General features: G+C 74.3%; 33 protein-coding genes and 3 pseudogenes (1 of these 36 running past the window's edge). 21 read left to right on the top strand and 15 right to left on the bottom strand.

Going from position 1 to position 57,671, the window contains the following annotated elements; translation table 11 throughout:
- The 6 genes from AC5WRT_RS28485 to AC5WRT_RS28460 all read left to right on the top strand — a co-directional run.
- Positions 1-2,990, top strand: partial view of a non-ribosomal peptide synthetase gene (locus tag AC5WRT_RS28485; RefSeq protein WP_496097081.1) — the 3' portion only. 15,682 nt of this gene lie to the left of the window's left edge; only the last 2,990 of its 18,672 coding nucleotides appear in the window; the start codon falls outside the window, past its left edge; the stop codon is at positions 2,988-2,990.
- Between the two features lie 13 nt (positions 2,991-3,003).
- Complete coding sequence (locus AC5WRT_RS28480; RefSeq protein WP_496100738.1) at positions 3,004-23,124, top strand: non-ribosomal peptide synthase/polyketide synthase; 20,121 nt, start codon at positions 3,004-3,006, stop codon at positions 23,122-23,124.
- Positions 23,125-23,257: 133 nt separating this feature from the next.
- Positions 23,258-23,461 (top strand): MbtH family protein, encoded by a 204-nt coding sequence (locus tag AC5WRT_RS28475; RefSeq protein ID WP_496097079.1) that lies wholly within the window; start codon positions 23,258-23,260, stop codon positions 23,459-23,461.
- A gap of 141 nt (positions 23,462-23,602) precedes the next feature.
- Complete coding sequence (locus tag AC5WRT_RS28470) at positions 23,603-24,169, top strand: GNAT family N-acetyltransferase (protein WP_496097078.1); 567 nt, start codon at positions 23,603-23,605, stop codon at positions 24,167-24,169.
- 449 nt (positions 24,170-24,618) lie between these two features.
- Complete coding sequence (locus AC5WRT_RS28465) at positions 24,619-27,078, top strand: SpoIIE family protein phosphatase (protein WP_496097077.1); 2,460 nt, start codon at positions 24,619-24,621, stop codon at positions 27,076-27,078.
- A 174-nt stretch (positions 27,079-27,252) separates the two neighbouring features.
- A complete protein-coding gene (locus AC5WRT_RS28460; protein ID WP_496097076.1) occupies positions 27,253-27,528 on the top strand; it encodes a hypothetical protein in 276 nt (91 codons plus the stop codon).
- A gap of 229 nt (positions 27,529-27,757) precedes the next feature.
- On the opposite strand, the pseudogene AC5WRT_RS28455 reads toward AC5WRT_RS28460, so the two are convergent.
- Positions 27,758-27,967: pseudogene (locus AC5WRT_RS28455) on the bottom strand (cbb3-type cytochrome c oxidase subunit I); the annotation flags it as partial.
- Between the two features lie 114 nt (positions 27,968-28,081).
- Here AC5WRT_RS28455 and AC5WRT_RS28450 point away from each other — a divergent pair.
- The 7 genes and pseudogenes from AC5WRT_RS28450 to AC5WRT_RS28420 all read left to right on the top strand — a co-directional run bounded on the left by AC5WRT_RS28450 (position 28,082) and on the right by AC5WRT_RS28420 (position 32,039).
- Positions 28,082-28,450: a DUF6479 family protein gene (locus AC5WRT_RS28450; protein ID WP_496097075.1), complete on the top strand. Its 369-nt coding sequence runs from the start codon at positions 28,082-28,084 to the stop codon at positions 28,448-28,450.
- 116 nt (positions 28,451-28,566) lie between these two features.
- Positions 28,567-28,752, top strand: a complete 186-nt coding sequence (locus tag AC5WRT_RS28445) for a hypothetical protein (protein ID WP_496097074.1) — start codon at positions 28,567-28,569, stop codon at positions 28,750-28,752.
- Between the two features lie 122 nt (positions 28,753-28,874).
- Positions 28,875-29,108, top strand: a pseudogene (locus tag AC5WRT_RS28440) (sugar phosphate nucleotidyltransferase); the annotation flags it as partial.
- 15 nt (positions 29,109-29,123) lie between these two features.
- Positions 29,124-29,393, top strand: a pseudogene (locus tag AC5WRT_RS28435) (glucose-1-phosphate thymidylyltransferase); the annotation flags it as partial.
- Positions 29,390-30,361, top strand: coding sequence for a dTDP-glucose 4,6-dehydratase (gene rfbB / locus AC5WRT_RS28430; protein ID WP_496097073.1), 972 nt, complete (start codon positions 29,390-29,392; stop codon positions 30,359-30,361). The pseudogene AC5WRT_RS28435 and the gene rfbB, both read left to right, overlap by 4 nt.
- Positions 30,358-31,239: a dTDP-4-dehydrorhamnose reductase gene (rfbD, locus tag AC5WRT_RS28425; protein WP_496097072.1), complete on the top strand. Its 882-nt coding sequence runs from the start codon at positions 30,358-30,360 to the stop codon at positions 31,237-31,239. Before rfbB ends, rfbD begins: the two co-directional genes overlap by 4 nt.
- The gene (locus tag AC5WRT_RS28420; protein ID WP_496097071.1) at positions 31,236-32,039 is read left to right on the top strand and encodes a class I SAM-dependent methyltransferase; all 804 of its coding nucleotides are present in this window, start codon (positions 31,236-31,238) and stop codon (positions 32,037-32,039) included. The genes rfbD and AC5WRT_RS28420 overlap by 4 nt, the downstream gene beginning before the upstream one ends.
- A gap of 16 nt (positions 32,040-32,055) precedes the next feature.
- Here the strand turns inward: AC5WRT_RS28420 and rfbC are convergent, their stop codons facing one another.
- The 5 genes from rfbC to AC5WRT_RS28395 all read right to left on the bottom strand — a co-directional run bounded on the left by rfbC (position 32,056) and on the right by AC5WRT_RS28395 (position 37,172).
- The gene (rfbC, locus tag AC5WRT_RS28415) at positions 32,056-32,664 is read right to left on the bottom strand and encodes a dTDP-4-dehydrorhamnose 3,5-epimerase (RefSeq protein ID WP_496097070.1); all 609 of its coding nucleotides are present in this window, start codon (positions 32,662-32,664) and stop codon (positions 32,056-32,058) included.
- Positions 32,665-32,668: 4 nt separating this feature from the next.
- Positions 32,669-34,618, bottom strand: a complete 1,950-nt coding sequence (locus AC5WRT_RS28410; protein ID WP_496097069.1) for a glycosyltransferase family 2 protein — start codon at positions 34,616-34,618, stop codon at positions 32,669-32,671.
- A 129-nt stretch (positions 34,619-34,747) separates the two neighbouring features.
- Positions 34,748-35,332 carry a hydrolase gene (locus tag AC5WRT_RS28405; RefSeq protein ID WP_496097068.1) on the bottom strand — a complete coding sequence of 195 codons (585 nt, stop codon included), beginning with the start codon at positions 35,330-35,332 and terminating at the stop codon, positions 34,748-34,750.
- 8 nt (positions 35,333-35,340) lie between these two features.
- Entirely contained in the window at positions 35,341-36,738 is a 1,398-nt protein-coding gene (locus AC5WRT_RS28400) for an MFS transporter (RefSeq protein ID WP_496097067.1), read from the bottom strand.
- Positions 36,735-37,172 (bottom strand): MarR family winged helix-turn-helix transcriptional regulator, encoded by a 438-nt coding sequence (locus AC5WRT_RS28395; RefSeq protein ID WP_496097066.1) that lies wholly within the window; start codon positions 37,170-37,172, stop codon positions 36,735-36,737. The genes AC5WRT_RS28400 and AC5WRT_RS28395 overlap by 4 nt, the downstream gene beginning before the upstream one ends.
- A 142-nt stretch (positions 37,173-37,314) precedes the next feature.
- On the opposite strand from AC5WRT_RS28395, the gene AC5WRT_RS28390 reads away from it, so the two are divergent.
- From AC5WRT_RS28390 to AC5WRT_RS28375, 4 genes are all read left to right on the top strand, one after another.
- The gene (locus AC5WRT_RS28390; RefSeq protein ID WP_496097065.1) at positions 37,315-40,356 is read left to right on the top strand and encodes an FAD-binding and (Fe-S)-binding domain-containing protein; all 3,042 of its coding nucleotides are present in this window, start codon (positions 37,315-37,317) and stop codon (positions 40,354-40,356) included.
- A complete protein-coding gene (locus tag AC5WRT_RS28385; protein WP_496097064.1) occupies positions 40,353-40,478 on the top strand; it encodes a hypothetical protein in 126 nt (41 codons plus the stop codon). Before AC5WRT_RS28390 ends, AC5WRT_RS28385 begins: the two co-directional genes overlap by 4 nt.
- 21 nt (positions 40,479-40,499) lie before the next feature.
- Entirely contained in the window at positions 40,500-41,510 is a 1,011-nt protein-coding gene (locus tag AC5WRT_RS28380; RefSeq protein WP_496097063.1) for an SDR family oxidoreductase, read from the top strand.
- Positions 41,511-41,956: 446 nt separating this feature from the next.
- Positions 41,957-42,514, top strand: a complete 558-nt coding sequence (locus AC5WRT_RS28375; RefSeq protein ID WP_496097062.1) for a metallophosphoesterase family protein — start codon at positions 41,957-41,959, stop codon at positions 42,512-42,514.
- 54 nt (positions 42,515-42,568) lie between these two features.
- Here the strand turns inward: AC5WRT_RS28375 and AC5WRT_RS28370 are convergent, their stop codons facing one another.
- The 7 genes from AC5WRT_RS28370 to AC5WRT_RS28340 all read right to left on the bottom strand — a co-directional run bounded on the left by AC5WRT_RS28370 (position 42,569) and on the right by AC5WRT_RS28340 (position 50,244).
- Positions 42,569-43,210: an SRPBCC family protein gene (locus AC5WRT_RS28370; RefSeq protein WP_496097061.1), complete on the bottom strand. Its 642-nt coding sequence runs from the start codon at positions 43,208-43,210 to the stop codon at positions 42,569-42,571.
- A gap of 22 nt (positions 43,211-43,232) precedes the next feature.
- Positions 43,233-44,336 carry an XdhC family protein gene (locus AC5WRT_RS28365; protein ID WP_496100741.1) on the bottom strand — a complete coding sequence of 368 codons (1,104 nt, stop codon included), beginning with the start codon at positions 44,334-44,336 and terminating at the stop codon, positions 43,233-43,235.
- Entirely contained in the window at positions 44,329-45,456 is a 1,128-nt protein-coding gene (locus tag AC5WRT_RS28360) for a vWA domain-containing protein (protein ID WP_496100737.1), read from the bottom strand. Before AC5WRT_RS28360 ends, AC5WRT_RS28365 begins: the two co-directional genes overlap by 8 nt.
- Positions 45,457-45,650: 194 nt before the next feature.
- Positions 45,651-46,526 carry an AAA family ATPase gene (locus AC5WRT_RS28355; RefSeq protein ID WP_496097059.1) on the bottom strand — a complete coding sequence of 292 codons (876 nt, stop codon included), beginning with the start codon at positions 46,524-46,526 and terminating at the stop codon, positions 45,651-45,653.
- 15 nt (positions 46,527-46,541) lie between these two features.
- Positions 46,542-47,396: an FAD binding domain-containing protein gene (locus AC5WRT_RS28350; RefSeq protein ID WP_496097058.1), complete on the bottom strand. Its 855-nt coding sequence runs from the start codon at positions 47,394-47,396 to the stop codon at positions 46,542-46,544.
- Positions 47,393-49,756, bottom strand: a complete 2,364-nt coding sequence (locus AC5WRT_RS28345; RefSeq protein ID WP_496100736.1) for a xanthine dehydrogenase family protein molybdopterin-binding subunit — start codon at positions 49,754-49,756, stop codon at positions 47,393-47,395. Before AC5WRT_RS28345 ends, AC5WRT_RS28350 begins: the two co-directional genes overlap by 4 nt.
- Entirely contained in the window at positions 49,753-50,244 is a 492-nt protein-coding gene (locus AC5WRT_RS28340) for a (2Fe-2S)-binding protein (protein ID WP_496100735.1), read from the bottom strand. The genes AC5WRT_RS28345 and AC5WRT_RS28340 overlap by 4 nt, the downstream gene beginning before the upstream one ends.
- 250 nt (positions 50,245-50,494) lie before the next feature.
- Here AC5WRT_RS28340 and AC5WRT_RS28335 point away from each other — a divergent pair, with 250 nt between their 5' ends.
- Positions 50,495-52,693 (top strand): GTP-binding protein, encoded by a 2,199-nt coding sequence (locus AC5WRT_RS28335; protein ID WP_496100734.1) that lies wholly within the window; start codon positions 50,495-50,497, stop codon positions 52,691-52,693.
- A gap of 285 nt (positions 52,694-52,978) precedes the next feature.
- On the opposite strand, the gene AC5WRT_RS28330 is transcribed toward AC5WRT_RS28335, so the two are convergent.
- Positions 52,979-54,232 (bottom strand): YncE family protein, encoded by a 1,254-nt coding sequence (locus AC5WRT_RS28330; protein WP_496097054.1) that lies wholly within the window; start codon positions 54,230-54,232, stop codon positions 52,979-52,981.
- Between the two features lie 150 nt (positions 54,233-54,382).
- Between AC5WRT_RS28330 and AC5WRT_RS28325 the strand changes: the two genes are divergently transcribed.
- Both AC5WRT_RS28325 and AC5WRT_RS28320 read left to right on the top strand, forming a co-directional pair.
- Entirely contained in the window at positions 54,383-55,045 is a 663-nt protein-coding gene (locus tag AC5WRT_RS28325) for a TetR/AcrR family transcriptional regulator (RefSeq protein WP_496097053.1), read from the top strand.
- 185 nt (positions 55,046-55,230) lie between these two features.
- Positions 55,231-56,256, top strand: a complete 1,026-nt coding sequence (locus tag AC5WRT_RS28320; RefSeq protein ID WP_496097052.1) for an alcohol dehydrogenase — start codon at positions 55,231-55,233, stop codon at positions 56,254-56,256.
- A 192-nt stretch (positions 56,257-56,448) separates the two neighbouring features.
- Here the strand turns inward: AC5WRT_RS28320 and AC5WRT_RS28315 are convergent, their stop codons facing one another.
- Positions 56,449-56,814, bottom strand: a complete 366-nt coding sequence (locus AC5WRT_RS28315; RefSeq protein WP_496097051.1) for a nuclear transport factor 2 family protein — start codon at positions 56,812-56,814, stop codon at positions 56,449-56,451.
- 198 nt (positions 56,815-57,012) lie between these two features.
- On the opposite strand from AC5WRT_RS28315, the gene AC5WRT_RS28310 reads away from it, so the two are divergent.
- Positions 57,013-57,300 (top strand): hypothetical protein, encoded by a 288-nt coding sequence (locus AC5WRT_RS28310; protein ID WP_496097050.1) that lies wholly within the window; start codon positions 57,013-57,015, stop codon positions 57,298-57,300.
- Positions 57,301-57,671 lie beyond the last annotated feature (371 nt).

The following is a 57,671-nucleotide window of genomic DNA, read 5'->3' as shown; positions in this document are numbered from 1 at the left end:
ACGCCACCCCCGTCCTGCGCACCTCCCTCGCCCTGACCGGCGTGCCCGTCCCGCTGCAGGTCGTCCACCGGCACGCGGATCTCCCGGTCGGCGAACACGACTGGACCGGCCTGCCGCCCGAGCGGCGTGAGGCCGAACTGGAGCGGCTCCTGGCCGAGGAACGGGCCCGGGGCATCGCCCTGGACCGCGCCCCGCTGCTGCGGCTCGCCCTGGTCCGGCTCGGTCCGGACGCGGTGCGCATGGTGTGGACGTTCCACCACGTCCTGCTCGACGGCTGGAGCGTCTTCCACGTCCTGTCCGACGTCATGGCCGCGCACGCCGCGCTCACCCGGGGCGGGCGACCCCGGCTGCCCGAGCGCAGGCCGTTCGCGGACTACGCCGCCTGGCTCGCCGCCCGCGACACCGGCCGGGCCGAGGAGCACTGGCGGGAGGTCCTGGCCGGCCTGTCCGCCCCCACTCCGCTGCCGTACGACCGCAGGCCCGCCCCGACCCGCACGGCCCGCTCCGGCACGTGGCTCTCGCAGCGGCTCGGCGCCGGGGACACGCGCCGGCTCCAGGAGTTCGCCCGCCGGCACCGCCTCACCCTCAACACGCTGGTGCAGGGCGCCTGGTCACTGCTGTTGGCGCGCTGGAGCGGAGAGCGCGAGGTGTGCTTCGGCACCACGGTGTCCGGGCGCCCCGCCGACCTGCCCGGCGCGGACACCGTCACCGGTGTGTTCATCACCACCCTGCCCGCCCGCGTCACCGTCGACGGCACCGCCAGCTGCGCCGACTGGCTGCGGGCGCTGCAGGACGCCCGCGCCGAGGACCGCCGCTTCGACCACGTGCCGCTGAACACGCTGCACGGTCTGACCAGCCTTCCGGCCGGGACGCCCCTCTTCGACAGCCTCGTGGTCTTCGAGAACTACCCGGTGGGCGACGCCACCGCCGGAGCGCACGGACTCGCGCTGCGCGACCTGGACGCCCGCGAGGCCACCAACTACCCGCTCACCGTCGTCGTCTCCCCGGGCGAGGACCTCGCGGTCGAACTCGGCCACGACCCGCGGTACTTCGACGAGGCCACAGCCGCCTCGCTCGCCGGGCAGCTGCTGCACACCCTGCGCGCCCTGGCCACCACGGACGGCACGCCCCGCCTGGACGACATCGACGTCCTGCCACCCGGACAGCGGGCCGGGCTGCTGCGCCCGCCCGCCCGCCCGGACCTCGGCCCGGTACCCGCCTCCACCCTCCCCGCGCTCGTCGAGGCCGCCGTCGACCGGTGGCCGACGGCGCCGGCACTGGAGGAGTCCGGACGGCTGCTGACCTTCGCCGAGGCGGAGGCCGCCGCCAACCGCCTCGCCCACCGGCTCATCGCCCGCGGCACGGGCCCCGGGGACCTCGTCGCGCTCCTCCTGCCGCGCTCGGCCGACATGGTGCTGGCGCAGCTGGCCGTGGCCAAGTCGGGCGCCGCGTTCCTGCCCGTCGACCCCGCCTACCCGCAGGAGCGGATCGCGCTGATGCTGCGCGACGCGGCACCGGCGGCCATCCTCGACGCCAGGGAGATCGCCGGCCTCCTCGCCGCACCGCCGGACGAGGTGGCCGGCCACCGGCCCACCGACGCCGACCGGGTCCGCCCGCTCGACGTGGACGATCCGGCGTACGTCATCTACACCTCGGGCTCCACCGGCACTCCCAAGGGCGTCGTCGTCACCCACCGAGGGCTCGCCGCGTTCTCCGCCGCCGAAGCCGTCCACTACCGAGTGGCTCCGCAGGACCGGGTCCTGGCCTTCGCGACTCCCAGCTTCGACGCCTCCGTGCTGGAGCTGTGCATGTCCTTGCCGCACGGTGCCCGGCTGGTCGTGCCGCCGCCGGGTCCGCTGCTCGGCGCCCAGCTCGCCGAAGTGCTGAGGACCGGCCGCGTCACCCACACGCTGCTGCCGCCGGCCGCGCTCGCGACCGTACCCCGCGAGACTCCCGGCACCCTGCCGGACCTGAAGACACTGATCGTCGGTGCCGACGCGTGCGGTGCCGACCTGGTGGCCCGCTGGGCACCGCACCACCGTATGGTCAACTCCTACGGACCCACCGAGGCCACCGTCGTCGCCACCTGGTCCGCACCCCTGGAACCGGACGGCGCGGCGCCGCCCATCGGCCGCCCGCTGCCCGCCACCGGCGCCTACGTCCTCGACGCCCGCCTGCGCCCGGTTCCCAAGGGCGTCATCGGTGAACTGTGGCTCAGCGGACCGGCACTGGCGCGCGGCTACCTCGGTCGGCCCGGCCTGACCGCGGCACGCTTCACCGCCGACCCGTTCGGGCCGCCCGGCACCCGCATGTACCGCACCGGTGACCTGGTGCGCCGCGACTCCCGCGGCGAACTGCACTACCTGGGGCGCGTCGACCACCAGCTCAAGCTGCGCGGCCACCGCATCGAGGCGGGCGAGGTGGAGGCGACCCTGGTGCGCCATCCCGCCGTGCTGGACGCGGTGGTGACCGTACGGGAGGACGAGCCGGGCCCGCCGCGCCTGGTCGCCCACCTGCTCGCGGCTCCCGGCACCGAACCGCCCCCGGACGCCGAGCTGCGGGCCCTGACCGCCCGTTCGCTGCCCGGCCACATGGTCCCCTCGGCGTTCATGGTCCTGGACCGCTTCCCGCTCACCGAGAACGGCAAGACCGACCGCACCGCCCTGCCCGCCCCGGCCGTCGCCGAGGACGCGGAACAGCCCGAGCGGAGGGCCCCCCGCACGCCCACCGAGGAGGCGCTGGCGGCCATCTGGGAGGAGATCCTGCGGACCGCCGTGGGCGCCGAGGACGACTACTTCCTGCTGGGCGGCGACTCCATGCGGGCCCTGCTCATCGCCTCCCGCGCGGGCGACGCGTTCGGCGTCACGCTCACCCCGCGCGACGTCCTGGTCTCCCGCACCGTCGCCGCCCTCGCGGAGCTGGTGGAGGAGCAGGTGCTGAGCGAACTCGAAGACGCCGCGTACGGCGGCCACGACCACGACGAACGGTGAGGATCCGACGACCATGACGTCTTCGCACCCCGCGAACCCCTCCGGTTCCCCGCAGCCCTCCAGGCGGGACCGGGCCCAGGCGCTGCCCGAGGAGATGCGGGAGGCTCTGCGCCGACGCCTGGCCGGACGGGCCGGTGCCCTCCCAGGGGCGGCGCGCGGGATCCCGCGCGCCGACCGCGACCGTCCGTTGCCGCTCTCCTTCGCCCAGCAGCGCCTGTGGTTCCTGGACCGGCTGCACCCCGGCGACGCCCGCTACAACAGCGCCGTCGCACTGCGGCTCACCGGCGAGCTGGACCGGGCGGCGCTGGAGGCCGCCCTTACCACCGTCGTGGGCCGCCACGAGGCGCTGCGCACCACCTTCGACGAGGCCGACGGACGGCCCGTGCAGTCCGTGCGCCCGGCCGGACCGGTGCCGCTGACCGTGCTGGAACCGGACGACGTCGACGCCGCCCTGCTCAGCGAGTACTCCCGCCCCTTCGACCTGCGCCAGGGCCCCCTGGTGCGCGCGGTGCTGCTGCGGGAGCCGGCGACCTCCCACGTGCTGCTGCTGACGGCACATCACATCGTCACGGACGGCTGGTCGATGAGCATCGTCCTGGACGAACTGTGCACCGCCTACGACGCCCTCGCCCGGGGCGCCGCACCCGATCTGCCGCCGGTGCCCGCGCAGTACCCGGACTTCGCGGTGTGGCAGCGCGAGCAGCTGTCCGGCACCCGACTGGAGCGCCATCTCGCCCACTGGGGGGAACAGTTGGCGAACGCCGTGGCACCCGAACTGCCGCTGGACGGGCCGCGGCGCGGCGAGGAGGCCGGGGCCGGCGCCGTCCACACCTTCACGGTCCCCGCCTCGCTCACCGCCCGGCTGCGCGACCTCGCGAGAGAACAGCACACCACCCTCTTCACGGCCCTCGTCGCCGGCACCCAGGCCCTGCTGGCCCGCTGGTCCGGCCAGGACGACATCAGCGTCGGCTCCCTGACCCCCGGCCGGTCCCGCACCGAGCTGGAGCGGGCCGTCGGCTTCTTCGTCAACACGGTCGTGCTGCGCACCCCGGTGCCGGCCTCCGGCTCCTTCCGCGACCTGCTGACGCGGGCGGCCGCAACCGTCAACGACGCCTTCGCACACGGCGACACGCCCTTCGAGCGGATCGTGGAGGTGGCCGGCGCACCCCGCGAGGCGGGCCGCAACCCGCTGTTCGACGTGATGGTCCTGCTCCATCCCGACCCGCCCGCCGCCACCGCCCCGCACGGGCTCGCCACCGCGCCGGTCGCCGTGCCCCGGCAGACGGCCACCTTCGATCTGAGCGTCGAGTTCGTCCCCGACGGCGACGGCCTGACCGGCCTGCTGGAGTACCGCACCGACCTGTTCGGCCCGGCGACGGCCGCGCGCATGGCCGGGCAGCTGCTGCGACTGCTGGAGAGCGCCGCCGGAGAACCGGACCGGCCGCTCGGCACCCTGCCCCTGCTCTGCGAACGGGAGGCCCGGCAGGTCACGCGCGACTGGAACGCCACCGCGCGGCCGGTCGGGGACACCACCTGGCCCGATCTCTTCGAGCGCCGGGCGGCCCTGACACCCGACGCGCTCGCCCTGGTCGCCGGCCGTGAACGCCTCGACTACGCCACGCTCAACGCCCGCGCCAACCGGCTCGCCCACCACCTCATCGCCCGCGGCGCCGGTCCCGAACGGCTCGTCGCACTGCGGCTGCCACGCACCGCCGACATGATCGTCGCGATGCTCGCCGTCTGGAAGTCCGGCGCCGGCCATCTGCCCCTGGACCCGGCCCTGCCCGAGGAACGCGTCCGCCATCTCCTGCAGGACGCCCGTCCGGCCCTCGTCCTGGACGAGGCCGCACTGCGGGACATACCCGCCGAGGGCCCGGACGGCGACCCCACGGACGCCGACCGCCGCGCCCCGCTGCACCCGCGGAACACCGCGTACGTCATCTTCACCTCTGGCTCCAGCGGCCGTCCCAAGGGCGTCGCCGTCGAGCACCGCTCGGCCGTCAACCTGCTGGCCGCCCACCGCACCGGGTTCGTCGCCGACGCGGGCGGCGGCCCGCTGCGGGTCGCGCTCACCGCGTCCTTCTCCTTCGACACCTCCCTCGAGGGCGTGCTGCTGATGGCCGACGGCCACCCGCTGCACCTCGTGGACGAGACGACCCGGACGGACCCGGCCGCCCTGGTCGAGTACGTCGTGGAGCACCGCGTCGACTTCCTCGACGTGACCCCCTCCTATCTGCGGCAGCTGCTGCCCGCCGGGCTCCTCGCCGACCCCCGCCACCACCCGCGGGTGCTGATGCTCGGCGGAGAGGCGGCCGGCCCGGCGCTCTGGCGCGAACTGGCCGCACACCCCGGCGTGGCCGCGTACAACTTCTACGGTCCCACCGAGTGCACGGTGGACGCGCTGTCCTGCCGCATCGAGGGCGAGAGCCGTCCGCTGGTGGGCCGCCCCCTGCCCAACGTACGGGCCTACGTCCTCGACGACCGGCTCCGGCCGGTGCCGCCCGGTGTCGGCGGCGAGCTGTACCTGGCCGGCGAGCAGCTGGCCCGGGGCTACACCCACCGGCCGGCCCTGACCGCGGCCCGCTTCCTGCCGGACCCCTACGGGCCGCCCGGCACCCGCATGTACCGCACCGGCGACCTGGCCCGCTGGACGGCGGACGGCCGCATCGACTACCTCGGACGCGCGGACGACCAGGTCAAGGTGCGCGGCCACCGCATCGAGCCCGGGGAGATCGAGGCGGCCCTGCTCGACCTGCCCGGGGTCGGGGCGGCCGCGGTCGCCGCCGTACCGGACCGGCACGGTCACACGCGCCTGGCCGCCTACGTGGTCCCGGCGCCCGGCGCGTCCCGGCCCGCCCCGGCCGACCTGCGGGCGGGCCTGCGGTCCGTCCTGCCCGACCACATGGTGCCCTCCTCCTTCACCGCGCTCGACACGCTGCCGCTGACCACCAGTGGCAAACTGGACCGCCGCGCCCTGCCCGCCCCGGACTTCGAAGGCGCCGAGCGTGAAAACGAGTTCGTCGCCCCGCGCACCCCCGCCGAGAAGACCCTGGCCGGCATCTGGGCCGAGGTGCTGGGCGTGACCAGGGTGGGTGTCACCGACAACTTCTTCGAGCTCGGCGGCGACTCGATCCTGAGCATCCAGGCTGTCTCGCGCGCCCGCGCCGCCGGGCTGCACCTCGCCTCCCAGGACGTCTTCCGCCATCAGACGATCGCCGACCTGGCCGCGGCGTCGGCCCGCCGCACCACCCCCGTACCCGCGCCCCGGCGACCGTACGACGACGGGCCCGCACCCCTGACGCCCGTCCAGGAGTGGTTCCTCGCCACACACGGCCCGCTGAGGCACTTCAGCATGTCGATGCTGCTCGACCTGCCCCGCGACCTCGACGAACGAGCGCTGGAACGGGCGCTGCAGGCCGTCGTCGCCGGGCACCCGGCGCTGCGCACCCGGTTCACCCGCACCGAGGACTCCTGGCGACAGCAGCCGGCCGCGGCGACCGCCACCGGACTGCTGACCCGGACCGTCCCGGACGCCACGCCCGCCGAGGCCGCCGACGCCGCGCGCGCGGCCCTGGACCCGGCCACGGGGGCTTTGCTGCGCGCCGTCCTGCTGCCCCGGGCCGACCGGCCCCGACTGTTCCTGACGGCCCATCACCTCGCCGTCGACAGTGTGTCCTGGCGTGTGCTGCTCACCGACCTGAAACGCGCCTACCGGCAGATCGCGGCCGGCGAGGACCCGCGACTGGAGCCCGAGCAGACCCCGTTCACGGACTGGTCGCGCGGGCTGGCCGAGCGGGTACGGGCCGGCGAGCTGGACGACGACCTGCCGTACTGGACGGCCGAGGCCGCACGGCCACGCACCCCGCTGCCCGTGGACCTGCCCGGCACCCCGCTCGCCGGAACGGTGCGCACCGTGCGCACCCGCGTCGACCGCGCCGTCACCGAGGCCCTGCTGCGCCGGGTGCCGGGCGTGTACCGCACCCAGGTGAACGACGTGCTGCTGAGCGCGCTGAGCCGGGTGCTGGCCGACTGGACGGGCACCGAGCGGGTGACCGTCGCCCTGGAGGGCCACGGCCGCGAGGAGGACCTGGTCGCGGGCGCCGATCTGTCCCGGACGGTCGGCTGGTTCACCACCCAGTACCCGGTCACCCTCACCCCGGCGGAACCGGCCGACTGGGGCGCCACCCTCAAGGCCGTCAAGGAGCAGCTGCGGGCCGTGCCCCGCCGCGGCCTCGGCCACCAGGCCCTGGCCCACCTCGGCTCACCCCGGCCCGAGGTCCGCGCCCTGCGCGACCTGCCGCTGCCCGGCGTCTGCTTCACCTACCACGGGCAGTGGGAGACCTCCGCCGACCGGGACTTCGCACCCACCGCCGACGTACCCGGCCGGGACACGGACCCCGGTGAACCGCTGGACCACCTGCTGGACGTCTCCGCCGCGGTGACCGACGGCGAACTGGAGATCACCTGGCACTACAGCGACCAGGTGCACCGGCCGGAGACGGTGCGCTCGCTCGCCGACGCCATGGTCCGGGCGCTCACCGCCGTCACCGAGCACTGCGCCCGCCCGGACGCCGGCGGCCGTACGCCCTCCGACTTCCCGCTGGCCAGGCTGGACCAGGCGGCGCTGGACCGTCTCGTCGGCGACGGACGGGACGTGGAGGACCTGCTGCCGCTCACCCCGCTCCAGGAGGGCATGCTCTTCCACCGCCTGGTCGGGGGACCGGACGACGTGTACGTCGACCAGGCCGCGCTCCTGCTCGAGGGCGTCACCGACCCGGACGCACTGGCCGTGGCCTGGCAGCGGGTCGCCGACCGCACCCCCGCCCTGCGCACCTCGGTGGTGTGGGAGGACGTGCCCGCGCCCCTCCAGATCGTCCGCCGGAAAGTGCGGCTCCCCGTCGAGCAGGTGGACTGGCGCGCAGTGCCACCCGAGGAACGGGCGGAGCGGCTCGGGCGGCTGCGCGCCGACGACCTCGCGCGCGGCCTGGACCTCGGCACCGCGCCGCTGATGCGGCTCACCCTCGTCCGCCTGCCCGACGCCCGCGTGCACCTGCTGTGGACCTCGCACCACCTGGTCCTCGACGGCTGGAGCCTGGCCCAGGTGCTCACCGAGGTCTTCGAGGAGTACGCCGCGCTCACCTCCGGCACCGTGTCGCGGCCCGTGGTGCGACGGCCCTTCGGCGACTACGTCCGCTGGCTGGCCGGCCAGGACACCGCCGGCGCCCGCGCGTACTGGCGCCGCGTCCTCGACGGCTTCGCCACGCCCACCCCGCTGCCCGCCGACCGGGTCCGCCGGCTCGGACACGAGAGCCGCTCGGCCGGTGTGCACGCGGCGGCACTGCCGGAGCAGGTGTCCGCGCGGCTCGCCCGCACCGCCCGGACCGCCGGGCTGACGCTCGGCACCGTGGTGCAGGGCGCCTGGGCACTGCTGCTGTCGCGGTACAGCGCCGAGCCGGACGTGCTGTTCGGGACCACGGTCTCCGGCCGTCCCGACGACCTGCCCGGCGTGGAATCGATGGTCGGCATGTTCATCAACACCCTGCCGACGCGCGTCCGGGTGGACGGCCGCCGCAACGCCACAGCCTGGCTGCGCGAGTTGCAGGAGGCACAGGCGCAGGCGCGCCGGTTCGCCGCCGTGTCGCTCGCCGAGCTGACCGGGCTGAGCGACGTGCCCGCCGGAACAGCGCTGTTCGACAGCATGGTCGCCTTCGAGAACTACCCCTTCGACGAGGCGGGCGCCGCCGGCTCGGGCATCCGCCTGGCCGAGGTCTCCTCGACGGATGCCACCAACTACCCGCTCGTGCTGCGGGCCCACCAGGGTGAACGCCTCGGCTTCGACCTCGCCTTCGACCCCGGGCTGTTCGACCCCGCCACCGTACGCACCCTGGCGCACCGGCTGTGCCTGCTGCTGACCGGCCTGGCCGACGACCCGGACCGCCCGCTCGCCCACCTGCCCTGGACCACCGCCGACGAGGACCGGCACATGCTGCGGGACTGGAACGGCACCGAGCGGGGCCGCCCGGCCGGCACCCTGGTCGACCTCTTCGAGGCACAAGCCGCCCGCACCCCGCACGCCGAGGCCGTCACCTGCGGCGACGACCGTCTCGACTACGCCGGCCTGGACGCCCGGGCCGGCCGGCTGGCCCACCGGCTCACCGAACTGGGCGCCGGACGCGAGCGGTTCGTGGCCCTCGCGCTGCCCCGCTCCACCGACCTGGTCGTGGCCGTCCTCGCCGTCCTGAAGACCGGCGCCGCCTACCTGCCGATCGACCCGAGGCTGCCCGCCGAACGCGTCGCCCGTCTGATCGCCGACGCGGCGCCGGTCGCGCTGGTGACCACCTCCGACGCCGTGCCCGCCACGACCGTGCCGCTGTTGCGTCTGGACGACCCCGACGTGCGCGCCGACCTCGCCCGGCGCCCGGGCGGCCCCCCGGCGGACCCCGCCCGCCGCCCGCTGCCCGAGAACGCCGCCTACGCCATCTACACCTCCGGCTCCACCGGCCGTCCCAAGGGCGTCGTCGTTCCGCACGCCAACGTGGTCCGGCTGTTCACACGCACCGCGCACTGGTTCGGCTTCGGCGCCGACGACGTGTGGCCGCTGTTCCACTCCTATGCCTTCGACTTCTCGGTGTGGGAGCTGTGGGGACCGCTGCTGCACGGCGGCCGGCTCGTCGTCGTCCCCGGCGACACCGCCCGCTCCCCGGAGGACTTCCTGCGCCTGCTCGCCGACGAGCGGGTCACCGTCCTCAACCAGACGCCGTCCGCGTTCTACCCGCTGATCCGTGCCGACGCCGAACACCCGGACACCGGTGACCGGTTGGCCCTGCGCACCGTGATCTTCGGTGGCGAGGCCCTGGACGTGTCCCGGCTCGCCCCCTGGTACGACCGCCACCCGGACACCGCACCCCGTCTGGTGAACATGTACGGCATCACCGAGACCACCGTGCACGTCACCCACGCCCCGCTGGACCGCGCCACCACCCGCACCGGCGGCTCCGGTCCCCTCGGCGCAGGCATTCCCGACCTGCGCGTCTACGTCCTCGACGACGCTCTCAGGCCCGTACCGCCCGGCGCCGTGGGCGAGATGTACGTGGCGGGGGAGGGTCTGGCGCGCGGATACCTGGGCCGGCCCGGCCTGACCGCCGGCCGCTTCCTCGCCGACCCGTACGGGCCGCCCGGCACCCGCATGTACCGCAGCGGCGACCGGGCCCGCCGGCGGGCCGACGGCACCCTGGAGTACCTGGGCCGGGCCGACCAGCAGCTGAAGGTCCGCGGCTACCGCATCGAGCCCGGCGAGATCGAGGCCGCCCTGCACACCCACCCGGGCGTGGGTGCCGCCACCGTCGGTGTGCACGAGGACTCCTCGGGCACCCGGCGCCTGGTGGCCCACGTCGTCGGCACCGGCACCGGCGAGCGCGCCACGCCGCCCCCGACCGCGGCCGAACTCCGTTCGCACCTGGAGCGGTTGCTGCCCGCGCACATGGTGCCCGCCGCCTACGTGCCGATGCCGGCGCTGCCGCTCACCGCCAACGGCAAGCTGGACCGGCGGGCCCTGCCGGCGCCGGGCCCCGACGGGTTCGCCACCGGTGGCCGGCGCACCGCGCCGCGCACCCGCGCCGAACGCCTCGTCGCCGCCGCGTGGGCGGACGTCCTGGACACCCACGAGATGGGTGCCGGGGACAGCTTCTTCGCCCTCGGCGGGGACTCCCTGCTCGCCGTGCGGGTGGCCTCCCGGCTGCGCGCCGCCTTCGGCCGGCACGTCTCGCCGCGGCTGCTGTTCGCCCACCCCGTCCTGGCGGACCTCGCGGCGGCCCTCGGCGACCCGCCCGCCGAACCCGCCGCCCGGGAGGACGTCGTCCCGGCCACCGGCACGGACACGCCGGCCCCGCTGTCGTACGCCCAGCAACGCCTGTGGTTCCTCGACCGGTTCGAGCCGGGCACCACCGAGTACACGACCCTGTCCGTGCTGCGCCTGCGAGGCCCGCTCGACGTGCCCGCCCTGCGGACGGCACTGGACGGTCTGGTCGCCCGGCACGAGTCCCTGCGCACGACGTTCGCCGAACGCGACGGACAGGCGCGGCAGATCGTCCACCCCCCGACCCCGGTGGACCTCCCCGTGACGGAGACGGCCGGCCGCGCCGGCCTGGACGCCCTCCTGGACCGCGAGGCCGCCACGCCCTTCGACCTGGCCGCCGGCCCCCTGCTGCGTGCCCGCCTGGCCCGCCTCGCCCCCGAGGAGCACGTCCTCGTCCTGGCCCTGCACCACATCGTCACCGACGGCTGGTCCCTGGGCGTGCTGGGCCGCGACCTGGGCGAACTGTACACGGCGGCCCGCGAGCACCGTGCACCGGAGCTGCCCGCCCTGCCCGTCCGCTACGCCGACCACGCCGCCTGGCAGCGCACGCGCACCGAGCGCGCCGAGGCCGACCTCGCGCACTGGCGACGGGTGCTGGAAGGAGTCACCCCGCTTCAGCTGCCCACCGACCGGCCCCGACCGGCCGTCCGCACCCGCGAGGGCGCCCTGGTCACCTTCACCCTGGCCCCGGCGCTCACCGCCCGGCTGGCCGAGCGGGGCCGGGAGGCCGGCGCAACCCTCTACATGACCCTGGTGGCCGCCTGCCAGCTGCTGCTCGCCCGCTGGGCCGGCCAGGAGGACCTGACCGTCGGTACGGTCACCGCCGGCCGGGAGCGACCCGAACTGCACGACATCGTCGGCATGTTCGTCAACACGTTGGTGCTGCGCTCCCGGGTGCGTCCCGACCTGTCGTTCCGTGAGCTGCTGGCGCAGGTGCGCGAAACCGTCCTGGACGCCTTCGCGCACCAGGAGGTGCCCTTCGAGCGGGTGGTGGACGCCCTCCAGCCGGCGCGGGACACCAGCCGGACCCCGCTGTTCCAGGTGATGGTGGCGCTGCACAACCTGGGCGCCGAGGTACCCCGCCTGCCCGGCCTGGAGGTGGAGCCGGTGACCCCGCCGGTCCGCAACGCCACCTTCGACCTCGCCTTCGACTTCGTCGAACGGGACGGCGGCCTCACCGCCCACCTGGAGTACAGCACCGGCCTGTTCGACGCGGAGACCGCCGGGCGCCTGGCGGCCCGGCTGCGGATCCTGCCGGAGGGCGTGGCCGAGGATCCGGAACGCGCCGTAGGCGACCTGCCGCTGATGACCGACGCCGAACGCCGGCAGGTGCTCCGGCGGGGCGAGGGCCCGAGACTGCCCCGTCCGGACCTCACCTTCCCCGCCCTGTTCGAGACGCAGGCCGCGCGCACCCCGCACGACACCGCCCTCGTCGCCCGCGACGCCACCCTCGACTTCACCGCGCTGAACGAACGGGCCAACCGGCTCGCCCACCACCTCGTGGAGCTCGGTGCCGGACCGGAACGCGTGGTCGCGGTGCGGCTGCCACGCACCTGCGACCTCGTGACAGCGCTGCTCGCGGTCCTCAAGTCGGGCGCGACCCTGCTCTGCCTCGACCCGGAACTCCCGGCCGCGCGGGTCGAGTTCCTGTTCGAGGACGCCCGGCCGCACACCGTGCTGACCGACCTGGGCGCGGTCCCCTGGGACCGGCTGCCGGCCCACGACCCCACCGACGCCGACCGCGTCCGCCCGCTGCTGCCGGCGCACACGGCCTACATCGTCTACACCTCCGGCTCCACCGGCCGCCCCAAGGGCGTCGCCGTCGAGCACCGCCAACTGGTCAACCTCTGCCTCGACCACCGCGACCACCTGCTCGCACCGCACACCGGCGACGGACGCCGGCTGCGGGCCGCGCTGAGCGCGTCCTTCTCCTTCGACACATCCTGGGAGGGGCCGCTGCTGCTCGCCCTCGGCCACGAGGTGCATCTCGTCGGCGAGGACGTACGCCTGGACCCGGAGGCGTTCTGCGCCCAGGTCGCCGAACACCGCCTGGACCTGGTGAACGTCACGCCGTCCTTCCTGCGGGAACTCACCTCCGCCGGCCTGCTCGCGCCCGGTCGGCACCACCCGGGCCTGCTGCTCGTCGGCGGCGAGGCCGTCCCGCCCGCGACCTGGCGTGAACTGGCGGCGGTCCACCGGGTCCTGGGGATCACCGCCTACAACATGTACGGCCCGACCGAGTGCACGGTCGACGCCGTCTACGGCCGGCCGGCCGACCACCCCGACGCCCCCGTCATCGGCCGCCCCGGCGGCAACCTGCGGGCCTACGTCCTCGACGGCGCCCTGCGCCCGGTGCCGCCCGGCGTGCCCGGCGAGCTGTACCTGGCCGGCGACCAGGTGGCCCGCGGCTATCCGAACCGCCCGGGCCTGACCGCCGCCCGCTTCCCGGCCGACCCGTTCGGCGCGCCGGGGGAGCGGATGTACCGCACCGGCGACCGGGGCCGCTGGGACCGGGACGGGCTGCTCGAGTTCCTCGGCCGCGCCGACGACCAGGTCAAGATCCGGGGCTTTCGCATCGAGCCCGGCGAGGTGGAGGCCGCGCTCCTCGCGCACCCGGACGTGGCGGACGCCGCCGTGGCCGCGCGCGAGCACGCGGGCCGTACGATGCTCGTCGGGTACGTGGTGCCGGCGGGCGAGCGCGTCCCGGCCGGGGACGAGCTGCGCGTCGCGCTGCGCCGCACCCTGCCCGACCACATGGTTCCCGCCGCCTTCGTCCCGCTCGCCCGCATCCCGCGCACCACCAGCGGCAAGACCGACCGGCGCGCGCTGCCCGCCCCGCCCGACGGGCCCGACACCGCCACCCCGTACGTCGCCCCCCGGCCCGGCACCGAGGAACGCCTCGCCGCGATCTGGGCCGAGGTGCTCGGTGTCGAACGGGTGGGTGCACGGGACAACTTCTTCTCGCTCGGCGGCGACTCCATCCTCAGCATCCAGATCGTCGCCCGCGCCCGTCAGGCCGGCCTCGGCCTCACCACCAAGGACGTCTTCCGGCACCAGACCGTGGCCGAACTCGCGTCGGCCGCGGGCCGGCCGGAGCCGGCCCTCACAGCCGAGGACGACCTCCCGCCCGCCGAGGCCCCGCTCACCCCCATCCAGCACTGGTTCCTGGACGGCCGCGACCCCGCCGGGCCCCTCCGCTTCACCATGACCCAGCGGCTGGAACTGGCCCCGGGCACCGACCCGTCCGCACTGGGCCGGGCGGTGGACGCCGTCGTACGCCGTCACGCGGCCCTGCGCACGAGGTTCCGCCACACGGGCGCCGGGTGGCTCCAGGAGGTGCTGGACGAGGCGCCGGATCCCGTCCTCACCCGGTACGACGCGACCGGGCTCGACGGCACCGCACGGGAGGCGGAGGCACAGCGACTGACCCTGGAGGCGCAGGCCGCGCTCGATCCCACCGCCGGCCGGGTCGTCCGCGTCCTGCTCCTGGACCCCGGCCCGGACGCGCCCGCCCAACTCGTCGTCACCGCCCACCACCTGGTGATCGACGGCGTGTCCTGGCGCATCCTGCTGGCGGACCTGCGGGCCGGGTACCGGGCGGCAGCGGCCGGACAGCCGGTCGAACTGCCGCCCGCCGGCACCTCCCACGGCCGCTGGGCCGAGCGGCTCGCCGCGCACACGCGGGCCGGCGCCCTGGACGGCGACCTGCCGTACTGGACACGGATCTGCGCGGCCGAGGCCGCGGCGCCACCCGCCGGACGGCCCGGGCGCAACACCCACGGCGCCGCCGCCACCGTCACCGTGGCGCTGGACGCGGAGACGACCGGCGCCCTGCTCCGGCAGGTACCCGAGGCCTACCGCACCCGGGTCAACGACGTCCTTCTCAGCGCCCTGGGCCGCACCCTGGCCCGCTGGTGCGGCGGTGACACCGTGCTGCTCGGCGTGGAGGGCCACGGCCGTGAGGACCTCTTCGCGGACCTGGACCTGTCGCGGACGGTGGGCTGGTTCACCGCCGAGTTCCCCCTCGCCCTGCGCGTGGACCCGGCGGCCGGCTGGCACGACACGCTGCGCTCGGTCAAGGAACAACTGCGCGAGATCCCGCTGCACGGCCTGAGCTACGGCGCCCTGCGCCACCTCGTGCCCGGCAGCCCGCTGATCGGCACCCCGGTCCCGCAGGTGGGCTTCAACTACCACGGACAGTGGGACGCCGACGGCGGTGACGGCCTCTACCGGGCGGCCCTGCCCCCGTCCGGCCGTGACACCGGCCCCGACGAGCCCCGCGCCCATCTGCTGGACGTCACCGGCGTGGTCCAGCACGGGCGGCTCGAACTGGGCTGGACCTACCCGTCCGAGATCTACGACCAGGACACCGTCCGCGGCCTGGCCGAGGAGACCCTCGCGGCCCTGCGTGACATCGTGGCGCACTGCGTCCGCCCCGGCGCCGGCGGCCGGACGCCGTCCGACTTCCCCCTGGCCGGCCTCGCCCAGGACGTGCTGGACGCGCTCGTCGGAGACGGCCGGGACGTCGAGGACGTCCTGCCGCTCACCCCGCTCCAGTCCGGCATGCTCTTCCACGGGCTCGTCGACACCGAGGGCGCCTACTTCGACCGGACCGCCGTACGGCTGTCCGGGGTGGCCGACCCGCGCGCCTTCGCCGAGGCCTGGCAGCAGGTCGCCGACCGCACCCCCGCGCTGCGCACCAGCGTGCACTGGGCAGGCCTGCCGCATCCGGTCCAGGTGGTCCACCGGCGGGCCGAGCTGCCCGTCACCCACCTCGACTGGCGCCACCTGGACGCCGCGCAACAGGAGCGCGAGACCGAACGGCTGCTCGACGCCGACCGCGCCGCCGGCCTCGGCCTCACCACCGCACCGCTCACCCGCCTCACCCTGGCCGCCCTGCCCGGCGACGAGGTGCTGCTGCTGTGGTCCACCCACCACATCGCGCTCGACGGCTGGAGCACCGGCCGGCTGCTCACCGAGGTGTGCGAGCGGTACGCGGCGCTCACCGGCGGCCCGGGCACCGCACCTGCGGCGCGGCGCCCGTTCGCCGACTTCCTGCGCTGGCTGCGCGAGCAGGACGAGACGGCCGCCGAACGGCACTGGGCGAACTCCCTCGCCGGCTTCACCGCCCGCACCCCGCTGCCGTACGACCGCACGCCCACCGAGGCGCATCGCGCCCGCTCCGCCGCGGCCGTCCATCACGCACTCGACGTGGAGGTGTCGCGACGGCTGAGGGAGAGCGCCGCCCGCGCCCGGCTCACCGTCAACACCGTGGTCGAGGGCGCCTGGGCACTGCTGCTGGCCCGCTCCTCGGGTCGTGAGGACGTGGTCTTCGGCACCACGGTCTCCGGCCGCCCGGCCGAACTGCCCGGTGTGGAGGACATGATCGGCATGTTCATCAACACCGTGCCGACCCGGGTCGGCGTCCCCGAGGGCGCTGTCCTGCCGTGGCTGCGCGACCTGCAGGAGCGGCAGACCGACGCGCGGCGCTTCCACTTCCTCGCGCTGTCCCGGATCCACGCCGTGTCCGAAGTGCCTCCCGGTGAGGCCCTGTTCGACAGCATGGTGGTGTTCGAGAACTACCCGGTCGACGAGGCGGCCACGGCCCGCACCGGCGTTCAGGTGACTCACGTACGCGCCGACGACGCCACCACCTTCCCGTGGTGCCTGCGCGCCCACCTCACCGAACGCCTCGGTTTCGACCTGGCCTACGATCCCGCGCTGTTCGACCGCGACACGGCGGAGCGCGCCGCGGGCCGCCTGGCCGTCCTGCTCACCGCCCTCGCCGACGGCCTCGACGGCACCGTGAGCGGCCTCGACCCGCTCACCCCGGCCGACCGAGGGCTGCTGGCGTCCTGGAACACCACCGCCCGTCCGGCGGACCCGCGCAGCCCGGTGGACCTGTTCGCCGAACAGGCCCGCCGCACCCCGGATGCGGACGCGGTGCGCGACGGCGGCCGCGGGCTCACCTTCCGCGAGCTGGCCGGCTGGGCCGGGCGGCTCGCAGCCCGGCTGCGGGCCGACGGCCTTGCCCCTGAGGACCGCGTGGCCCTGCTGATGGACCGCTCGGCCGAACTCGTCGTCGCCCAGCTCGCCGTGCTCATGGCAGGCGGCGCGTACGTGCCCGTCGACATGCGGGCCCCCGAGGAACGCCGGACGGCGCTGCTCGCTCAGGCGGGCGTGACCGTGCGGCTCACCCCGGCAGAGGTCAGCGCCGCGCGCGCCGACGGAACGAACGGCGTCACGCCGCCGACCGGCCCGGCCGGCGCCTTCGCGGAGGAACCGCGCCCACGGGCCGCCCGCGAGGCCGGCGCCTCGGACCGGCCGCATCCGCCCACCGCCCCGGCACCGGACGCGTCGGGCGACCCGTCCCCCTCCGAGGCCACCGACCCCGCCACGGGGAGCCGTGCGTCCGCCCAGGGCCCCAAAGCCGGCGCCGCGGGCGAGCCGCTGCCGGCCGACCCCGACCGGCTGGCGTACGTGATGTTCACCTCCGGCTCCACCGGCCGGCCCAAGGCGGTGGCGGTACGGCATCGCGACGTGGCGGCGCTGGCCACCGACAGCCGCTTCGCCGGCGGGACGTGCGCACGGGTGCTGCTCCACTCGCCGTCGGCGTTCGACGCCGCCACCTTCGAGGTGTGGGCGCCGCTCCTCACCGGCGGCTGCGTGGTCGTGGCGCCCGCCGGGAGCGTGGACGCGGCCCTGGTGCGGCGGCTGACCGACGAGGAGGGGCTGACGGCGCTGTGGCTGACGGCGGGGCTCTTCCGGCTGCTCGCGCAGGACGCGCCGGACTGCTTCCGGCGGCTGAGGCAGGTGTGGACCGGCGGCGACGTCGTCCCCGCCCCGGCCGTACGCCGGGTACTGGCCGCCTGCCCGGGACTGACCGTGGTGGACGGCTACGGACCGACGGAGACCACCACCTTCGCCACCTCCTTCCCGCTCGCGGACGCGACGGCGGTGCCGGACACCGTGCCCATCGGCCACCCGCTGGACGACCTGCGGATCCACGTCCTCGACGCCCGGCTGCGGCCCGTACCCCCGGGCTGCGCGGGTGAACTGTTCGTCGCAGGCGAGGGCGTGGCCCGCGGCTACCTGGGCCGTCCCGGCGACACCGCCGGCCGCTTCCTCGCCGACCCCGTCGGCCCGCCCGGCAGCCGCATGTACCGCACCGGCGACCTGGTCCGGCGACGCCCCGACGGCACCGTCGAGTTCCTCGGCCGCGCCGACGACCAGGTGAAGATCCGCGGGTTCCGGGTGGAGCCCGGCGAGGCCGAGGCCGTGCTCGCCGCCCACCCGGACGTCCAGGACGTCGCCGTGCTGGCCCGCGAGGACCGGCCGGGCGCCAAGCGGCTGGTCGCCTACGTCGTCGGCCCGGCGGGCCAGGAGCCCGAGGAACTGCGCGCCTTCGCCGGCCGCACCCTGCCTGACTACCTCGTGCCGTCCGCATTCGTGCGGCTCGACGCCCTTCCGCTCAGCGGCAACGGCAAACTGGACCGGGCCGCCCTGCCCGCTCCGGAGGTCCTCGCGGGACACGAGCACGTCGAACCGCGCACCGAGGCCGAGCGCCGCACGGCAGAGATCTTCGCGGAGGTGCTCGGCGTCGAACCCCCCGGCGTGGAGGACGACTTCTTCCAGCTGGGCGGCGACTCGATCCTCAGCATCCGGCTGGCCTCCCGGCTGGCCGAGGCCTTCACCGCCGAGCTCACCCCCCGGGAGGTGTTCACCCACACCACGCCCGCCGCCCTGGCGAGGCTGCTCGCCGACCACGCGGGCACCGGCCGCCCGGCCATCGTCCCGGTCGCCCGCGACACGGCCGCCCCGATGTCCTACGCCCAGCAACGCCTGTGGTTCCTGGAGGAGTTCGCGCCCGGCGGCGCCGAGTACATCACCGCGCTCGCCCTGCGGCTGCACGGCACCCTGAACCCCGGTGCCCTCGGCGCCGCGCTCACCGCCCTGGTGGCCCGGCACGAGTCCCTGCGCACCACCTTCGACGGCGTCGACGGCCACGGCGTCCAGATCGTCCACCCGCCGCACGACGTGCCGCTGTCCTCACGGGACCTGTCCGGGCTGCCGGTCGCCGCACGCGAGCCGGCCCTGCGGCGGCTGCTCGCCGAAGAGCGCACCCGCCCCTTCGACCTGCGCGAGGGCCCCCTGCTGCGCGCCGGTCTGGTCCGGCTCGCCGACGACCAGCACGTCCTGACCCTCACCCTGCACCACATCGTCACCGACGGCTGGTCGACCTCGCTGCTGCTGGGCGACCTCGCTCACCTCTACCGTCATGAACTGGGCCTGGAAACGGATGAGTTGCCGTCGCTTCCCGTGCAGTACGCCGACTACGCCCACTGGCAGCGTACGACCGGCGGCGCAGGCGCGGACGAGCAACTCGCCTACTGGAAAAAGCGACTGGCCGACACCGAAACCCTGGAGCTGCCCGCCGACCGGCCCCGGCCGCCGGTGCGCACCAGCAGCGGTGCCACGGCCCGGCTGGTGCTGCCCGCCCGGACCGCCCGGCGCCTGACCCGACTGGCCCGGGACCGGGGCACGACCCTGTTCACCACGCTCGTCGCCGCCGCGCAGACCTATCTGGCCCGGCTCACCGGCGGGCAGGACATCGCCGTCGGCACCGTCACCTCCGGCCGCGACCGGCCCGAGACGCAGAACCTCGTCGGGTTCTTCGTCAACACCCTGGTGCTGCGCTCCCGGGTCGACGCCGAGCGGCCGTTCAGCGCGTTCCTCACCGACGTGCGGCAGACGGTGCTGGACGCCTTCGCCCACCAGGACGTGCCGTTCGAGCGGGTGGTGGACGAGGTCCAGCCGGTCCGCGACACCAGCCGCAGCCCGCTCTTCCAGGTCATGGTCGTCCTGCAGAACACACCCCGCACGGACCTCGATCTGCCGGGCCTGGAGATCACCGACGTCGAACCCGAGTCGCAACAGGCGGCGTTCGACCTCACTCTGGAGTTCGCGCAGACCCCGTCCGGAGCCCTGCACGGCCTGATCACCTACAACACCGACCTGTTCGACACGGCCACCGCCGAGCGGATGGCCGGTCAGCTCGGCACGCTGCTGGCCGCCGTCGCCGAGGATCCCGAGCGCCCGCTGGGTGCCCTTCCGCTGGCCTCCGAGGACGAACTGGAGATTCTCCTCGACCAGGGACGCGGCACCTTCCGACCCGTGCCCGAGACGACCCTGCCGGCCCTCTTCGAGCGGCAGGCGGCCCGCACTCCGGACGCGGTCGCGCTGATCGACGGCGACCGGCAGCTGACGTACGCGGAGCTGGACCGGGCCGCCAACCGGCTGGCCCACCGGCTGATCGGGGCGGGCGTCGGGCCGGAGCGGGTGGTGGCCCTGGCGCTGCCCCGCTCGGCGGAGACGGTGGTGGCCCAGCTCGCCGTCACCAAGGCCGGTGGCGCCTTCCTCCCGGTGGACCCGAACTACCCGCCGCAGCGCAGGGCGTTCATGATCCGCGACGCGCACGCCCACCTGGTGCTCGACGATCCCGCCGGGGCCTGGGCCGCCGAGGGGCCCGACACCGCGCCCACGGACGCCGACCGCACGAGCCCGCTCAGCTGCGGCCACCCCGCCTACGTCATCCACACCTCCGGCTCCACCGGCACGCCCAAGGGTGTGGTGGTGACCCACCGGGGCCTCGCCTCCTTCGCCGCGGCCGCGGCCGGGCAGTACGCGGCGGGCCCCGGCGACCGGGTGCTGCAGTTCGCCTCCCCCAGCTTCGACGCCTCTGTGCTGGAGCTGTGCGTCTCCCTGCTCAGCGGAGCCGCCCTGGTCACCGGTGAGGAAGGACCGCTGGTCGGCGAGCGGCTGGCCGAGGTGCTCGCCGAGCGACGGGTCAGCCACACACTGATCCCGCCCGCCGCACTGGCAACCGTGCCCCCCGACACCGCCGGCGCCCTGCCCGCGCTGCGCACGCTGATCGTCGGTGCCGAGGCCTGCCCGGCCGACCTGGTCGACACCTGGGCCCCCGGCCGACGGATGATCAACTCCTACGGGCCCACCGAGGCCACCGTGGTCGCCACCTGGACCGGCCCGCTGGCCCCCGGCACGGGTGCCCCGCCCATCGGCCGGCCCGCCGCCGGGGCCCGCGTGTACGTCCTCGACGCCGACCTGCGTCCCGTACCGGCCGGCGTGAGGGGAGAGTTGTACCTCGCGGGTCCCGGACTGGCTCGTGGCTACCTGGGTCGTCCGGGGCTGACCGCCGAGCGGTTCGTCGCCGACCCGTTCGGCGCGCCGGGGGAGCGGATGTACCGCACCGGGGACCTGGTGCGGTGGAGCGCCGACGGCCTGCTCCGGTTCGCCGGGCGCGCCGACGAGCAGGTCAAACTGCGCGGCTTCCGCATCGAACCGGGCGAGATCGAGGCCGCGTTGCGCCGCAGCCCCCTGGTGCGGGACGCGGCCGTCGCCGTACGCGCCGACGCGCCGAGGGAAGGGGCTCCCGCCGGACCCGTCCGGCTCGTGGCCTACGTCGTACCGGCCGACCCGGCCGCCGGCACAGTGCCCGTCGGCGAACTGCGCGAGTACCTGGCCGGGCTGCTGCCCCCGCACATGGTGCCGTCGGTCTTCGTGCCGCTCCCTCGGCTGCCGCTCACCCCGAACGGCAAGACGGACCGGCACGCCCTGCCCGCACCGGGGCCGGGCCAGGCGGCCGACGGCCGGCGTGTCCCTCCGCGCACCGACACCGAGCGGCGCATCGCCCGGATCTGGTCCGACGTGCTCGGCATCGAGGAGATCGGCGCCGAGGACAACTTCTTCGCCCTCGGCGGCGACTCCATCCTGACCATGCAGGTCGTGTCGCGGCTGCGCCGGGACGGCCTGCACGTGGCCACCCGCGACCTGTTCACCCACCAGACGGTCGCCGAACTCGCCGGCGTGGTGCGGACCGCGCCCCGGCGGACGCAGGACGGACCGGTGACCGGCGAGGTGCCCCTCACCCCGATCCAGCAGTGGTTCCTGACCACTCCGCGCGCCGCCCACCACCACTTCAACCAGTCCGCACTGCTCGAGCTCGACGGCGTCCCGGACCAGGGGGCACTGCGCGCGGCCCTCGACGCCCTGCTGGAGCACCACGACGCCCTGCGCATGCGGTTCAGCCGCTTCGAGGGCCCGGACGGCTGGCGGCAGTTCAACCCGCCGCCCGCCGAGCGGTACGACGTCCTCGTCCATCACGACCTGTCGGGCCTGCCCGCCGAGGAGGCCGACGCGGCCATGGAGAAGGCCGCCGACGACCTGCACACCGGATTCGACCTGTCCGAGGGGCCGAAACTCCGGGCGGCCCTGTTCACCGGCGACCCGGACCGGCCCGTGTTCCTCCTGCTCGTCGCTCACCACCTGGTCGTCGACGCCGTCTCCTGGCGCATCCTGCGCGACGACCTGGAGACCGCCTACCGGCTGGCACTGCACGGCGGGCCGGTCCGGCTGGGGGAGCGGAGCACCAGCTTCCGCGACTGGGCGCGCAGACTCGCGGCACACGTCGCCGACGGCGGACTCGACCACGAACTGCCGTACTGGCAGGAGGCGGTGCAGGCCGCGCCCGCCCCGGCGGAGTCGGCGCCGGCCGGCGAGGCGGCCGGGGCCGCCGTGGTGAGCGTGGAACTCGACGAGGAGGACACCGTCGCTCTGCTGCGTTCCGCGCCGACCGCCTACCGCACCCGGGTGAACGACGTGCTGCTCACCGCGCTCGCCCTGGCACTGGCCCGCTGGACCGGACGGGACCGGGTCCGCCTGGACCTGGAGGGCCACGGCCGGGAGGAACTGTTCGACGGGGTCGACCTCTCGCGCACCGTCGGCTGGTTCACCACCGTCCATCCGGTCGCCCTGCGGGTGCCCGGCCCCGAGGACCTCGGCCCCGACCGGGACTGGCGGTCCCTGGTGAAGTCGGTGCGCCGGCAGCTGCGCGCCGTACCGGGGGGCGGCATCGGCTTCGGCGCGCTGCGCGTCTTCGGCCCGCCCGAGGTCCGCGAGCGGCTCGGCCGCGCCGCGCACAGCCAGGTGGTCTTCAACTACCTCGGCCAGTGGGACGCCCGCCCCGAGACGGCGGACGGCGGCCTGGTGCGTGCCGAGCACGGCTCCTTCGGGCAGGACCACGACCCCAGGGACCCCGGATCGCATCCCCTGGAAGTGGTGGGCGCGGTGCAGCACGGCCGCCTCGCCTTCGGCTGGCACCACCGCCCGGGCATGCACGACACGGCGGCGGTACGCCGGGTGGCGGAGGAGTTCGCCACCGCACTGCGGCACATCGCCCGACACGCCCGGGGAGGCAGGTGACGGCCTTCCGCCCGCGGTACGCCCCACCGGGACACGCGACCCGGCGGGGCCCGCGCTCGCCCCGCGCCCCGACCACCCAGGACCCGCACCACACCCGACCGAGCCGGTGACAGCGACGAGAGAGGAACCAGACATGGACGAGAACACCCGCTACCAGGTGCTGCGCAACGACGAGGAGCAGTACTCCCTGTGGCCGGCCGACCTCGAGGTGCCCGCCGGCTGGCAGCCCGTCGGGAAGGAGGGCACCGAGGCCGAGTGCACCGCCTACGTCGACGAGGTCTGGACGGACATGCGCCCGCGGAGCCTGCGCGAACGCATGGAGAACGCCGGGTCCTGACCCCGGCGGCAGCGGCACCGCCCCACCGGTCGGCGCACCGGCCGGTGGGGTCCCTCGTTCCCCCACGTTCCGGCACCACGCCGTTCCGGCGCCCCACCGCCGTCGGCCCCCGCCCCGCATCCCTACCGAGGAGCAGCCGGTATGACACCCGTACTGCGTACCGAACGCGTGGAGTTCCTCCCCTACCGGCCCGAGGACGAAGACGCCTTCGTCGGCCTCCTGCGCAACGAGGAGGTGTGCCGCTGGATGGGCCAGGAACTCGTGCCCGAGCCCGACCTGCGCGCGCTGTTCCGCGCCATCCTCACGGACGTCTACCCGCAGCGCCGCTTCGACGTGTGGGGGCTGTGGCTGGCCGGTGCCTACGCGGGCCACGCGGAGGTGAAGAAGACCGGGAACGTCCCCGGCCACGAACTGGTCACGGCGCTCGCCCCGGAGTACTGGGGCCGCGGCCTGGGCGGGGAGGTGGTGCGCGGCCTGCTGCGCCACGCCGCCGGTCACCTCGGGCTCCGGGAGGCCTACGGCATGGTCGGCGCCGAGAACACCGCCAGCCTGGCCCTGTGCCGCCGCCTGGGCTTTCGGCACGTGCGGGACGTCGTCGCCGACGACGGCTCGGTCACCCGGATGCTGGTCGTCTCCACCGAGGCCGGCGACCCGGCGGGTGCACCCGGCCCCGCGGCAGCCCGTGCCCACCTCGAGGACCCCGCCTGAGCAGCCCGGCGTCCGGCGCGCCGGACACCGGGCTCGCCGGATCTGCGGCGCACCCGTGTTCGACCGCCATGGGCGGCAGCGGCGTCGCTCCCGTTCCCGCCACCCGCCGTCAGTTCCCCCCTGAGGGCGGGCGAGGTCGTGGGGGCGGGCCTCGGGGGCGGTGGGTCGGCGGTGCGTCGGTCCTGCCCCGGCGGCGCGTGCTGGTGGGCTGCTGGGCGCCGGGCGTGGCGGTGTGGGTCTTTCCCGGTGTCCGGCGGCAGGTCGGCGTTCTCCCCCGAGGGCGGGCGAGGTCGTGGGGGCGGGGGTTGGGGCGGTGGGTTCGGCCGTGCCGGTCTCTCCCCGCTGGTCACCGTCGCCATGGTGGGCGGCTCCCTCGGGCCGAGGTGTCCGGGCGATGTCGCCACGACCGGACTCCACAGGGGCTGCGCGGAAGCCCCATACGCGCTGTAATGGCGAACGTGGTGAGGAGCGAGGGCGCTGCGATCAGCAGAACGGCAACGGAGCGAGCCCGAGCCGCCCTGGACACGCTCACCGCGGCGCCCACCACGCCCGACCGGCTGCGCCGGATCCTGGAACAGGCGCTGGTGCTCGCCGGGGCCGCCTTCGTCGGTGTCTACACACCGGGCGACGACCCGGCCCAGCTGTGTCTCGTCGAGTCGGCGGGACTGCCCCGCACCCTGTACGGGCTCCGCGACAGCTATCCGGCCGCCGGCGGCTCCCCGGTCGCCGAGGCCCACCGCACCGGGCAACCGCGCCGGCTCGGCCCCGAGCAGCTCGCCGAGTGCCCCGAGGCCCGGCGCATCCCGTCCCCGGACTTCTCCGTGGCCGTCCTGCCGCTCGGACCGGCGGGCGGTGGCTGTCTGCTGGCGGTCAGCGAGCACCCCGGCGGCTTCGGCCCCGACGACCGCGCCTGCCTGGAGCTGATCACCGGTGCGATCGCCGTACCCCTCCCGGTGGCTCCCGCCGGGGAGGGCGCCGAGCTGACGCCGGACGCCTTCAGCCTGGCCATGGACAGCGGCCGGATCGAGGTCGGTGACGAGATCCTCAGACTGTGCGGGGTCACCCGGGACGACTTCGACGGCCGGGTCGAGACCCTGCTCGCCCTCACCGTCCCCGAGGACCTCCCCGCGCTGATGAGCGTGGTCGAGGCCGACCACATGTCCATCGGCGACCGTGAGCTGGAGTTCCGTATTCTGCAGCCCTCCGGCGCGCCGCGCTGGCTGCGGCTGCGCGGCCGGCTGGTGCCCGGAGGCGAGGGCCGCCCCGCCCGGCTCGTCGGCACCGTCGCCGACGCCTCCACCCTGCGCTCCGACGTCACCGACGTGGCCCGGGTGCAGCGCCTGGCCGCTGCCCTCGCCACCGCCACCACCGTCAAGGACGTCGGCAAGGCCGTCGTCGCCGCTCTGCGCGGGCCGCTGCAGGCCGACCGTCTCGCGCTGGCCGAGCTGGAGAACGACCGGCTCGTCGTCACCGTCCTCGACCCGCCCGAACCCGAGCAGTGGCCCGAGGTGTGGCGCACCGAGTGGCGCACCGAGTGGCCCGACGCGCCGGTGCGCGCCATGCCCACCCTGGCCGCCGCGCTGCGCGAGGGCCGCGCCCGGATCTGGCCGGCCGGCACCGCGCTGGAACCCGCCCTCGCCGACGTCGGCCCCGGCGGCCTCGCGGTGCTGCCACTGCCCGCCGCCGGTCGCATGGCCGGGGCCTGCCTGATCGGCTGGGACCGCCCGCACTCCTTCGGCCCCGACGAGCGCGCCCTGCTCACCGCCTGCGCCGGCCTCGTCGGACAGGCCCTGCTGCGCTCCCACGCCTTCGACGCCGAGCACGAACTCGTCGGCATGCTGCAGCGCACCCTGCTGCCGCGCCGCCTGCCACGGCTTCCCGGCGCGGTCGCCGTCGCCCGCTATCTGCCCGCCACCGAGGGGCTGCAGGTCGGCGGCGACTGGTACGACGTGATCCCGCTCGCCGACAACCACGTGGCCCTCGTCATCGGGGACGTCCAGGGCCACAACGCGGGCGCCGCCACCCTGATGGGCCAGATGCGCACCGCGCTGCGTGCCTACGCCGCCGAGGGCCACTCGCCGGACGTGGTCGTCGCCCATGCCAACCGGCTGCTGCTGGACATGGAGACCGACCTGTTCGCGACTTGCGCGTACGTCGACGTGGACATGGAGCAGGGCACCGCCTGGTGCGTGCGGGCCGGTCATCTCCAGCCCCTGCTGCGCCGCCCGGACGGCACCACCGAGATCATGTCGGCCGAGGGCGGGCCCCCGCTCGGCGTGCTCGACCAGGCCGATTTCCCGATGACCCCGCTTCGGCTGCTGCCCGGCACGGTGATCGCGCTCACCACCGACGGCCTGGTGGAGTTGCCGAACGCCGACATCGACGTCGGCATGGACCGGCTCGCCACCGAGCTGGCCGCCGCCGACCCCGCGCACCTCGGGCTGGTCGCCGACGCACTGCTCACCGACGCCCACCGCGACGACGACGTGGCGCTGCTGCTGATGCGTTACGACGGCATGGCCGTACGGCCGCTGCGGGAGAGCTGGACGGTGTGGCGGCTGCCTGAGGCGGTCCGGCACGCCCGCCGCTTCACCCGGCGCACCCTGCGCGCCTGGGGCGTGCCGCAGGACACCCAGGACGCGGCGCTGCTGGTGGTCTCCGAACTCGTCACCAACGCCCTCGTGCACACCGGCGGACAGGTCCGGCTCGACCTCAGCCTGGTCAACCACCGCCTTCGCCTCGCCGTCGCCGACTCCTCCCCGCGCAGCCCCGTCAAGCCCACCAGCATCGGCTGGGAGGCCACCGGCGGCCGCGGCATCCTCCTGGTCGAGGCGGTGTCGGCGGCCTGGGGCACGGTCCCGGTCAGCGGCGGCAAACAGGTCTGGGCGGACCTGGTACCGGGCGGCTGACGGCCGGCCGAGCCGGTGCCCCCCGCAGGTCGGGGCCGCTGTCGGCCCCGCTCCCGGCGCCGGGCCCGCCGCCGTCGCCCGTACCGCCCGCTGACCGCCACACGGGTAGCGTTTCGGCAGGTTGAGGAGGCTTGGGGAGGCGTATCCGGGAAGGGGTGCCTAGGGTCGATCGGTGTGGCACACACCTTCGAGGAACTCGTGCAGAAGCAGCGCGCGGCCGAGGCGGCCCACGCCACGGTCGAGGAGCTGCGGGACACCTACGGCCCGCCGGCCGAGCGGCGGATGACCGGCGCCCAGTCCGGCACGTACGAGACCGCGCTGCGCGCCTGGCGGGATCTGGCCCGGGACGTGCAGACCGCGGTGAGCGAGTACGCGAAGGAGTCGGGCCGGCCGCGTCCCGAGGTCGAGGCCGAGGTGGCCCGCGCCGCGGCGGAGCCCGAGGGAGCATGAGCCGTTCCGGTCGCCGCGCCGAGCGGCTCGCGGACGCGCTCGATTCACGGCTGCCCGTGTGCGGGGGCGGCCCGACGCTGCGCAGGGCGTTCCCCGACCACTGTCCTTCCCGCTCGGCGGACTCGCCCTGTACAGCTCGCTGGTGCTGGACCGGGATCTGGCCGACCTTCCTCTCCTCCTTCCAGCCGGAGATGCGCGAGGTCGTCCACGCGGGCTCCTACGCGCCGTGCAGCGGCATCACGGCGCCTGCGAACCCGGCGGACATCGGGGTCGCGAACAGCAGCTTCATGATCGTGCCGTGGATCGTGAAGAGCTTGCTGCAGCCCGGCCGGCTCAGGAACTGCAGACCCGGCCGGGCGAGTTCCACGCGCATCCCGAGGGCGAGCAGGCCTGCCACCAGGAAGAAGCAGAACTCCGCGACCGGGCCGATGTGTCCGACGGATCCGGCAGTTCCGTCATCGCGTGTGGCGCTACTCCCCGTGACCTGCGGCCACGTGTGCGCCACGCTCGCACCCGGAGTCGTATCCGCCGCTCGGGCGGGTACCCGGCGCCCATGGACTTCGCGATGTACGCAGCAGCCTCCGGTGCCCAGGTCTTCGGATACGTACTCATCCTGCTCGCCGGGATCGCCTGCACCGCAGGGCTGGTGCTGGCCTTCCGGTTCGGCATCAGGGTGCGCCGGGCCGAGTCACCGCCGCCGCGCCCCGAGGACCACCCGAGGATGCCGCCGTCCGGTCCCGTGCGGGAGACGCACGAGATGCGCGAACCCGACGAGGTGCCCCGTGCCGCCGACGACCGCGAGCGGCTCACCCCGTACCAGGTCGGCACCATCCGCAGCAGGCGCGCCGACGACCAGAGCCGGCCGCGCTGGTCGCCCGGTTCCAGCGGATCCTTCGGCGGCGGGGGCGGCGGCCGTACCTGAGCCGGCCCGCGTTTGCGGCCCGGATCCCGCGGGAACCCGGTGGCACACCTGTCCCCGCGCGGGCCCCCGCCGGGCCGGTGGACGACGCAGAAGGAAGCGGACGACGCAGAAGGAAGATGGACGACGTGACCGCGCAGCCCACGGAGAAACCGTCCCTGCCCTACGCCGAGACAGGCTGGGCGAAGGCTCGCCGGCGGCGCCGGAGCGGGGTGCGGACCTGTCTCCCGGCCGTCCTGGACCGCGTCTCCGCACAGCAGCGGAAGACAGCCTGCGAGGACAACATCGTGCGGGGCGAGGACTGAGCGGCACCGGCGGGAGAGCACGCTGCCGGTAAGGCCCTGTCGACACCGGAGCCATACCGTCGCAACGAACAAGCCATACAGGCAAAGGTCCGATCCGGACGATCGCCGTTAAGGTGTGGCGAATGAAGGCTCTGGTGCTCTCCGGCGGCTCCGGCACCCTGCTGCGTCCGAGCACGCACCCCTCGGCGAAACGGCTCGTGCCGGTGACCGACAAGCCCATGCTGTCCTCCGGTCTGGAATCGCTCGCCGACGCCGGGACCACCGAGACCGGGATCGTCGTCGGGGAGACCGCGGAGGAGATCGAGGAAGCCGTCGGCGACGGCTCCAAGTTCGGCCTGGACGTCACCTACATCCCCCAGGAACGCTCCGGCTCCCGGATCGTCGGCCCCGCCCCCACAGGCGCCGGGACGGACGTCGCCGGCTCCTGCATCGGCCCCCACACCTCCGTCGCGGAGAACTGCCGGATCACCGACAGCGAACCGGAGTTCTCCATCGTGCTGCGGGACTCCTCCAGCGCCGGGGTGGGCAGGATCGAGTCCTCGCTGATCGGCCGGCACGTCGAGGTCACCCCGGCGTCCGGCGTCCCCAGTGCCCACCGACTCGTCCTCGGAGACCACAGCAAGGTGCAGATCCGTTCATGAACCTCCTCGTCACCGGAGCCGCCGGGTTCATCGGCTCCGCCTACGTCCGTATGCTCCTCGCCGACGACTCGCCCGGCGCGCCCCGGGTCACCGTGCTGGACCGGCTCACCTACGCCGGCACGCTCACCAACCTGCCCGTCGGCCATCCACGGCTGGACTTCGTGCAGGGCGACATCTGCGACGCCGGCCTGGTCGACAAGCTGATGGCGGACGCCGACCAGGTCGTGCACTTCGCCGCCGAGTCGCACGTCGACCGGTCGATCGAGGGCGCCGCGGAGTTCGTACGGACCAACGTCCTCGGCAGCCAGACCCTGCTGGACGCGGCGCTCGCACACGGCGTGGGCCCGTTCGTGCACGTCTCCACCGACGAGGTGTACGGCTCCATCGACACCGGCTCCTGGCCGGAGGAGCACCCGCTGTCCCCCAACTCGCCCTACTCCGCCTCCAAGGCCTCCGCCGACCTCCTCGCCCTCGCCCACCACCGCACCCACGGCCTGGACGTGCGGGTCACCCGGTGCTCCAACAACTACGGCCCGCACCAGTTCCCGGAGAAGATGATCCCGCTCTTCGTCACCAACCTCCTCGACGGCCTGACGGTCCCGCTGTACGGCGACGGGCGCAACGTCCGCGACTGGCTGCACGTCGAGGACCACTGCCACGGCATCGACCTGGTGCGCACCAAGGGCCGCCCCGGCGAGGTCTACAACATCGGAGGCGGTACCGAGCTGAGCAACAAGGAGCTGACCGGCCTGCTCCTCGAGGCGTGCGGCGCCGGCTGGGACCGGGTCGAGTACGTCACCGACCGCAAGGGCCACGACCTGCGCTACTCGGTCGACTGGAGCAAGGCGCGCCACGAACTCGGGTACCGTCCGCGCCGCGACTTCACCGCCGGGCTCGCCCGGACCGTCGCCTGGTACCGCGACCACCGCGACTGGTGGGAGCCGCTGAAGCGCCGGAGCGCACGATGAGGTGGCTGGTCACCGGCGCCGGCGGCATGCTCGGCCACGACACCGTGCGGGTACTGCGCGAACGCGGCGAGGACGTCACCGGTCTCGGCCGCGCCGCCCTGGACATCACCGAACCGGCCGCGGTACGCGGGGCGTTCGCCGAGCACCGGCCGGACGTGGTCGTCAACTGCGCCGCGTACACCGCCGTGGACGCGGCCGAGACCGACGAGGAGCACGCCCTGCTCGTCAACGGCGCGGGCCCCCGGCTGCTGGCCCGCGCCTGCGCCGCCGCAGAGGCCCGCATGATCCACGTCTCCACCGACTACGTCTTCTCCGGCGAGGCCCGCGACGTCCCGTACGGGGAGGACGAGGAACCGGCCCCGCGCACCGCCTACGGCCGCACCAAGCTGGCCGGGGAGCGGGCGGTCCTCGCCGAACTCCCCGGTGGGTCTGCCGTGTTGCGCACCGCCTGGCTGTACGGCGTGCACGGCGGGAACTTCGTGCGCACCATGCTGGAACTGGAGCGCACCCGCGACACCGTCGACGTCGTGGACGACCAGCGCGGCCAGCCCACGTGGAGTGCGGACGTGGCGGCCCGGATCGCCGACCTCGGTCCCCGGCTCCGCCGCGACCCGGGCGCGCACGGTGTCTTCCACGCCACCGCCTCCGGCGAGGCCAGCTGGTACGAGCTGGCGCGCGAGGTGTTCCGGCAGGCCGGCGCCGACCCGGACCGGGTCCGCCGCACCGACAGCCGGGCCTTCCGTCGGCCCGCGCCCCGGCCCTCGTACAGCGTCCTCGGTCACGAACGGTGGCGGGCGGCCGGTCTGGCACCGCTGAGGGACTGGCGCACCGCCCTGCACGAAGCACTGCCCCACATCCGCAAGGAGACGTCCCAGTGAAACGGCACGAGTTCCTGCGGGAACTCCACAAGGTCAGCGCGAACCGCAACTACCTGGAGATCGGTGTCAACGACGGCCGCAGTCTGACGCTGTCCCGGGTACCCAGCATCGCGATCGACCCCGCGTTCAAGGTGGTCACGGAGATACGCTGCGACGTGCACCTGGTGAAGGCGACGAGCGACGACTTCTTCGGCCGCGACAACCCCCTCGCGCACCTGCGTGGCGGCCGCCACCCGCTGCGCCAACTCGCACGCAACCGCAGCCCGTTCGGCTACTGGAAGCGCACCACGCTCGACCTGTCGTTCATCGACGGCATGCACCTGTTCGAGTACGCACTGCGCGACTTCGTCAACATCGAGAAGCACTCCGACTGGGCGAGCGTGATCGTCTTCGACGACATGCTCCCGCGCAATGTCGACGAGGCCGCCCGCGACCGGCACACCAATGCCTGGACCGGTGACGTCTACAAGCTGATCGAGATCCTGGGCCGGCACCGCCCGGACCTCGTGACGGTCCTGGTCGACACCGCGCCCACCGGTCAGCTGCTGGTCTTCGGCGCCGACCCGGGCAACACCGTCCTGCGGGACAGGTACGACGAGATCGTCGCGGAGTTCGAGGTGCCCGACCCGCAGAAGGTCCCCGAGTCCGTGCTGGAGCGCACCACGGCCGTCGAGCCGGAGGAGTTCCTCGCGGCCGGCTTCTGGAAGGCGCTGGTCACGGCCCGCAACCGGGGCACGAAGCGCTCCCGGGGCTGGGAGCCGCTGCGCCGCGCACTGGCCCCGTACGCCGCCGGCCGCTGAGGCGGGCGCACCGCCGTCAGCGGCTGGACGCGCCCGAGCGCAGCCGCCGGTAGTGGGCGGAGCAGTCCGCGTACGTGGGCAGCAGCCCGGACCGCTCCGCCTCGGCCAGGGTGGGCGCCTCGGCGTCCTTGCCCGACAGCACCGGCTCGATGCCCTCGGGCCAGGCGATGTCCAGCGCAGGATCGAGCGGATGCAGCCCGTGCTCGCGCTCGGGCGCGTACCCGGTGGAGCACAGGTACACCACCGTGGCGTCGTCGGTGAGCGCCATGAAGGCATGCCCGAGCCCTTCGGAGAGGAACACCGCGCGCCGGGACTCGTCGTCCAGCCGTACGGCCTCCCACTGTGCGTAGGTGGGCGAGCCGACGCGGATGTCCACCGTCACGTCGAGGACGGCCCCGCGCACACAGGTCACGTACTTGGCCTGGCCTGGCGGCACGTCGGCGAAGTGGATGCCGCGCAGCACGCCCCGCCGGGACACCGAGCAGTTGGCCTGGGCGAGGCCGAGGTCGTAGCCGGTGGCCTCGCGGAACTCCGCGCCCCGGTACCACTCGTGGAAGCTGCCCCGGTCGTCGGGGAACACCCGGGGCTCCAGCACCCAGGCCCCCCCTATCCCCAGTCGCCGCACGCCGTCATGCCTTCCGTGTCGTCGCGGTCGCCCGCGGTCGCCGTACGCCGCCGAGCACGCGCCGTGCCCCGCGCAGCAGTCGGCGCAGCATACCGGGCTGCGCCGGGCGGACCACCTCGACGGCGCCCGGCCCGCGCCCCACCCGCAGCAGCAGCGGCAGCTTCAGGATCCGGCCGCCCGGCAGGCGCAGCTCCGTGCGCCACAGGGCGCCGCGCAGCTCGCGCAGCGGCAGCGCGGCCTCCAGCAGCGCGTGGACACCGTCGGCGGGTGTCAGCACGGCCGGCCGGTCGACCGCGCGGCCGGCGGTACCGGCCAGGCGGACGGTGACCGTCGTGCTGTCGGGGACGTACAGCGGCAGCGCGACGGTCAGCGTCTCGGCGTCGGAGACCGTCGCGTCCGCGGGGGTGAGCCGGTGCAGTCCGAGGGACTTCACGGCACGGTCCACGTCCAGCGACAGGTTGCGGTACTGCTTCGTCCAGTACGGCAGGACGACCCGGCCCCCGACGATCCCGGCCGGCGGCAGTGCGAGCCCCTGCGCCGGGGCGGGGCCCAGCCGGCACTCCTTGGTCCAGCCGCCCAGGCCGACCCGCACGTACAGGTCCCACAGGCCGGCGTCGAGCGGGTCGCCGCCGGCCGCCGTGGCGGGGTCGACGGTGGCCGTGGCGCGCAGCAGCAGCCGGGTGCCGCCGGCCCCGGCCGGGACCCGCTCGCGGGTGACCTCGACCGGCTGGAAGAAGGAGGCCGCGCTCTCCCGGTCGCGCACGATCAGATCGACGGTGGCCGTCTCGAAGCCGTGCTCGGCGGCCGCCGCCAGCCAGGACGCGGCCTCGGCGAGATCGCGGGGCGCGCCGTCCGCCGGGGGCCGCGAGGCGTCCGCCGGGACGGTCAGCGGACCCTCGGGGGTGGTGTACTCGGCGCCGAGGTCGATGCACAGGGCGCCGTCCCGCCAGGCCGCCCCGGCCGGTACGGCCCGCGGCCGCACCCCGGTCTCCCACTCGGCGTGGGCGACCAGGTCGTCGTGGCGGTCCTCGCGGATCAGCGCGGCGACGATCCGCTGTCCGGGGCGCAGGCCGGGGGCGACGCCGGGGCCGAAGCGCTCGACGACGACCGCGTGCATCTGTTTCAGCAGTGCGCGCCGGTGGTCGTCGGGCATCGCCAGCAGCCGGCGGCCGCTCATCCGCTCGACCATCTCCACCCGCAGCCAGCGGCGCAGCAGTCTGTCGCGCAGCGGGCCGGGTTCGGTGTGCCGCTCGACCACGTCGAGGGCCTCACGGAGGTTCTGGAAGTAGCCCGCCGGGTCGAAGCGCTGGTAGCCGGCGTTGGAGGCGTCGTCGCGCTTGATGTGGTAGTAGCAGACGTAGTCGCTGAGCACCGAGACGTTGTCCGCGCGCAGATAGGCCTCGGTGAAGAAGACGTGGTCCTCCAGGCGCCGCCGGCCCTCGGGGAAACGCAGCCCGGTGCGCTCGAGAAAGGAGCGCCGGACCATCTTGTGCGGGGTGAGGCTGTCGATCAGGGGGGCGTTGCCGACGGTGGCGTGCGGGCGGTTGCGGCGGAACAGCTCCACCGGGACCGGGCGGCCCTTTCCGGCCATCTTGCCGACGATGACGTCCGCCTTGTTGGCGACCCCGTAGTCGTACATCCGCTCCAGGGCCTCGTCGCCGAGCCGGTCGTCGTTGTCGACGAACATCACGAACTCGCCGCCGGAGGCCTCGATGCCGACGTTGCGGGGCTTGCCCGACCAGCCGGAGTTCTCCTGGTGGATGACGCGTATGTGCGGGTGCTCGGCGGCGAGGGCGTCGAGCCGGGCCGGGGTGGCGTCGGTGGAGCCGTCGTCCACGAAGATCACTTCGTACTCGTCGGGAGGCAGCGACTGGCGCAGCAGCGAGGCGATGCAGTCCTCGATGTACGGCCCCGGGTTGTACACGGGGACGATGACGCTGACCTTGACCGGCATCCGGTTGCAAGCCCCCTCTGTTCGCTTCCCGTTGCCTGGGTGGCACGGGTGAGCGTGGCCGAATGCTACCCGGACCCTGCGGCGGTGTGCGGGCACCCCCGCTGCGCCGCACGGGCCCGGGCCGGACGGTCAGCCGTGGGTCTTGGCGAGCAGTTCCAGGATCTCTGCGGTGGTGCCGCTCTCGCCGAGCCGCGGGAAGATCCGCTCGACGCTGTTCGTGTGCGCGTCGGCGTCGCCGTCGGCCATCGCGTCGGTGGCGAGGGCGACGTGGTAGCCGTGGGCGTAGGCGTCGCGGGCGGTGGACTCCACGCCGATGCTGGTGGCGATGCCGGTGAGCACGATCTGGGTGACGCCGCGGCGGCGCAGCTGCACGTCCAGGTCGGTGCCGTGGAACGCGCTCCAGTTGTGCTTGGTGACACGGATGTCGCCGGGGTGGCCGTTCAGCTCGTCGGTGATGACGTCCCAGCCCTCGGGGAAGGCGAGACCCCGCGCCTGGCGCTCGGTGCGGCCGGGGACGGCGTCGGCCCAGTCGGGCGCGAAGGAGACGCGGACCAGGACCACGGGCAGTCCCTCGGCGCGAAAGGCGTCGGCGAGTTCGGCGGTGCGGCAGACGACGTCCGAGGCCGCGTGCGGCTGGACCGGCATGCCGACGATGCCGTTCTGCAGGTCGATCGCGACGAGGGCGGTGCGGGGGTCGAGCGTGGTGAGTGCCATGGGGGCGGTCAGGCCTTTCGAGAGGTCGGGGTTGCGGTCCGGCCGAGGGAACGGTCGGGGAGGGTCGTCGCCGGCAGCAGTGCGGAGCCGGCGAGCATGAACAGGGCCAGGCCGTGCAGCCCGGCCGTGTCGGCGCGGTGCGGGTAGAACGCCGCTGTGGCGGCGGACGCGGCCAGCGCGCCGAGGTAGGAGAAGGTCCGCAGCAGCCCGGCGGCGGAGGCGATCCGGTCCGGCTCGGCCTGCCGGTACAGGGCGTTCTGCGTGGCCAGACCGATCAGGCCCTGCGGGACACCGAGTATGGTGCCGACCGTGAGCAGCAGCCACAGCGCGCTGTCGGCGCGCACCGAAAGCAGCAGGGCGCAGCCCGCGACCTGGAGCGCGGAGCCGGTGAGCAGCTTGCCGCGCACCGCCTCCCGGCCTCCGGTGAGCGTGGACACGATCAGCGCGGACACCGACAGCGGCAGCAGCACGAGCCCGGCGGTGGAGGCGCTGAGCCCGCGCCCCTGCTCCAGCCACTGGGTGTAGCCGTACATGAAGGCGTAGGAGGTGGTGCAGGCGAGCAGCTGGCGCACGTAGGTGGCGAGCAGCGGGCCGTTGCCGCCGAGGACGCGCAGGTCGATGAACGGGTCCGGCACCCGCAGCTCGCGCGCCGCGAAACCCGCGGCGGCGACGGCCGACAGCACCGGCAGGTACCAGCGGCCGGTGCGCGGCTCCATCAGGAACACCATCAGCGCGACCAGCAGCACCGCGAACAGTGCCATGCCGGGCAGGTCCACGCCGCGCCGCCGGGTTGCGGACCGGGGCAGCCGCAGGGTGCCGAGCACCAGACAGGCCGCCGAGAGCGGCACGTTGACCGTGAACACCGCACGCCAGCCGCCGAGGCCGATCAGCAGACCGCCGAGTGCGGGCCCGACGACGGCCACCGTCTGGTTGGCGACGGCCAGCGCGGCCAGCATCCCGGCCGGGCTGTCCCGCCCGGTGCGTTCGGCCTCGCTGCGGGTCAGCCGTATGGCTGCCGGGTAGGCCGCCGAGGTGCCGAAGCCCAGCAGGACCCGGGCCGCGACGAGTGCGCCCAGCGAGGGAGCGAGCGCACCGAGCAGACCGGCGACGCCGACCAGGGCCGTACCGGCGAGATAGAGCCGGCGCGGGCCGTACATGTCCACCAGGCGGCCCATGACGGGCTGCCCGACGGCCGTGGCCAGATAGAGCGCCGAGACCAGCCAGGCGGTCTCGGCGGGCGGGGCCCCGAAGGCTACGCCGATGGGCACCAGGGCCACGGCGATCATCGAGGAGTTGACGGGGTTGAGGACAGAGCCGACCAGCATGGGGGGGATCAGCCGGCGGTCGAACCCGGCGGGGGAGGGGCCGGTGCTCCGCTCGGCGTGTGCGGTCTGCCTCAGTGTCACGACCGCGACAGCCGTTGCATCAGCTCCAGCGCCGTGAGGACGGTCTGCCGCTCCTGCTCGGTGTAGCGCTCCTGGAAGGCGCGGGCCAGCCACTCCTCGCGCACCTGCCGGTTGCCTTCGATCCGGGCCCGCCCGGCATCGGTCAGGGTGACCAGCTGGCGGCGGCCGTCGTCCGGGTCGGGGGCGCGCCGGATCAGCCCGTGCTGGTCCAGGGCGGCCAGCGTCGTCGCCATCGACTGCGGGCGCACACCCTCGGCGGCGGCCAGCGCGCTGGCCGTGGCGGCGCCGTGCTTGCCCACCAGGGTCAGCGCCGACTCCTGGGAGGGGCTCAGGTCGGTGTCCTGCGCGACCTCGCGGATACGGCGCCGCAGCCGGCTGAACACCACGCGCAGATCACGCGCGGCGCGGGCGGCGGAGTCGGAGATGTCGGCCATGCCGCCACCCTAGAACCGGCAGCCTGAACTGTCCAGCCCAAACTGTTCAGTTTTACCTGTCTAATTGTCGGGTACTCGCCCGTCCTCGAACCGGCAGCACGCCGGTGACCTCCACGCGGTCGGTGAACACAAGGGAGCGCAGATGACCCCTCCGGACATGTCCGGCCTGGAGGCGGCTCTCCGCGCCGAGGTGGACGGGGAGATCCGCTTCGACGTCGGCAGCCGCGGTGCCTACGCCACGGACGGTTCGAACTACCGGCAGGTCCCGCTGGGCCTGGTCGTCCCCCGCACGGTCGAGGCGGGCGCCCGGGCGCTCGCGGTGTGCGCACGCTTCGACGCCCCCGTCCTCTCCCGCGGCGGCGGCACCAGCCTCGCCGGACAGTCGACCAACCATGCCGTGGTGATCGACTGGAGCAAGTACTGCACCCGGCTGATCTCCGTCGACCCCGAGCGGCGCACCTGTGTGGTGGAGCCCGGGATCGTCCTCGACGAACTCAATCGTCAACTCGCCCCGCACCGGCTCCAGTTCGGTCCGAAACCCTCGACCCACAGCCACTGCGCCCTCGGCGGCATGATCGGCAACAACTCCTGCGGGGCCTCCGCCCAGGCCTACGGCAAGACCGTCGACAACGTCCGGCAACTGGAGATCCTCACCTACGACGGACAGCGCGCCTGGGTCGGCCCCACCCCGCCCGACGAGCGCGCCCGGATCGTGCAGGGCGGCGGCCGGCTCGCCGAGCTCTACGCCGGCCTCGACCGCATCGCCACCGAGTACCTCGCCGACATCCGCCGCGGCTACCCGAAGATCCCGCGCCGCGTCTCCGGCTACAACCTCGACTCCCTGCTGCCCGAGAACGGCTTCGACGTCGCCAAGGCGCTCGTCGGCAGCGAGGGCACCCTGGTCACCGTCCTGCGGGCCGAGCTCGACCTCGTGCCGGTGCCGCCGTACCAGTCGCTGCTGGTCCTCGGCTACGACGACATCTGCGCGGCCGCCGACGACGTGCCGCAACTGCTGGAGCACTGCTCGCCCACCCAACTGGAGGCACTGGACGGCCGGATGGCGCAGCTGATGCGCGAGGAGGGCGCCTACCTCGACTCCCTCGACGCGCTGCCCGAGGGCGCCAGCTGGCTGATGGTGCAGTACAGCGGTGACAGCCAGGAGGACGTCGACGAGCAGGCGCACGCCCTGCTGCGCGCCGTCGGCCGCGACGAGAAGGACAGCAGGATCGCCTTCTCGGACGACCCCGAGCGCGAGCAGAAGATGCTCAGGGCCCGCGAGGCCGGACTCGGCGTCACCGCGCGCCCGCCCGACGACCGGGAGACCTGGGAGGGCTGGGAGGACTCCGCCGTACCGCCCGACCGGCTCGGCGACTACCTGCGCGACCTCAAAGGCCTGTTCGACGAGTTCGACTACGACCACCCGTCCCTGTACGGCCACTTCGGACAGGGCTGCGTCCACACCCGTATCCCCTTCGACCTGCGCACCGCCGACGGCGTGGCGCACTTCCGCCGCTTCGTGGAGCGCGCCGCCGACCTCGTCGCCTCCTACGGCGGTTCGCTGTCCGGCGAGCACGGCGACGGCCAGTCCCGCGGCGAACTGCTCACCCGCATGTTCGGCGAGCGGCTCGTGACCGCGTTCGGCGAGCTGAAGACCCTCTTCGACCCCCACGACCGGATGAACCCCGGCAAGATCGTCCGCCCCAACCCCGTCGACGGGCAGCTCCGGCTCGGTCCCGGATGGCGGCCGGCCACCCCCTCCACCCACTTCGACTTCCCCGAGGACGAGCACTCCTTCAACCGCGCGGTGATGCGCTGCGTCGGCATCGGCAACTGCCGCAGCCACACCGGCGGCGTCATGTGCCCCTCCTACCGGGCCACCATGGAGGAGGAGCACTCCACCCGCGGCCGGGCCCGGCTGCTGTTCGAGATGCTGAACGGCCACGCCGACTCCGCGATCAAGGACGGCTGGCGCTCCACCGCCGTACGGGACGCGCTCGACCTGTGCCTGGCCTGCAAGGGCTGCAAGTCCGACTGCCCGACCGGCGTCGACATGGCCACCCTGAAGGCCGAGTTCATGGCCCACCACTACGAGGGCCGCATCCGCCCGGCCGCCCACTACTCCATGGGCTACCTCCCGGTGTGGGCCCGCCTCTCACGGATCGCCCCCTCCCTGGTCAACTCCGCGCTGCACGCGCCCGGTCTCGCCGCGGCGGGCAAGCGGCTCGCCGGCGTCGACGGGGCCCGCTCGGCACCCGTGTTCGCCCGGGAGTCCTTCGTCCAGTGGTGGCAGGCCGGCGACCGCGAGCAGCCGGACCCCGCCGACCCGCGCACCGTCGTGCTGTGGCCCGACACCTTCAGCACCTACTTCCACCCCGCGATCGCCAAATCGGCCGTACGGGTCCTCGAGGACGCCGGCTTCCGGGTCGCCGTGCCCACCGAACCGGTGTGCTGCGGCCTGACGTGGATCTCCACCGGCCAACTCGACGTGGCCAAGCGGGTGCTGACCCGCACACTGAAGGTGCTGCGCCCCTACCTGGAGGCGGGCACCCCCGTCATCGGTCTCGAACCCTCCTGCACGGCCGTCTTCCGGGCCGACGCCCCCGAACTGATGCCCGCCGACCAGGACGTCCAGCGGCTGGCCGGGAAGTTCCGCACCTTCGCCGAACAACTCGTCCACCACGCACCCGACGACTGGCAGCCACCCCGGCTCGCGCGGCAGGCCACCGTCCAGACGCACTGCCACCAGCACGCCGTCATGAAGTACGGCGCCGACGAGGAACTGATGCGCCGTGCCCACCTGGACGCCGAGGTCCTCGACGAGGGCTGCTGCGGACTCGCCGGCAACTTCGGCTTCGAACGCGGCCACCACGAGGTCTCCATGGCCGTCGCCGAGCAGGGTGTGCTGCCCGCCGTCCGCGGAGCCGCGCCCGACAGCCTCGTCCTCGCCGACGGCTTCAGCTGCCGCACCCAGATCGAACAGGGCGGTACCGGCCGCCGCGCCCTGCACCTCGCCGAGGTGCTCGCGCTCGGCCTGGACGGCAACCTGCCCAGCGACCGCCCGGAACGCCTGGCCGACCGCCCGGCCGGACCCTCGCGCGCGGCCCGTTGGGCCACGACGGCCTCCGCCGCGGCACTGGGCGCGGGCGCCGCGTACGGACTGGGCCTGCTGAGGAGGCGGGCGTGAGCGACCAGCCGGCCGTCGACGCCGCCGTCCACCCCGTCCCCGGCGACGCCCTTGTGGCGGACGGCGTCCTCGCCCGGGACAGGACCACCCTCCTGCCGGCCACCGTCCGCCGAGTGCAATGACCCACCCGAATGGAGATGATCATGACCGCGACCGTCGTCATCACCGGTGCCAGCGCCGGAATCGGCCGCGCCACCGCCCGGCTGTACGGCCGGCGCGGCGCGAACGTCGTGCTGGTCGCGCGCGGCGAGGGCGGCCTGCGGGCGGCGTCCGACGAGGTCGCGGCCCTCGGCGGACGCCCGCTCGTGCAGCCGGCCGACATGGCGGACCAGGCCCAGGTGGAGGCCGTCGCCGAGGCCGCGGAGAAGGAGTTCGGCCCCATCGACGTATGGGTCAACTGCGCCTTCTCGAGCGTCTTCGCGCCGTTCGACGAGATCACTCCCGAGGAGTTCCGGCGGACCACGGACGTCACCTACCTCGGCTTCGTCAACGGCACCCGCTCCGCCCTCACCCGGATGCTGCCGCGCGACAGGGGCACGATCGTGCAGGTCGGTTCGGCCCTCGGGGAGCGGTCGATCCCGCTGCAGTCCGCGTACTGCGGCGCCAAGCACGCCATCAACGGCTTCACCTCCTCCCTGCGCACCGAACTGCTGCACCGCGGCAGCAACGTGCACGTCACCGTCGTCCAGATGCCCGCCGTCAACACCCCGCAGTTCGAATGGGTGCGCTCCCGGCTGTCCCGGCACCCGATGCCCGTGCCGCCGATCTACCAGCCGGAGGTCGCCGCCCGCGGGGTGCTGTACGCGGCCGACCACCCGCGCCGCAAGCAGTACTACGTCGGCGCCAGCACGGTGGCCACCATCTGGGCCAACCGGCTCGTCCCGGCCCTGCTCGACCGCTACCTCGCCCGCACCGGCTTCGACTCCCAGCAGACCGACCGCATTCCGCCCGCCGGCCTGGACAACCTCTTCGCCCCCGTCGACCAGGACCCCGCGGAGGACCACGGCGCCCACGGCTCCTTCGACGACAGCGCCCATCCGCGCTCCTGGCAGCAGGCCCTGGTACGGCACCCGGCGGCCACCGCCCTCGGCACGGGCGCCGCGCTGCTCGGCGCCGCACGCGGCATGCGCCGGATGACCTCCCGGCGGAGCTAGGGCGTGTTTCGAAAGTCCGGTCTGGTCCGCGACGTCTGGCACGGCACCTCGCCGCGTTGTCGGGATCGTCCACGTACGCCCGGTACGGGGACGACCCTCCGCCTTGCGATGCACCGCACCAGACGCCGCGGACCCCGCCCTCCGGGCGGACGACGCCACTTTCGAAACACGCCCTATTGCCCCCACAGGCGACGTTCGTCCCGTCGCGACGCCCGGCACGCTCCCCCACTGCCTCAAGGGCGTGGGAGGTGCCCCCACTCGCCGCACCGGGCACAAACCCAGGTACATCCAGTACGAGGGCGTGCACCCGGCACGCCGAGAGCACGCACCGGACGCCGCTCCTTGACGGGCAAACGTTGCCTGCCGCGGCCAGGGTCTTTCCGACATCCGCGTCGCTGCCCGAAGGGCGGCCGCGCGGCAGGCGTGACAGGCCCTAGGGTGACCGCGTGCGCCTGCTGCTCATGTCCGACACTCATCTGCCCAAGCGCGCCAAGCGGCTCCCCGAGCCGCTGCTGGCCGAACTCCCGCGCGCGGACGTCGTGTTCCACGCCGGCGACTGGGTCGACACCGCCACCCTTGACCTGCTGGAGAGCCGCAGCCGCCGCCTCGTCGGGGTGTACGGCAACAACGACGGCCCCGAGCTGCGGGCCCGGCTCCCCGAGGTGGCGTACGCCGAACTGGGCGGCCTGCGCTTCGGCGTGGTGCACGACACCGGCCCCGCCCGGAGCCGCGAGGCCCGCTGCGCCGCCCGCTTCCCCGACCTGGACGTGCTGGTCTTCGGTCACAGCCACATCCCCTGGGACACCACCGCCCCGAACGGCCTGCGCCTGCTCAACCCCGGCTCTCCGACCGACCGCCGCCGCCGGCCCCACTGCACCTACCTCACCGCGACCCTCACCGACGGCGCACTCACCGACGTGACCCTGCACCGGCTGCCCCGGCGGCAGCAGGCCGGTGCCGTCGGCGACGGGTGCTCGACGGCTCCGGCGTGCCCGCCGTCGTAGTGCTGCTGCCGGGAGCCTGGCGGGCCCAAGGCCGGTGACGGGGCGAACGGCCCGTCAGCGGCGCCGAGCGGGGCGCCGGCTTCGCCCGTGCCGTCGCAGTCGTGCCGCCGCCCACGCCAGCACGGCGACCGCCGCCGCCACGACCGCGGCCCGCTTGGCCACCGGCACACCGGCCGTGCGCAGCAGGTCCAGCGGCTCGGGTTCCGGCCCCGGCTCCTCCCGCGGCCGCGGCTGCTCCTGCGCGGCCTGTGGGCGCTCGGTCAGGCGGTCCGCAAGGCAGCTCGCGAACTGCCCCACCAGGCGGTCGCCCACCTCCGCGAGCACGCCGCGGCCGAACTGCGCCGGCCGGCCGGTCACGGTGAGGTCGGTGTCCACCGACACCGCCGTGCCGCCGTCGCGTTCGGTCAGGGTGCCGGTGACCGTCGCCCTGGCCGTGCCCTGTCCGCGGGTCTCGCGGCCGCTGGCCACGAGCACGATGTGGTGTGCCGCCGGGTCCTGCTGCTCGAAGACCGCCGTGCCCCGGTAGGCGACGGTGACCGGGCCGACCTTGACCTTGACCGAGCCGGTCACGGTCTTGCCGTCGTACTCCTCCACCACCGCGCCCGGCAGACAGGGCGCGACCCGTTCGATGTCGAGCAGGGCCTGCCAGGCGTCGTCGACCGGGACGGGGACGGTGAACTCGTGGTGCAGTTCCATGACCTGCTCCTTCACTGGCTCGTCAGGCGGCGGGCGGGTGGATCGCGCCGGCGGTGGTGGTCAGGGGTGCTCCGCTGCCGCCCCAGCGCACGGCGACGATCTCGGCGGCGACGGACACGGCGACCTCCTCCGGCGTACGGGCCCCGAGGTCCAGGCCGAGCGGAGAGCGCAGACGGGACAGCTCGGCCCGGGTGAGGCCGGCCTCCGTGAGCCGGGCGAGCCGCTCCTCGTGGGTCTTCCGGCTGCCCATGGCCCCGATGTAGGCGGCCGGGCGGCGCAGGGCCTCCTCCAGGAGCGGTACGTCGAACTTCGGGTCATGGGTGAGGACGCAGACCACCGTGCGGTCGTCGGTCCGTGTACCGGCGAGATAGCGGTGCGGCCAGTCGGCCACGACCTCGACGGCCGCCGGAAAGCGCCTGGGCGTGGCGAAGACGGGACGGGCGTCGCACACCGTGACCCGGTAGCCGAGGAAGTCGCCGATCCGCGCCACCGCCGCCGCGTAGTCGATCGCGCCGAAGACCAGCATGCGCGGCGGCGGAGCGAAGGACTGGAGGAACACGGTGACGGTGTCCTCGCGGCGCTCGCCGTGCGGCCCGTAGTGCCGTGACACCGAGGCGCCGAGCGCGAGTTCGCCGCGCGCGTCGGCGGTGACGGCGACGTCGAGGCCGCTCGTGCCGAGCGTGCCGGCCGCCCGGTCGGGCCAGACGGCGAGGGCCGCGCCCCGCGGCGCCGGCCCGTCCACCACCGTGGCCACGGTCACCGGCTCGCCCGCGGCGACCGAGGCGGCCACCGCGCCGAGCGCCGGGTCCGACGCGGCGGTCACCGGCCGCACCAGCAGCGTGATCTCGCCTCCGCAGGTCAGCCCGACGGCAAAGGCGTCCTCGTCGCTGTAGCCGAAGGTCTCCAGGCGCGGCTCGCCGCTCGCCACGACCTCCTGCGCCAGCTCGAACACCGCGCCCTCCACGCAGCCCCCGGACACGCTCCCCACGACCTCGTCGTCCGGGCCCACGGCCATCGCGGCACCCGGTCCGCGCGGCGCGCTGCGGCTGACCGCGACGATCGTGGCCAGCCCGAACGGCATCCCGGCCGCGTGCCAGCGCGCCAGCGCCGGCAGGATCTCACGCACCATCCGCTCCTCTCACCCCGGCCGCACCGGTCCGCGCGCCCCGCACCACCGCCGCCAGCCGCTCCAGCGCCCCCAGGCTGTGGCCGGGGACGAAGGCGTCCACGCTGGGCAGCGCCGCCGCCATGCCGGCCGCCAGCGGGGCGTAACCGGGCCGTGCCTTGCGGGGGTTGGCCCACACCACCTGGTGGGCGAGGGCGTGCAGCCGGCGCATCTGCTCCCCCAGCAGCTGCGGATCGCCGCGTTCCCAGCCGTCGGAGAGCAGCACGACGATCGCGCCGCGCGCCATCCCGCGCCGGCCCCAGCGGTTCAGGAACTCCCGTACCAGCTCACCGAGCCGGGTACCGCCGCGCCAGTCGGGCACGGCCGCGGCGACCGCCGCCATCGCCGCGTCCGGGTCCCGGTGCGACAGTTCGCGGGTCACCCGGGTGAGCCGGGTGCCGATCGTGAACACCTCCGTACGGCCGCCGCGCACCGCCGCGTGCGCGAACCGCAGCAGCGCGTCGGCGTACGGCGCCATCGAGCCGCTCACGTCGACGAGCAGCACGACCCGGCGGGGCAGCTGCGCGCGCGCGTGCCGCCGCAGCCGGACCGGTTCCCCGCCACGCCGCAGCAACTCCCGTACGGTGCGCCGCGGATCCACCTCGCCGCGCCGGGCGGACCTGCGCCGCGCCGAGCGCCGGGCCTGCCCCCGGAGGGCGAACGCGGCCAGCAGACGGCGCAGTTGGTCCCGCTCGGCGGGGCCGAGCGAGGCGACGTCGCGGTGCCGCAGCACCTCGGCCGAGCCGGCGAGCGCCGCGACCGGCGGCCCCGGCGGCCCGCCGGCACCCGGCGTGCCCGCGCCGGTGTGCGCCTCCCGGGCGGCGAGCCGGAGCCGGGGCGGGGGAGCGGCGCGCACCGGCTGCGGGGGTCGCTCGCCGGAGCGGCCGAAGTACGCGGCGAACACCCGCTCGTACCGCTCCAGATCGTCGTGCCCGCCGCACAGCGTCGCCCGCCCAGCCCAGTACACGTCCGCGCGCACCCCGGGACGCAGGGCGGCAACGGCGCGCAGGAAGGCGTACAGCCGCTCGGTACTCGCCTCGGTGCCGGCCGCCCGCAGCGCCCGCACGAAACCGACCAGCACGGCATCCGCCGCGACCGGCGCCGCGTCCGAGCCGGGGCGGGGGTCCGTCGCGGGTGGTCCGGTGTCCGGCCGCGGGGTCGTGGCGTCCGTTCCGGGCCCGTCCCTCCGCGCGGGCCGCCACCCGGCGCCGCCGAGCCCTTCGGCAGCCGCATCGGGATGACGGCGCGCCCCGTTCCCGGCCGTACCCACCGCCGTCACCCGCCCCGGGCCGCGAGGACCGCGGCGAGATCGAGGCCCCGTGCCCGGTCGGCGTCCTCGCGGTACTTCAGCACCGAGCCCAGCGTCGCGACCGCCAGGTCCGCGTCCACCTCGCTCGCCCCCAGCGCGTCCAGGGCCTCGGCCCAGTCCAGAGTCTCCGCCACTCCGGGCGGTTTGAGCAGGTCGGCGCCCCGCAGCGCCTGCACCAGGGCCGTCACCTGCTCGGCCAGCCGTGCCGACACCCGGGGCAGCCGGCGCCGCACGATGGCCAGTTCGCGGGCGAAGGAGGGATGGTCGAACCAGTGGTAGAGACACCGCCGCTTCAGCGCGTCGTGCACCTCCCGCGTGCGGTTCGAGGTGAGGACGACGACCGGCGGCTCCTCGGCGCGCAGGGTGCCCAGCTCCGGGACGGTGACGGAGTACTCGGACAACAGCTCCAGCAGGAACGCCTCGAACTCGTCGTCGGCCCGGTCGATCTCGTCGACGAGCAGCACCGACGGTTGGGTCTGCAGGGCGCGCAGCAGCGGCCGGGCGATGAGGAAGCGCCGGTCGTACAGCTCGCTCTCCAGACGGTCCGCGTCCGTCACCCCGGCCGCCTCTGCGGCGCGCAGATGCAGCAGCTGACGCGGGAAGTCCCAGTCGTACAGGGCCTGCGAGGCGTCGATGCCCTCGTGGCACTGCAGCCGGATCAGCGTCGCGCCCAGGGCCTCGGCGAGGGCGGAGGCGAGCGCGGTCTTGCCCACGCCCGCGTCGCCCTCGCAGAACAGCGGCCGGTGGAGCCTCAGGGCCAGGAAGCAGGTGACGGCCAGCCCTTTGTCGACGAGGTACCCCGTCTCCTCCAGCCGGGCCCGCACCTGTTCCGGGTCGTCCATCGCGATGATCGGCGCTCACCCCATTCCGGACGCGGTCAGCACCGCCCGCCGGGTCAGCACGCGCGCCAGGTGTGCCCGGTACTCCGGCGATGCCGAGACGTCCGCCGACGGCCGGGTGCCCTCGGCGGCCGACTCCGCGGCCCGCGCCACCGGCCCGGGACCGTCGGCGCCGGCCAGCGCCCGTTCGGCCTGTACCGCCCGCAACGGGGTCGAGCCCATGTTGGTCAGGCCGATCCGCGCCTCGGCGATGTGCCCGTCGTCGCGCCGCACCAGTGCCGCCACGCCGACGATCGCCCAGGCCTGGGCGACCCGGTGGAACTTCTCGTAGTGGAAGCTCCAGCCGCCGGTCTTCGGCACCCGTACCTCCACGAGGAGTTCGTCGGGCGCGAGCGCCGACTCGAGGTAGTCCACGAAGAACTCCCGGGCCGGGACGGTGCGGCGCCCGTTCGGCCCGGCGGCGACCAGTTCGGCGTCCAGGGCCAGCACCACCGCCGGCAGGTCCCCGGCCGGGTCGGCGTGCGCCAGCGACCCGCCGAGGGTGCCCCGGTGTCGTACGGCGGGATCGGCGACCGTGGCGGTCGCCTCGGCCAGCAGCCCGGCGTGCCGGCGCACCAACGGGTCGCGGAGCACGTCGTGGTGGGTGGTCAGGGCGCCGATGACGAGCGTGTCGCCGTCCTCGCGGACCCCGCGCAGTTCCGGGATCCGGCCGACGTCCACGACCAGCTCCGGGAAGGCCAGCCGGAGCCTGAGCAGCGGCAGCAGGCTCTGCCCGCCGGCCAGCACCTTCGCCTCCTCACCCGCTTCGGCGAGCGTGCGCACCGCCTCCTCGACGCTCGTCGGGCGGGCGTAGTCGAATGCCGGGGGAATCATGCCGACGCCTCCTTCACCGCGCGCCACACGCGCTCGGGTGTGCAGGGCATGCGGACGTCGTGCACGCCGAGCGGCCTGAGCGCGTCCACGATCGCGTTGACCACTGCGGGTGTCGAGGCGATCGTGCCCGCCTCGCCGACTCCCTTGACGCCCAGGGCGTTCGAGGTGGCCGGTGTCTCCGTCCGGTCGGTGACGAAGTCCGGCAGATCAACCGCTGACGGCACGTGGTAGTCGGCCATCGTGCCGGTGAGGAGGTTGCCGTCGTCGTCGTACACGGCCTCCTCGTACAGCGCCTGCGCGATGCCCTGCGCGAGTCCGCCGTGCACCTGCCCCTCGACGATCAGCGGGTTGACGACCCGGCCGACGTCGTCGACGCACACGTACGACCGGATCCGCGTCCGGCCGGTCTCGATGTCCACCTCCACCGCGCACAGGTGGGTGCCGTGCGGATACGAGAAGTTCTCCGGGTCCACCACGTGCTCGGCGTTGATCGAGGGCTCGACGCCGTCGGGCAGGTCGTGATTCGTGAACGCCTCGAAAGCGATCTCCTGGATGGTCCTGCGGGCCTCCGGCGAGCCCTTCACGGAGAACACGCCGTCGTTGAACTCCAGGTCCTGCTCGCTCGCCTCCAGCATATGCGCGGCGACCCTGCGCGCCTTCTCGACGACCGACCTGGCGGCCCGGTGGACGGCCTCGCCACCGACGGCCAGCGACCGGGAGCCGTAGGTGTCCATGCCCTGCGGGGCCGTCGAGGTGTCGCCGTGCAGGACCTGGACGTCCTCGAAGGGCACGCCGAGCACGTCCGCGGCGATCTGGCTCCAGCACGTCTCGTGGCCCTGCCCGTGCGGACTGGTCCCGGTGACCACCTCGACCTTCCCGGTGGGCAGCATGCGGATGCTCGCCGCCTCCCAGCCGCCGGCCCCGTACCTCAGGTCGCGCAGCACCCGGCTCGGCGCGAGCCCGCACATCTCGGTGAACGTCGACACGCCGATGCCGAGCCGTACCGGGTCGCCGCGCTCGACGCGCTTCTGCTGCTCGGCGCGCAGGTCGTCGTACCCGAACAGGGCGAGCGCCCTGTCGGTGGCCGCCTCGTAGTCGCCGCTGTCGTAGGTCAGTCCCGCGATCGTGGTGTACGGGAACTCCTCGTGCCGGATCCAGTTCCGGCGCCGCAACTCCACCGGGTCCACGCCGAGTTCGGCGGCCAGCTCGTCCATGATCCGCTCGATGGCGAAGGTCGCCTCGGGCCGCCCGGCGCCGCGGTAGGCGTCGGTGGGCGTGCGGGTGGTGAAGACGCCCGTGCAGGTGAACTCGTAGGACTCCATCTTGTAGATCGCCGGGTACATGAAGGCGCCCAGGATCGGGATGCCCGGCGTGACGAGCATGAGGTAGGCGCCCATGTCGGCGAGAAGGTCGACCTTGAGCCCGAGCAGTCTTCCCTCGCGGGTGGCGGCGATCTCGATGTCCTGGATCATGCCGCGGCCGTGATGGGTGGCGAGCGCGGCCTCGGAGCGGGACTCGGTCCACTTCACCGGCCGGCCGAGCTTCCGGGCGATCGCGAGCGCCAGGGCCTCCTCGCCGTAGACCTGGAGCTTGGAGCCGAAACCGCCGCCCACGTCCGGGGCGATCACCCGCAGCTTGTGCTCGGGGATCCCGGTGACCGTGGCCAGCATGATCCGCAGGATGTGCGGGATCTGGGTGGCCGAGTGGACGGTGTACTCGCCGGAGGCGGCGAGCGGGGTGACGACGACCGCGCGCGGTTCCATCGCGTTGGGGATCAGCCGCTGCTGGTGGTAGCGGCGCTCGAGGACCACGTCGGCGCGCTCCCGCACCGCCGCGAAGCTCTCACCGGTGGCCAGCGGCCAGGTGTAGCAGCGGTTGGTGCCCTTGTCGGCGTGGACCGGCGGGGCGTCCTCGGCCAGTGCGGCCTCCAGGTCGAGGACCGGGGGCAGCGGGTCGTAGTCGACCTCGATCGCCTCCAGGGCGTCGGCGGCCGCGTACCGGTCGCGGGCCACCACGACCGCCACCGGGTCGCCCGCGTAGCGGACCTCGTCGACGGCGACCGGGGGGTGGTCGGGCAGCACGATGTCCTCGGTCACCGGCCAGGCGCAGGGCAGTGAGCCCAGCCCCTCGGCGAGGTCGGCACCGCTCAACGCCGCGACGACACCGGGGCGTTCGAGGGCGGGCGAGACGTCGACGCGGGTGACGCGCGCGTGCGCCATCGGGCTGCGCAGGATCGCCAGGTGCAGCAGTCCGGCCACCTGGATGTTGTCGGTCCAGGTGGTCTGGCCGGTGATGAGCCGGGCGTCCTCCTTGCGCAGCCGGCGGCGGCCGACCTCGCGTTCGACGGCCTGGTCGGTCATGCCGTGACCTCCTCGGCTGCCTCCTGGGCCGGCCGCCCGGACGCGGCCAGCACCGCGCGCACGATGTACTGGTAGCCGGTGCAGCGGCAGAGGTTGCCCTCCAGGGCGTGGCACACCTCCTGCGGTGCGGGGCTCGGGTTCTCGCGGAGCAGATCGCGCGCCGCCATGATCATGCCGGGGGTGCAGTAGCCGCACTGCAGACCGTGCTGCTCGTGGAAAGCCCGCTGCAGCGCCGTCCAGGCGCCGTCCTCGGCGAGTCCCTGGATCGTGGTGACCGTCCCGCCGTCCGCCTGGACGGCGAGCACCGAGCAGCTCTTCACGGTCGCCCCGTCCAGGTCGACCGTGCAGGCGCCGCAGTTGGAGGTGTCGCAGCCGATCGTGGTGCCGGTGCGGCCGAGGCGGTCGCGCAGGTAATGGGCCAGGAGGAGACGGGGTTCCACGTCGTCCTCGTACGTCGTGCCGTCCACGTTCACCGAGATGTGGGTCATGTGCCCTCCAGACCGTGCGGGAGAGGGGTGTTCAGCCAGCGGACGTGATGTAGGTCACCCTACGGCCGTGGTCTGGTCACGGCGAGTGTGGGGACGGGCTTTTGTTGAGCGTTAATCCATTGCTGCCGGGTGTCGGTGTCTGCTGCACTGCGGGCCGTCCGTCGTCACACACAGAGAGGTCCACCGATGCGCGCTGCGTGCATGTCCGCCCAGGAAGGAATCCGCCCCGTGCCGAAGGACGTCACGCTCAGTGCATCTGCTCAATCTCGGAATTCTCGCGCATGTCGACGCCGGTAAGACCAGCCTGACCGAACGGCTGCTGTACTCCGCCGGGGTGATCGACCGGATCGGCAGCGTCGACGCCGGCAGCACCACCACCGACACCCTCGCGCTGGAGCGGCGGCGCGGAATCACCATCAAGTCCGCCGTCGTCTCGTTCCCGCTCGACGGCGTCACCGTCAACCTCATCGACACCCCCGGCCACCCCGACTTCATCGCCGAGGTCGAGCGGGTGCTCGGCGTCCTCGACGGCGCCGTCCTGGTCGTCTCGGCCGTCGAGGGTGTCCAGGCACAGACACGGATCCTGATGCGCACCCTGCGCCGGCTGCGGATCCCCACGCTGATCTTCGTGAACAAGATCGACCGGCGTGGTGCGGACGGCTCCGCCGTGCTGGACCAGATGGCCCGCAGGCTGTCCGTTCCGCTCGTACCGATGGGTGAGTCCGCCGCGCCCGGCACGCCCGCCGCCCGTTTCGTTCCCGGCCTCGGCCCGGCCGCGCTGGACGTGCTCGCCGACCACGACGACGACCTGCTCGCCGCCTGTCTCGACGGCCCGGTGACCGAGACGCGTGTGCACACCGCCCTCGTCGCCCCGACCCGCCGCGCGCTGGTCCACCCGGTGTACTTCGGCTCCGCCGTCACCGGAGCCGGTGTTCCCGAGCTGATCACCGGCATCGAGCAGCTGCTGCCCCCGGCCGGCGGTGACCCGGCCGGCCCCCTGTCGGCCATGGTGTTCAAGGTCGAACGCGGCCCCGCCGGGGAGAAGGTGGCCTATGCCCGCGTCTTCTCGGGCACTCTGCGCGTCCGTGACCGGGTCCCGTTCGGCGGCGGGGGAGCGGAGGAGGTTCCGACGGACGGTGGGACACCGGGCCGGGGCGCCGACGGGCGCGCCGAGGACCGGTCCGCCGGCCCCGACCGTACCGTGGCCGCGCGGGCCGTCGCAGGCAGTGCGAACGGCCGGGGCCCCGATGGGCCGGCGGATCGTCCGGGCGGCGGCGCCCGGGTCGCCGGCCGCGATGCGCGGCGCCGTGCCGAGGGCCGTGTCACCGGGCTCAGCGTGTTCGAGGCCGGTACCGACGTGCGACGGGACCGGGCCGCTGCCGGACGGATCGTCAAGGTGTGGGGGCTCGGCGACATCCGGATCGGCGACACCCTCGGCCGGCCGGGCGCGGGATACCGGCACCACTTCGCGCCCCCCACCCTGGAGACGGTCGTCGTGCCCGGCTCCGGCACCGGCCGGCGCACGCTGCACCTCGCGCTCACCCAGCTCGCCGAGCAGGATCCGCTCATCGGTGTCCGGCACGACGAGCAGCGCGGGGAGACCTCGGTGTCCCTGTACGGCGAGGTGCAGAAGGAGGTGATCCAGGCGACCCTCGCCGAGGAGTACGGCCTGGACATCACCTTCCGCGAGACCACGACCCTGTGCATCGAACGGCCGGTCGGCACCGGGCACGCCGTGGAGTTCAACAAGAAGGACGGCAACCCGTTCCTCGCCACGGTCGGCCTGCGCGTCGAGCCCGCATCGCCCGGCGCGGGCGTGGAGTTCCGGCTGGAGGTGGAGCTGGGCTCGATGCCGTACGCCTTCTTCAAGGCCGTCGAGGCCAGCGTCCGCGAGACGCTCGGCCAGGGGCTGTACGGCTGGCAGGTCCCCGACTGCACGGTCACCATGACCCACTCCGGCTACTCGCCCCGCCAGAGCCATGCCCACCAGGGCTTCGACAAGAGCATGTCGAGCACCGGCTACGACTTCCGGGGCCTGACCCCGCTGGTCCTGACCGAAGCGCTGCGCCGGGCGGGGACCCTGGTGCACGAGCCCGTGCACCGCTTCCGGCTCGAGACCCCGGCGGACGCGCTCGGCACGCTGCTTCCGGTGCTCGCCCGGCTGGGCGCCGTACCGGAGACCACCGACGCGCCCGGCGCGGCCTGTGTCCTCCAGGGCACGGCGCCGGCCGCCCGGGTGCACGAGCTGGAGCAGCGGCTGCCCGGACTCACCCGGGGCGAGGGGGCGCTGGAGACGGCGTTCGACCACTACGCGCCGGTCACCCGCGGCACGGTCCCGCGGCGGCGGCGCACCGACCACAACCCGCTGAACAGGAAGGAGTACCTGCTCAACGTGACCCGCAGGGTGGGGGACCGGGCCACCGAACGGACTGATGGTCAAGTCACCTGAGAGTCAGGACCGCTTGATGCCGACCGGGCGCCGCCGGACTGTGGTGGACATGTCGTTTTTCCGGGAGTCCGCCGGCCGTCCTGGTCGTCCTGTGCGGATTCCTGACGGTGGCGGGCCTCCCGCCCGCCGCCGCCACCCCGGCCGGCTCCCTCTGGTACGACGGCGCCCCGCTCACCGTGCGGCGCGGCCGGTTCACCGACGGCCAGGGGCGCGAGATCGCCCTGCGCGCGGTCCGTGCGGTGGAGCACTCGGCGGGCCAAGGGCACCGGGCGGTGCCGGTGGGCGCTACCGGGCGGACGGACCCGCCCAGTCGGCCCGGACGTGTCCCAGCCGGACGCGCTGCGGATGGTCGCCGACCGGTACCGACAGCACCTTGCGGCCGGTGGCGAAGTCGATGGCGGTGACCTGGTCGGCGCCGGCCTCGGAGATGACGCAGTCCCTGCCGTCGCCGCTCACCGTCGCCCAGTACGGTGTCGAGGCGGTGATGAGCGGGCCGGCGTCGAAGGAGGCCCGGTCGACCACGGTCGCGTAGTCGTCCATCGTCCCGGCGACGCACAGCTTCGTTCCCTCGGGGTTCATCGAGATGCCGTGGTGGCGCGAGTCCAGCAGCCAGGTGGTGCGGTCCGGACTGGTCGCGGGATTCTCCGGCAGCGTCTTGACGCGGGTGATCCTGTCGGTGGCGACGTCGTACTCGAGGAAGCCGTTGAAGAACGACACCTGGAAGTACAGCTTGGACCAGTCGGGGGCGAACGCCGCGGGCCGGACGGCGTCGGAGAAGTCCTTCAGCCCGGCCGCGTCCAGCCGCTGCCGCATGTCGATCGTTCTGACCTGCTTGAACGTGGTGGCGTCGACGATCGTGATGTGCCGGTCGCCCTTGGTCCAGTCCCAGGCCGGGTCGTCCAGGGAGGTCGTCACCTCGCCGATCGACATGTTCCAGATGTACCTGCCGCCGTTGGTGAAGAAGTTCTCGTGCGGCTTGTCGCCGGTGTCGAACTCGCCCAGTTCCCTACCGGTGTCGATGTCCAGCACCTGCACCTTGTCCGCGGTGGACGCGGAGACGGCGACCCGGGTGCCGTCGGGCGAGACGGCCATGTGGTCGGCGCGGTAACCGGCCACAGGGAAACGCCAGTTGACCTTGTCCGTGGCCAGGTCGATGGAGACGACGTCGGCGAAGCTCGGCCGGGACACGACCACGGACTCGCCGTCGGGCGTGGAGTACATGTCGTCCACGTACTGGTCGTGTCCCTCGCCGACCTCGTTGCGGATGGACGTGTAGTAGATCCACTTGATCGGGTCGGCGTCGATCTCCGCCAGCCGCTGGGCCTTGTCCGGGACGACGTCGATCCGGCCGATCTTCGCGAAGTCGCCGGAGGACTTGATGACGTCGGCGGTGCCGTCCCAGTTGTTGCCGACGAACAGCACCTCGCGCAGGCCGTCGGGGGTGCCGCTCGCGGCGGAGGCGGCGGTCGCCGGGCCGGCGACGGTCAGGGCGAGGGCTGCGGCCACGGAGCACAGGTGCCTGGATCTGGAGGCAGGCATGACTGCTCTCACTTTCTCGAAGACGTGAGGAGAATCTGAACACAGGTGCTTTCACAGTGAACTTACTGAAAAGTAAGGAGCGAACCGCCTTCGCGACAAGATGTGTGCACGACAAGATTGGGCGAGCGAGGGCCGGACGGAGGGGACAAGGTGACGGGCAGGCTGAAGGCGCCGACGGGCCGCTACGGCGGCAGATCAGCCGAGGAACGGCAGGCCGAGCGGCGCCGCCGGTTCCTGGACGCGGCCCTGGAGCTGTTCGGCGGCACCACCGGCTACCGGAACACGACCGTCGCCGCGCTGAGCCAGGCCGCCGGCCTGTCCACCCGCCAGTTCTACGAGGAGTTCCGCACCCTCCAGGATGTCCTCGCCGCCCTGCACCTTCAGGTCAACGGCTGGGCCGAGCAGGCGGTCCTGGACGCCCTCGCCACGGCGGAAGGGCTGCCGCTGGCCGAGCGTGCCGCCGTGCTCTTCCGGGCCTACGCCGGGAACGTCACCTCCGACCCGCGCCGCATCCGCATCACCTTCGTGGAGATCGTCGGCGTCAGCCTCCGCCTGGAGGAGCAGCGGCTGGCCCGCCGGGCCCGCTGGATCGACCTCATCCGCGCCGAGGCGGACGCGGCCGTGGCGCGCGGGGAGGCGGCGCCGCGTGACTACCGCCTCGCCGCGACGGCCTTCATCGGCAGCGTCAACGGCCTGCTGCACGACTGGAGCGCCGGCTGGGTCGACGCCACGCTCGACGAGGTGGTGGACGAACTGGTGGGTCTCCTGCTCGGGATGCTCCGCCCGGAGGGCTGGCGGCAGCCTCCCGGATGACGCGGCCCATCCCGTACGACGGGCTTCGGCGTGCACGACACGGGCCTCGGCGCGCCCGCCTGTCCGAGTCGTGGCGGCGGGGGCTCGGCGCGCGGGATCGGCCCGGAGCTGGTCTGCTGGTGCGAGGGGCGTCCTGCCCGTGCCCGGAGCGGCGGACGGCCCCGCGAGACACAGGAGAGCGTGTGATGAGTACCTATCGCGTCGCGCAGGTGACGACCGCGGGCGGCCCGTTCGAACTGGTCGAGCGGGAGGTGCCGGAGCCCGGGCCCCGGCAGGTGCGGATCGCCGTCGAGGCCTGCGGCATCTGCCACAGCGACACCCTCTTCGTGAACGCCGGACTGCCCGGCGTGACCTTTCCCGATGTCCCCGGGCACGAGATCGCGGGCCGCGTCGAGGCGCTCGGCGCGGAAACGCGGGACTGGGGCTACGAGGTCGGCGACCGGGTCGCGGTCGGCTGGTTCGGCGGCAGCTGCGGCCACTGCACGTCCTGCCGCAGGGGCGACTTCATCGTGTGCGCCGACCTGAAGGTTCCCGGCTGGGCCTATGACGGGGGCTTCGCGGAGAAGGTGATCGTGCCCGTCGACGCCCTGGCCCGGATCCCCGACGCGCTGGCACCGGGCGACGCCGGGCCGATGGCCTGCGCCGGCGTGACCACGTACAACGGACTGCGGCGCAGCTCCGCCCGGCCGGGGGACCTGGTCGCGGTGCTCGGCATCGGCGGCCTCGGTCACCTCGGGGTGCAGTACGCGGCAGCGATGGGCTTCGAGACCGTGGCGATCGCCCGGGGCGCGAAGAAGGCCGAGTTCGCCGAGCAGCTGGGCGCCCACCACTACGTCGACAGCACCTCCGGCACCCCGGTCGGCGAGGCTCTGCAGTCCCTCGGCGGGGCGAGCGTGGTGCTGGCCACCGCCGGGAACTCCCAGGCCATCGCGGCCACCGTGGACGGCCTGGCGCCCCGCGGCGAACTCGTGGTGATCGGCGCGGACCCCGAGCCGCTGGGCATCAGCCCGGTCCAGCTGCTGATGAGCGGCCGGGTCGTGCGCGGCCACCCGTCCGGCACCTCACGGGACGTGCAGGACACCATGGAGTTCAGCGTCCTGCACCACATCCGCCCAATGACCGAGGCCGTCCCGCTGGACGACGCGCAGGCGGCCTACCAGAAGATGCTCTCCGGCGCCGCCCGCTTCCGGATGGTGCTCACCAACGGCTGACTCCCGGCGGACCGGCTCCGGGCGGCGCCTCGGCCGCCGAGCCGGTCCGGCGCCGCCGGTACGGGGCGGCGCAACGGTACGACACCCGCGGCAGCCGCCACGGACTCCCCGCGCCGAGAAGCTCCGGGCCGGCCGGGACGCGACCTGGGCCCCCGAATCTCCTGGCGGCGCCGGTCGCCGCGGTCGGTGTGCCTATTCGTCCCAGGCCTGGATGATCAACTGGTCGGCTATCTTGCCGTCACGCAACGTGACCATCGACTCGGAGAGGACACGGGTGCCGTCGCCGTACTGGCAGGACTCGCTGAACGCGGCGTGATCGCCCTGTACGACGCACCGGTCCAGCCGGTGCGTCATGTCGCGGTTGTAGATGTCGTGCAGCAACCCGGCGATCTGACTACGGCCGCGCAGCACCGTGGGGTGACTGGGCTGGTTGTTGTGGTCGACGATACGGATCTCCGCGTCGTCCGCGTAGAGCGACAGAAGGGTGTTGCCGGTGGTCCCTTCTATGCCGCGGCGCAATGTCTCGATGTCGAAGGCGGAACCTGTCGTGGTGCCCATGGGTGACCTCCTTCGGGCGCCGGCGGCCCGGCGGGGCGCAGGCCGCACGGACCCCCACTCTTAGAGATTCCTCCGGCCCGGCGGCCACGGCAAGCGCAGCCCCGGAGCCACGGCAGGCGCGCACGGCGGGCTCCGCCCCACGGGTGAGCGCGGGCCGCCGCCCGTGTCCGGACACGGGCGGCGGCCGTTGCTGAGAACATGACCTCAACACGACGTATCGTCGCAGCCCTCGGCCTCGCCGCCGGGGTCACCGGCCTTGCCGCACCGCTGGCGCACGCGGCCGGCACCAGCGCACCGAACACCGGGCTGATCCACCCCATGGCCACGCTCGACTCGCTCACCCTCAGCGACATCCCGGCCCAGCACAAGGAGGAGGTCCCCCGGGTCTCCGAGCAGCTGCGCGCGCTGAACCGGCTCAGCGAGTTGCACCAGGTCACCGACCTCGCGGCGCCGGCGACGGGCCTGGTGCCGGCCGTCGAGTACTGATCCACCACGGACACGGGGGCCGGCCGCCGCGCGGGCACCGGTACCGCGTCGGTGCGCCCCTTCCTGGAACACCACGCGGTTCGACGGGTGTTCGGATGCGGATCGAGGCTCCCCGCAGGTGTGGTTCAGCGTGCAGGCAGGGCATCCGTGTCCGCCCGGACCGGCCGGCCGGAAGGATGCACGGGCACCGTCGTGGTTCGTCCCGCTGTTGACCGCTCGCGCGTAGGGTCGGCGGGGAGGCAATCGAGGAAGGGGCCAGGCCATGGCGCAGGAAGTACGCGGCGTGATCGCACCGGGAAAGGACCAGCCCGTACGGGTCGAGACGATCGTGGTGCCGGATCCCGGACCCGGCGAAGCCGTGGTGCGCGTCC

This window comes from Streptomyces sp. NTD91, assembly GCF_059510455.1.
The sequence above is the reverse complement of the archived record's forward strand: the minus strand, read 5'-3'. Positions and strand labels throughout refer to the sequence as shown.

Bases quoted from the DNA above. Each gene is read 5' to 3' on its own strand.
- AC5WRT_RS28410 (WP_496097069.1), bottom strand. From the start codon at position 34,618: ATGCCGGTCAAGGTCAGCGTCATCGTCCCCGTGTACAACCCGGGGCCG.
- AC5WRT_RS28310 (WP_496097050.1), top strand. From the start codon at position 57,013: ATGACCTCAACACGACGTATCGTCGCAGCCCTCGGCCTCGCCGCCGGG.
- AC5WRT_RS28395 (WP_496097066.1), bottom strand. From the start codon at position 37,172: ATGGCCGACATCTCCGACTCCGCCGCCCGCGCCGCGCGTGATCTGCGC.
- AC5WRT_RS28355 (WP_496097059.1), bottom strand. From the start codon at position 46,526: ATGGACGACCCGGAACAGGTGCGGGCCCGGCTGGAGGAGACGGGGTAC.
- AC5WRT_RS28450 (WP_496097075.1), top strand. From the start codon at position 28,082: ATGGACTTCGCGATGTACGCAGCAGCCTCCGGTGCCCAGGTCTTCGGA.
- AC5WRT_RS28370 (WP_496097061.1), bottom strand. From the start codon at position 43,210: ATGGAACTGCACCACGAGTTCACCGTCCCCGTCCCGGTCGACGACGCC.
- AC5WRT_RS28390 (WP_496097065.1), top strand. From the start codon at position 37,315: ATGACCCCTCCGGACATGTCCGGCCTGGAGGCGGCTCTCCGCGCCGAG.
- AC5WRT_RS28380 (WP_496097063.1), top strand. From the start codon at position 40,500: ATGACCGCGACCGTCGTCATCACCGGTGCCAGCGCCGGAATCGGCCGC.
- AC5WRT_RS28320 (WP_496097052.1), top strand. From the start codon at position 55,231: ATGAGTACCTATCGCGTCGCGCAGGTGACGACCGCGGGCGGCCCGTTC.
- AC5WRT_RS28330 (WP_496097054.1), bottom strand. From the start codon at position 54,232: ATGCCTGCCTCCAGATCCAGGCACCTGTGCTCCGTGGCCGCAGCCCTC.
- AC5WRT_RS28350 (WP_496097058.1), bottom strand. From the start codon at position 47,396: ATGATTCCCCCGGCATTCGACTACGCCCGCCCGACGAGCGTCGAGGAG.
- AC5WRT_RS28340 (WP_496100735.1), bottom strand. From the start codon at position 50,244: ATGACCCACATCTCGGTGAACGTGGACGGCACGACGTACGAGGACGAC.
- AC5WRT_RS28480 (WP_496100738.1), top strand. From the start codon at position 3,004: ATGACGTCTTCGCACCCCGCGAACCCCTCCGGTTCCCCGCAGCCCTCC.
- AC5WRT_RS28445 (WP_496097074.1), top strand. From the start codon at position 28,567: ATGGACGACGTGACCGCGCAGCCCACGGAGAAACCGTCCCTGCCCTAC.
- AC5WRT_RS28405 (WP_496097068.1), bottom strand. From the start codon at position 35,332: ATGGCACTCACCACGCTCGACCCCCGCACCGCCCTCGTCGCGATCGAC.
- AC5WRT_RS28345 (WP_496100736.1), bottom strand. From the start codon at position 49,756: ATGACCGACCAGGCCGTCGAACGCGAGGTCGGCCGCCGCCGGCTGCGC.
- AC5WRT_RS28470 (WP_496097078.1), top strand. From the start codon at position 23,603: ATGACACCCGTACTGCGTACCGAACGCGTGGAGTTCCTCCCCTACCGG.
- AC5WRT_RS28475 (WP_496097079.1), top strand. From the start codon at position 23,258: ATGGACGAGAACACCCGCTACCAGGTGCTGCGCAACGACGAGGAGCAG.
- AC5WRT_RS28315 (WP_496097051.1), bottom strand. From the start codon at position 56,814: ATGGGCACCACGACAGGTTCCGCCTTCGACATCGAGACATTGCGCCGC.
- AC5WRT_RS28465 (WP_496097077.1), top strand. From the start codon at position 24,619: ATGGCGAACGTGGTGAGGAGCGAGGGCGCTGCGATCAGCAGAACGGCA.
- rfbD (WP_496097072.1), top strand. From the start codon at position 30,358: ATGAGGTGGCTGGTCACCGGCGCCGGCGGCATGCTCGGCCACGACACC.
- rfbB (WP_496097073.1), top strand. From the start codon at position 29,390: ATGAACCTCCTCGTCACCGGAGCCGCCGGGTTCATCGGCTCCGCCTAC.